Source organism: Coprococcus sp. AF51-11b1 (genome assembly GCF_027682785.1).
Lineage (GTDB): Bacteria > Bacillota > Clostridia > Lachnospirales > Lachnospiraceae > Allocoprococcus > Allocoprococcus comes.
On the sequence record NZ_JAQCZB010000004.1, the window covers coordinates 1 to 57,671 of the forward strand.

General features: G+C 42.8%; 60 protein-coding genes (1 of these 60 running past the window's edge). 6 read left to right on the top strand and 54 right to left on the bottom strand.

Annotation, left to right across the window (positions count from 1 at the left end):
* Window positions 1-727 precede the first annotated feature (727 nt).
* The 16 genes from radA to PGY05_RS05425 all read right to left on the bottom strand — a co-directional run bounded on the left by radA (window position 728) and on the right by PGY05_RS05425 (window position 19,189).
* A complete protein-coding gene (radA, locus tag PGY05_RS05350; protein WP_055156105.1) occupies window positions 728-2,086 on the bottom strand; it encodes a DNA repair protein RadA in 1,359 nt (452 codons plus the stop codon).
* A 157-nt stretch (window positions 2,087-2,243) separates the two neighbouring features.
* Complete coding sequence (locus tag PGY05_RS05355; protein WP_008368562.1) at window positions 2,244-2,654, bottom strand: hypothetical protein; 411 nt, start codon at window positions 2,652-2,654, stop codon at window positions 2,244-2,246.
* A gap of 101 nt (window positions 2,655-2,755) precedes the next feature.
* Window positions 2,756-5,203, bottom strand: coding sequence for an ATP-dependent Clp protease ATP-binding subunit (locus PGY05_RS05360; protein WP_270475464.1), 2,448 nt, complete (start codon window positions 5,201-5,203; stop codon window positions 2,756-2,758).
* A gap of 25 nt (window positions 5,204-5,228) precedes the next feature.
* Complete coding sequence (locus tag PGY05_RS05365) at window positions 5,229-5,603, bottom strand: GntR family transcriptional regulator (RefSeq protein ID WP_008368566.1); 375 nt, start codon at window positions 5,601-5,603, stop codon at window positions 5,229-5,231.
* 196 nt (window positions 5,604-5,799) lie between these two features.
* A complete protein-coding gene (gene hcp, locus PGY05_RS05370) occupies window positions 5,800-7,350 on the bottom strand; it encodes a hydroxylamine reductase (protein WP_442872495.1) in 1,551 nt (516 codons plus the stop codon).
* Window positions 7,351-7,548: 198 nt separating this feature from the next.
* Window positions 7,549-8,895, bottom strand: coding sequence for a phosphoglucosamine mutase (gene glmM, locus PGY05_RS05375; protein WP_055156102.1), 1,347 nt, complete (start codon window positions 8,893-8,895; stop codon window positions 7,549-7,551).
* A 34-nt stretch (window positions 8,896-8,929) separates the two neighbouring features.
* A complete protein-coding gene (trpS, locus tag PGY05_RS05380; RefSeq protein ID WP_117557040.1) occupies window positions 8,930-10,015 on the bottom strand; it encodes a tryptophan--tRNA ligase in 1,086 nt (361 codons plus the stop codon).
* Window positions 10,016-10,057: 42 nt separating this feature from the next.
* A complete protein-coding gene (gene mscL, locus PGY05_RS05385; RefSeq protein ID WP_022220518.1) occupies window positions 10,058-10,522 on the bottom strand; it encodes a large conductance mechanosensitive channel protein MscL in 465 nt (154 codons plus the stop codon).
* A gap of 56 nt (window positions 10,523-10,578) precedes the next feature.
* Entirely contained in the window at window positions 10,579-11,442 is an 864-nt protein-coding gene (locus tag PGY05_RS05390) for a putative manganese transporter (protein ID WP_270475466.1), read from the bottom strand.
* Window positions 11,443-11,952: 510 nt separating this feature from the next.
* Entirely contained in the window at window positions 11,953-13,833 is a 1,881-nt protein-coding gene (locus tag PGY05_RS05395; protein ID WP_055156101.1) for a heavy metal translocating P-type ATPase, read from the bottom strand.
* 33 nt (window positions 13,834-13,866) lie between these two features.
* Window positions 13,867-14,085, bottom strand: a complete 219-nt coding sequence (locus PGY05_RS05400; RefSeq protein WP_055156100.1) for a cation transporter — start codon at window positions 14,083-14,085, stop codon at window positions 13,867-13,869.
* Window positions 14,086-14,339: 254 nt separating this feature from the next.
* Window positions 14,340-14,903 (bottom strand): TetR family transcriptional regulator, encoded by a 564-nt coding sequence (locus tag PGY05_RS05405; RefSeq protein WP_022220520.1) that lies wholly within the window; start codon window positions 14,901-14,903, stop codon window positions 14,340-14,342.
* Window positions 14,904-14,991: 88 nt separating this feature from the next.
* Complete coding sequence (locus tag PGY05_RS05410) at window positions 14,992-16,401, bottom strand: radical SAM protein (protein WP_055297197.1); 1,410 nt, start codon at window positions 16,399-16,401, stop codon at window positions 14,992-14,994.
* A gap of 20 nt (window positions 16,402-16,421) precedes the next feature.
* Window positions 16,422-17,012, bottom strand: coding sequence for a manganese efflux pump MntP (locus PGY05_RS05415; RefSeq protein ID WP_055156099.1), 591 nt, complete (start codon window positions 17,010-17,012; stop codon window positions 16,422-16,424).
* 255 nt (window positions 17,013-17,267) lie between these two features.
* Complete coding sequence (locus tag PGY05_RS05420; protein ID WP_173688748.1) at window positions 17,268-18,446, bottom strand: phosphoribosylaminoimidazolecarboxamide formyltransferase; 1,179 nt, start codon at window positions 18,444-18,446, stop codon at window positions 17,268-17,270.
* A gap of 29 nt (window positions 18,447-18,475) precedes the next feature.
* The gene (locus tag PGY05_RS05425) at window positions 18,476-19,189 is read right to left on the bottom strand and encodes an IMP cyclohydrolase (protein WP_008373293.1); all 714 of its coding nucleotides are present in this window, start codon (window positions 19,187-19,189) and stop codon (window positions 18,476-18,478) included.
* 214 nt (window positions 19,190-19,403) lie between these two features.
* Between PGY05_RS05425 and PGY05_RS05430 the strand changes: the two genes are divergently transcribed.
* The 5 genes from PGY05_RS05430 (at window position 19,404) to PGY05_RS05450 (ending at window position 23,903) form a co-directional block, all read left to right on the top strand.
* Window positions 19,404-20,150 carry an AzlC family ABC transporter permease gene (locus tag PGY05_RS05430; protein WP_270475468.1) on the top strand — a complete coding sequence of 249 codons (747 nt, stop codon included), beginning with the start codon at window positions 19,404-19,406 and terminating at the stop codon, window positions 20,148-20,150.
* Entirely contained in the window at window positions 20,140-20,451 is a 312-nt protein-coding gene (locus PGY05_RS05435) for an AzlD domain-containing protein (protein WP_022220771.1), read from the top strand. The genes PGY05_RS05430 and PGY05_RS05435 overlap by 11 nt, the downstream gene beginning before the upstream one ends.
* 38 nt (window positions 20,452-20,489) lie before the next feature.
* A complete protein-coding gene (locus PGY05_RS05440; protein WP_270475469.1) occupies window positions 20,490-21,752 on the top strand; it encodes a sensor histidine kinase in 1,263 nt (420 codons plus the stop codon).
* Window positions 21,753-22,610 carry a response regulator gene (locus PGY05_RS05445; protein WP_055156096.1) on the top strand — a complete coding sequence of 286 codons (858 nt, stop codon included), beginning with the start codon at window positions 21,753-21,755 and terminating at the stop codon, window positions 22,608-22,610.
* A gap of 228 nt (window positions 22,611-22,838) precedes the next feature.
* Entirely contained in the window at window positions 22,839-23,903 is a 1,065-nt protein-coding gene (locus PGY05_RS05450; RefSeq protein ID WP_055247708.1) for a PTS sugar transporter subunit IIC, read from the top strand.
* Between the two features lie 97 nt (window positions 23,904-24,000).
* Here PGY05_RS05450 and PGY05_RS05455 read toward each other — a convergent pair whose 3' ends face one another.
* On the bottom strand, window positions 24,001-24,462 hold the full coding sequence (locus tag PGY05_RS05455; RefSeq protein WP_055247741.1) for an Lrp/AsnC family transcriptional regulator: 462 nt from the start codon (window positions 24,460-24,462) through the stop codon (window positions 24,001-24,003).
* Between the two features lie 408 nt (window positions 24,463-24,870).
* Between PGY05_RS05455 and PGY05_RS05460 the strand changes: the two genes are divergently transcribed.
* Entirely contained in the window at window positions 24,871-25,074 is a 204-nt protein-coding gene (locus PGY05_RS05460) for a cold-shock protein (protein ID WP_008373270.1), read from the top strand.
* Between the two features lie 88 nt (window positions 25,075-25,162).
* On the opposite strand, the gene PGY05_RS05465 is transcribed toward PGY05_RS05460, so the two are convergent.
* The 37 genes from PGY05_RS05465 to PGY05_RS05645 form a co-directional block, all read right to left on the bottom strand.
* Entirely contained in the window at window positions 25,163-26,164 is a 1,002-nt protein-coding gene (locus tag PGY05_RS05465; protein WP_270475470.1) for a dipeptidase, read from the bottom strand.
* Window positions 26,165-26,167: 3 nt separating this feature from the next.
* Entirely contained in the window at window positions 26,168-26,962 is a 795-nt protein-coding gene (locus tag PGY05_RS05470; protein ID WP_173692565.1) for a class I SAM-dependent methyltransferase, read from the bottom strand.
* 22 nt (window positions 26,963-26,984) lie between these two features.
* Window positions 26,985-28,217, bottom strand: a complete 1,233-nt coding sequence (locus tag PGY05_RS05475; protein ID WP_270475471.1) for an MFS transporter — start codon at window positions 28,215-28,217, stop codon at window positions 26,985-26,987.
* Entirely contained in the window at window positions 28,171-29,037 is an 867-nt protein-coding gene (locus PGY05_RS05480) for a zinc dependent phospholipase C family protein (protein ID WP_270475472.1), read from the bottom strand. Before PGY05_RS05480 ends, PGY05_RS05475 begins: the two co-directional genes overlap by 47 nt.
* A 326-nt stretch (window positions 29,038-29,363) precedes the next feature.
* Window positions 29,364-30,920 (bottom strand): ABC-F family ATP-binding cassette domain-containing protein, encoded by a 1,557-nt coding sequence (locus PGY05_RS05485; protein ID WP_173685946.1) that lies wholly within the window; start codon window positions 30,918-30,920, stop codon window positions 29,364-29,366.
* A gap of 282 nt (window positions 30,921-31,202) precedes the next feature.
* A complete protein-coding gene (locus PGY05_RS05490; protein WP_270475473.1) occupies window positions 31,203-31,919 on the bottom strand; it encodes a glucosaminidase domain-containing protein in 717 nt (238 codons plus the stop codon).
* 13 nt (window positions 31,920-31,932) lie between these two features.
* Window positions 31,933-32,715, bottom strand: a complete 783-nt coding sequence (locus PGY05_RS05495; protein ID WP_195487935.1) for an N-acetylmuramoyl-L-alanine amidase — start codon at window positions 32,713-32,715, stop codon at window positions 31,933-31,935.
* A 4-nt stretch (window positions 32,716-32,719) separates the two neighbouring features.
* Window positions 32,720-33,136: a hypothetical protein gene (locus PGY05_RS05500; protein ID WP_118046752.1), complete on the bottom strand. Its 417-nt coding sequence runs from the start codon at window positions 33,134-33,136 to the stop codon at window positions 32,720-32,722.
* 12 nt (window positions 33,137-33,148) lie between these two features.
* Window positions 33,149-33,511 carry a hypothetical protein gene (locus PGY05_RS05505; RefSeq protein WP_117528044.1) on the bottom strand — a complete coding sequence of 121 codons (363 nt, stop codon included), beginning with the start codon at window positions 33,509-33,511 and terminating at the stop codon, window positions 33,149-33,151.
* Window positions 33,492-33,743: a hypothetical protein gene (locus PGY05_RS05510; protein WP_118046753.1), complete on the bottom strand. Its 252-nt coding sequence runs from the start codon at window positions 33,741-33,743 to the stop codon at window positions 33,492-33,494. Before PGY05_RS05510 ends, PGY05_RS05505 begins: the two co-directional genes overlap by 20 nt.
* 14 nt (window positions 33,744-33,757) lie before the next feature.
* The gene (locus PGY05_RS05515; protein ID WP_118046755.1) at window positions 33,758-33,949 is read right to left on the bottom strand and encodes a hypothetical protein; all 192 of its coding nucleotides are present in this window, start codon (window positions 33,947-33,949) and stop codon (window positions 33,758-33,760) included.
* Window positions 33,942-34,088: a hypothetical protein gene (locus PGY05_RS05520; protein ID WP_158575758.1), complete on the bottom strand. Its 147-nt coding sequence runs from the start codon at window positions 34,086-34,088 to the stop codon at window positions 33,942-33,944. Before PGY05_RS05520 ends, PGY05_RS05515 begins: the two co-directional genes overlap by 8 nt.
* Window positions 34,088-34,471, bottom strand: coding sequence for a hypothetical protein (locus tag PGY05_RS05525; protein WP_144368974.1), 384 nt, complete (start codon window positions 34,469-34,471; stop codon window positions 34,088-34,090). Before PGY05_RS05525 ends, PGY05_RS05520 begins: the two co-directional genes overlap by 1 nt.
* Complete coding sequence (locus PGY05_RS05530) at window positions 34,368-35,639, bottom strand: RNA-directed DNA polymerase (RefSeq protein ID WP_270475474.1); 1,272 nt, start codon at window positions 35,637-35,639, stop codon at window positions 34,368-34,370. Before PGY05_RS05530 ends, PGY05_RS05525 begins: the two co-directional genes overlap by 104 nt.
* 511 nt (window positions 35,640-36,150) lie before the next feature.
* Window positions 36,151-38,490, bottom strand: coding sequence for a BppU family phage baseplate upper protein (locus tag PGY05_RS05535; protein WP_270475475.1), 2,340 nt, complete (start codon window positions 38,488-38,490; stop codon window positions 36,151-36,153).
* Window positions 38,483-38,818: a hypothetical protein gene (locus tag PGY05_RS05540; protein WP_270475476.1), complete on the bottom strand. Its 336-nt coding sequence runs from the start codon at window positions 38,816-38,818 to the stop codon at window positions 38,483-38,485. Before PGY05_RS05540 ends, PGY05_RS05535 begins: the two co-directional genes overlap by 8 nt.
* Entirely contained in the window at window positions 38,815-38,958 is a 144-nt protein-coding gene (locus PGY05_RS05545; protein WP_181967005.1) for a hypothetical protein, read from the bottom strand. Before PGY05_RS05545 ends, PGY05_RS05540 begins: the two co-directional genes overlap by 4 nt.
* A gap of 8 nt (window positions 38,959-38,966) precedes the next feature.
* The gene (locus tag PGY05_RS05550; protein ID WP_270475478.1) at window positions 38,967-42,218 is read right to left on the bottom strand and encodes a phage tail spike protein; all 3,252 of its coding nucleotides are present in this window, start codon (window positions 42,216-42,218) and stop codon (window positions 38,967-38,969) included.
* On the bottom strand, window positions 42,219-42,866 hold the full coding sequence (locus PGY05_RS05555; RefSeq protein ID WP_270475479.1) for a distal tail protein Dit: 648 nt from the start codon (window positions 42,864-42,866) through the stop codon (window positions 42,219-42,221).
* Window positions 42,867-42,928: 62 nt separating this feature from the next.
* A complete protein-coding gene (locus tag PGY05_RS05560) occupies window positions 42,929-46,657 on the bottom strand; it encodes a phage tail tape measure protein (RefSeq protein ID WP_270475480.1) in 3,729 nt (1,242 codons plus the stop codon).
* 18 nt (window positions 46,658-46,675) lie between these two features.
* On the bottom strand, window positions 46,676-47,059 hold the full coding sequence (locus PGY05_RS05565) for a hypothetical protein (RefSeq protein ID WP_270475481.1): 384 nt from the start codon (window positions 47,057-47,059) through the stop codon (window positions 46,676-46,678).
* Between the two features lie 140 nt (window positions 47,060-47,199).
* Entirely contained in the window at window positions 47,200-47,820 is a 621-nt protein-coding gene (gene gpG / locus PGY05_RS05570; RefSeq protein WP_117528024.1) for a phage tail assembly chaperone G, read from the bottom strand.
* A gap of 53 nt (window positions 47,821-47,873) precedes the next feature.
* Window positions 47,874-48,518, bottom strand: a complete 645-nt coding sequence (locus PGY05_RS05575) for a major tail protein (protein WP_117528022.1) — start codon at window positions 48,516-48,518, stop codon at window positions 47,874-47,876.
* A 4-nt stretch (window positions 48,519-48,522) separates the two neighbouring features.
* Entirely contained in the window at window positions 48,523-48,939 is a 417-nt protein-coding gene (locus PGY05_RS05580) for a hypothetical protein (RefSeq protein WP_117528020.1), read from the bottom strand.
* 1 nt (window position 48,940) lies between these two features.
* Window positions 48,941-49,396 carry an HK97-gp10 family putative phage morphogenesis protein gene (locus PGY05_RS05585; protein ID WP_118046763.1) on the bottom strand — a complete coding sequence of 152 codons (456 nt, stop codon included), beginning with the start codon at window positions 49,394-49,396 and terminating at the stop codon, window positions 48,941-48,943.
* Window positions 49,393-49,689: a phage head closure protein gene (locus PGY05_RS05590; protein WP_173860117.1), complete on the bottom strand. Its 297-nt coding sequence runs from the start codon at window positions 49,687-49,689 to the stop codon at window positions 49,393-49,395. The genes PGY05_RS05585 and PGY05_RS05590 overlap by 4 nt, the downstream gene beginning before the upstream one ends.
* 14 nt (window positions 49,690-49,703) lie before the next feature.
* Window positions 49,704-50,009, bottom strand: coding sequence for a head-tail connector protein (locus tag PGY05_RS05595; protein WP_180208250.1), 306 nt, complete (start codon window positions 50,007-50,009; stop codon window positions 49,704-49,706).
* Between the two features lie 9 nt (window positions 50,010-50,018).
* Complete coding sequence (locus PGY05_RS05600; RefSeq protein ID WP_117528016.1) at window positions 50,019-51,122, bottom strand: phage major capsid protein; 1,104 nt, start codon at window positions 51,120-51,122, stop codon at window positions 50,019-50,021.
* Window positions 51,123-51,126: 4 nt separating this feature from the next.
* A complete protein-coding gene (locus tag PGY05_RS05605) occupies window positions 51,127-51,813 on the bottom strand; it encodes an HK97 family phage prohead protease (protein WP_118315642.1) in 687 nt (228 codons plus the stop codon).
* Window positions 51,800-53,017, bottom strand: coding sequence for a phage portal protein (locus PGY05_RS05610; protein WP_270475482.1), 1,218 nt, complete (start codon window positions 53,015-53,017; stop codon window positions 51,800-51,802). Before PGY05_RS05610 ends, PGY05_RS05605 begins: the two co-directional genes overlap by 14 nt.
* Window positions 53,018-53,031: 14 nt before the next feature.
* Complete coding sequence (locus PGY05_RS05615; RefSeq protein ID WP_270475483.1) at window positions 53,032-53,211, bottom strand: hypothetical protein; 180 nt, start codon at window positions 53,209-53,211, stop codon at window positions 53,032-53,034.
* A 12-nt stretch (window positions 53,212-53,223) separates the two neighbouring features.
* Window positions 53,224-54,843, bottom strand: coding sequence for a terminase large subunit (locus PGY05_RS05620; RefSeq protein WP_118315640.1), 1,620 nt, complete (start codon window positions 54,841-54,843; stop codon window positions 53,224-53,226).
* Window positions 54,836-55,249: a phage terminase small subunit P27 family gene (locus PGY05_RS05625; protein WP_118046769.1), complete on the bottom strand. Its 414-nt coding sequence runs from the start codon at window positions 55,247-55,249 to the stop codon at window positions 54,836-54,838. The genes PGY05_RS05620 and PGY05_RS05625 overlap by 8 nt, the downstream gene beginning before the upstream one ends.
* A gap of 94 nt (window positions 55,250-55,343) precedes the next feature.
* Window positions 55,344-55,808: a hypothetical protein gene (locus PGY05_RS05630; protein ID WP_118046771.1), complete on the bottom strand. Its 465-nt coding sequence runs from the start codon at window positions 55,806-55,808 to the stop codon at window positions 55,344-55,346.
* A 166-nt stretch (window positions 55,809-55,974) separates the two neighbouring features.
* Window positions 55,975-56,343: a hypothetical protein gene (locus tag PGY05_RS05635; RefSeq protein WP_118315639.1), complete on the bottom strand. Its 369-nt coding sequence runs from the start codon at window positions 56,341-56,343 to the stop codon at window positions 55,975-55,977.
* Window positions 56,340-56,618: a hypothetical protein gene (locus PGY05_RS05640; RefSeq protein ID WP_270475484.1), complete on the bottom strand. Its 279-nt coding sequence runs from the start codon at window positions 56,616-56,618 to the stop codon at window positions 56,340-56,342. The genes PGY05_RS05635 and PGY05_RS05640 overlap by 4 nt, the downstream gene beginning before the upstream one ends.
* A gap of 196 nt (window positions 56,619-56,814) precedes the next feature.
* Window positions 56,815-57,671, bottom strand: partial view of a ParB/RepB/Spo0J family partition protein gene (locus PGY05_RS05645; RefSeq protein ID WP_270475485.1) — the 3' portion only. Its footprint extends 385 nt past the window's final position; only the last 857 of its 1,242 coding nucleotides appear in the window; its start codon lies beyond the right edge, outside the window; its stop codon occupies window positions 56,815-56,817.

Below are 57,671 nucleotides of genomic sequence, written 5' to 3' on the forward strand. Positions count from 1 at the left end.
AGCTTTTATATTATATCAAAGCGTTTCATGTTTGTCAACAACTTTTTTATTTCTTTTTTCGCTGTTGTGAAGCAATTCCTCACGCGACAACTTATTTAGAATAGCATATTCATCAAGGCTTGTCAACAGCTTTTTGATTTCTTTTTGCAATTTACTTTTTTCAAAGTTTTCGTCTGAATATTCCCATACTCATGCTCGAATTTTTATGCAAAACTTTTTTATTTTTCATCCGCTCTGCCTCTGCATGCCACTCCTTAGTCTCTGTCTCGGCCAGCGAACATATGGTATCTTACCACGCCTTTCCGGAATTGTCAATGTTGTTTTTGCATTTTGTACAATTCAGAATATTCTGACATTTTTGTGCTTCAGTTCAGTCTTCCGTTTAAGTAAGCTATTTCCTTACTCGCCAGAATCGAAATCTTTAAAGACCTTTAACTTTTATAATTTCGTAATTACTATGATACCAGGGTCAAAAGGTCAGAAAGCCGATGCAAGCTTGCTTGCAAGAGGATTTTTGACCTCTTGACCCGCCAAAAACATGAGTAAGTAGCCATTTTTCAAAGAAAAATGAGCGGATTACGAATGTTTTTGAGGATTGCGAGAGTGCAAAGCACGTAGCAATCTGGTATCAAAGGGGTCAAAATACCTTTTGACTCCAACATCATTGCTATGTAAAAGAGGGAACAGAAATTATCACATCTATCCTGTTTCCTCTTTACATGTTCTCCTACTCAATCAGTCCGATTGCCTCGTTAATGCTTTTCACTCCAATGATTTTGATCCCACCAATACTCTTCACGCTATCCAGAGATACTTCCGGCACAATACACGTCTCAAATCCAAGCTTCTTCGCCTCTGCCACCCGCTGTTCCGGCATATTTACCGCCCGGACTTCTCCACTTAATCCAACTTCTCCAAACACAATCGTCCGTTCATCAAATGGTCTGTTCTTATAGCTTGATACGATCGCCATCACGATTCCAAGGTCTATCGCGGGTTCATTGATCTTGATACCTCCAGCAATATTCACATAGGCATCATAATTTCCAAGATGATATCCAATCCTTTTTTCCAAAACCGCCATCAGAAGGTTCACCCTGTTGTAATCTGTTCCTGCTGCTGTTCTTCTTGGCATTCCAAAATTGCTTTCGCATACCAGTGCCTGGATTTCCAGCAAGATCGGACGTGTTCCTTCCATAGAACATGCCACAACAGATCCAGATGCATTTTCCGGGCGCCCATTCAGCATAAATTCTGACGGATTTTCCACCTCCCGAAGACCATCTCTTCGCATTTCAAATACACCAATCTCATTCGTCGAACCAAAACGATTTTTCACTCCGCGAAGAATCCGGTAAGATGCATGCCTGTCTCCTTCAAAATACAGAACCGTATCTACCATATGTTCCAATACTCTTGGACCGGCGACAGTTCCTTCTTTTGTAACATGTCCGACAATAAAAATCGAAATCCCAAGCCCTTTTGCAAGCTGCATCAGCGTATTTGTTGCCTCTCTGACCTGCGACACACTTCCAGGTGCGGAACCGACTTCTTCACTGTACATTGTCTGAATAGAATCAATGATCACGGTATCTGGTTTTTCCTTTTCAATCACATTGCGGATCAGTTCCAGATTAGTCTCACAAAGCAAAAGCAGATGATCATTAAATTCTCCCATCCTCTGTGCACGCAATTTAATCTGGCGAAGCGATTCTTCCCCTGATATGTACAAAACCTTTCGTTCTTTTTTTGCCAGTTTCTGACACACCTGCAGGAGCAGCGTTGACTTACCGATTCCCGGATCACCGCCTACCAGAATCAGGGAACCCGGTACGATTCCGCCTCCCAGTACACGATCCAGTTCTTTAATCTCGGTTGTCACCCGCTCTTCATTCTCTGTCTTTACTTCTGACAATGGTACAATACGAATCTCTTTTGCCGCTTTAACTGCTGCCGTATTCGACGTTGTCACACACTCTTCCACGAAAGAGTTCCATTCCTTGCACATTGGGCACTGCCCCAGCCATTTTGATTCTTCATGCCCACAATTCTGGCAGAAAAAAACCGACTTTTTTGCCTTCGCCATATTCCATCTCCTTATCTATCTTAAAAAATTACCAACTGCTTCTCTTGCCTGTTCCCAGTTTATACACTTTCGGTAAAGAAAGAGCCTGCCGAAGCAGACTCTTTTACTTTTCTTAAATACCTATGTACTTCAAACAACTCTTGCTGTAATCATTGTCCTACTTTCTTACAACCTTGATCTCAACGCTTTCTTTTCCAAGTTCCGCACTTACACTAAGCTTTGCGCTTAAGTTTGTCTTCATATCACCAACATTCATATCATTCATATATACGATATAATCTGTATCCGGTTCAAGTTCCAGTGTGATCTGTGCATCTCCTGTCCCTGATACCTTGAATGAGATCACATCTTCTGATACTTCAAAATGCTCTACTGCAGTTCCCGGAACAGATTCATATACGAACATTCCATTCTTTTCAAGCTTTGTAATCTCTTTGAATGTCTTTACTTTATATATATCTCCCTGAAATTCAAATCCATCCTTTTTTGTCTTTGTATCCAGAGTGTAATCACCGAAACTGAGTGTTCCGTCTAATTCACTTCTGATAAGCTCTTTGACTACTGTCATTGTTCAAATCCTCCTAATGGTCTTTCTCTTTCGACTTGTGGACTGTGAATTTTCCACATCCGAACCGTTTTTCTTATTATATAATAAAACTTCTTCTTTTGCTAGCTGTTTATCTCTCTGACTGTAAATTTTATTTCCTTTTTAGAAATACCGGCTTCCACATGGTCTCCACGTTTGATCTCACCATTCAAAAGTGCTTCTGCAAGTTTGTCTTCAAGCTGGCTCTGCACTGCCCTTCTCAGCGGTCTTGCACCATACTTCTTGTCACTTCCGGTCTCAACAATATGCTTCTTCACAGAATCACGCACAACCAATGTAATTTCAAGCTGCTCTTTTGCTCTCTGCACAACTTCTTTACACATCAGCCCTACGATCTTCTTCATATTGTCCTCATTCAGCGGATGGAATACGATGATCTCATCAATACGGTTCAGGAACTCTGGGCGGAATAACTGCTTTACTTCGTCCATCACATTTGCTTTCATACGCTTGTAATCCGCCTTCTGGTCTTCCTGCTGGGTAAATCCAAGCTTCTTCGGTTCAATGATTGCCTTGGCACCTGCATTGGACGTCATAATGATAACCGTATTGCGAAAATCTACTTTTCTTCCCTGCGAATCCGTAATATGTCCGTCATCCAGTACCTGAAGTAAAATATTAAACACATCCGGATGTGCTTTCTCAATCTCATCAAACAAAATGACAGAATATGGATTTCTGCGTACTTTTTCGCTGAGCTGTCCGCCATCCTCATGTCCCACATACCCCGGAGGCGATCCGATCATCTTGGATACACTGTGCTTCTCCATATATTCGGACATATCTACCCGGATCATATCCTCTTCATTGCCAAAGAGTGCTTCTGCAAGAGCTTTGGAAAGCTCTGTCTTTCCGACACCTGTAGGACCAAGGAATAAGAATGAACCAATCGGACGTGCCGGATCTTTCAATCCCACTCTTCCTCGTTTTACCGCTTTGGAAAGTGCCTGGATTGCCTCTTCCTGACCAATCACACGCTTCTCTAGTGTTTTATCCAGCTTTTTCAGGCGTTCGCTCTCAGATTCATTCAGTCTTGTTACCGGGATTCGTGTCCACATGGAAATTACATCCGCAACATCTTCTTCAGTTACCGGAACTTTTTTCTTTTCATTCTTTTTATTGAAACGCTTTTTCGCCTGCTCTAATTTCTTTTCTGCTTCCTTCTGTTCTCTATGGAGCTCCGATGCTTTTTCAATATCTCCTGCTTTCAGCGCCGCTTCTTTTTCCTGCTCCAGCTTTCCACAGCGGATTTCTGTCCCAACAATATTCTCCGGCACTTTAAATCCACGAAGTTTTACTTTTGAACAGCTTTCATCCAACACATCAATTGCCTTATCCGGAAGGAAACGGTCATTGATATAACGGCATGACATATGTACTGCCGCTTTCAACGCATCCTCTTCGATCTCTACATCATGATGAGCCTCATATTTTTCTTTCAGGCCTTCCAGGATCCGGATACACTCGTCTTCTGTCGGTTCTTCAACCGTAACCGGCTGGAATCTTCTTTCCAGAGCCGCATCCTTCTCAATATACTTGCGGTATTCCGTAAGAGTTGTTGCACCGATCAGCTGCATCTCCCCTCTTGCCAGAGATGGTTTCAGAATATTGGATGCATCAATCGCGCCCTCTGCACCACCGGCACCGATAATGGTATGAAGTTCATCTAAGAAAAGGATAATATTGCCCGCCGTCTTTACCTCACGGATCAGTTTTTTCATGCGCTCTTCAAATTCGCCACGATACTTGGAACCTGCAATCATCCCCGGAAGATCCAGCACCATGATCCGCTTATCTTTCATGCTTTCCGGAACAATTCCTTCCGCGATCTGTCTTGCAAGTCCTTCCACGATTGCTGTCTTACCGACTCCCGGCTCTCCCACAAGGCACGGATTATTCTTGGTCCGTCTGCTCAGGATCTCCATGATACGTGCAATTTCTTTTTCACGTCCAATAACCGGATCCAGCTTTCCTTCTCTTGCTTCCTGTGTCAGATCCGTACTGTACTGGTCTATAATTCCGCCAACAGTTTCCCCATCCTTCTGATTTTCCATATACTCTTTCGGATCGATTCCCGCCGCAAGCAGAAGATCCTGAAAAAGTTTTTGAATATTTACATTCAGGGTCATCAACATACGGGTAGCCACACAATCTCCATCTTTGAGCATTGTAAGCAGAAGATGTTCGGTTCCGACTTTTTCAGATGCAAGCTGCACTGCCTCATTCTGGCTTTCTTCCAGAATATATCGAAGTCTCGGACTGTACTCCAGATGCTTTCTTTCCTTCTTAGCTGCCTCAGGAGCAGATACAAGGATATCCATTGCTTTTTCCATCTGTTCTTCATCGACTTTATTCTTATCAAGCACCTGCCCTGCAACTCCGGTAAAAACCCTCTTAAGCCCGAAAAGAAGATGTTCTGTCCCAACATATGGATGCTTCAGTTCGGCTGCAATCTTCCGTGCCATATTCAGCGCTTCCTGCGCCTGCCTTGTATATTGCTTTTCTGCCATATAATTTTAGTCTCCTTTTTTCAATCTATCTCTGTTCATAATCTGCATAGATCTCGTCTACCAGTTCATGAACTTCTTCTTTCGTAATGTTTTTGCAACTTCCTTTTGCCAGAAGTACCCGAAGCTGCTCTTTCAGATCCTGCAAAGCTTCCAGCTTATCTTCATCAATACAGATCACCGCACCTCTTCGTCTGTCAAGCTGAAGGAAACCTTCCTGCCGCAGGACATTGTATGCCTTATTCACTGTATGCATATTGATTCCGATATTATCTGCCAGCTGTCTCACAGACGGCAAAGTATCTCCTTCATGAATCGTCGAAGTGGCAATTCCCATAATGATCTGATTCCTGAGCTGTATATAAATCGCCTCATCACTGTTAAAATCAATTTCAATCAGCATAAAACGCACTCCTTTTTCTATTGTACCGGCATCGCCATTGTTATATTCATGTTAGCACAGACGACACTTTTTGTAAAGGAAACAGTATGTAAAAAAGCACTACCTCTTCTTACTCACACTTTTTTGTGCTTTCCGTTTCAGAAGTAATGCTTTTCATTTCTTATTTCCGATTTCTTTCTCTCACGTTCAAACCTCTTCAACCTAAAATTTTCTTCAGATCCTCATCTACTGTACTGATCGGGGTAATCTGATACTCTTGTACCAGGTAATTCAGAACATTCGGTGACACAAACGCCGGAAGCGTCGGACCCAGGTAAATATTTTTGATTCCGAGCGCCAGAAGTGTCAGCAGAATCGCAACCGCTTTCTGTTCATACCATGACAGGATCATAGACAGTGGAAGTTCATTTACCTCACACTCAAACGCTTCTGCAAGAGCAATTGCAACTTTAATCGCACTGTACGCATCATTACACTGTCCCATATCCAAAATTCTTGGAATCCCCTCAATTTCTCCGAGCCTCAGATCATTCAATCTGTATTTTCCACATGCCAGCGTCAGGATGATCGTATCCATCGGTGTCTTTTTCGCAAATTCCGTATAGTAGCTCCGACCTGGTGCTGCGCCATCACAGCCTCCGATCAGAAAGAAATGCCTGATTTTCCCCTGCTTTACCAAATCCACAATCTTTCCTGCATTTTCCAGAACTGCGTTGTGTGCAAATCCGGTCATCACGGTTGTTCCTCCATTAATCCCTGTCATCGGATGATCTTCCGGATATCCACCGCATTCCAATGCTTTTGCAATAACCGGCGTAAAATCTTTGTCCGCACCAATATGAACCATCTCCGGATAAGACACCACCGAAGTTGTAAACACCCGGTCTGCATAGCTCTGTCTGACCGGCATCAGACAATTTGTCGTAAATAAAATTGGCGCAGGAATATTATGGAACTCAAATTGCTGACTCTGCCAGGCCGTTCCGAAATTGCCTTTCAAATGCGGATATTCCTTTAATTTTGGATATCCGTGTGCCGGAAGCATTTCACTGTGCGTATAAATATTGATGCCTTTATCTTTGGTCTGCTCCAGAAGCAGCTTCATATCATGCAGATCATGACCACTGACTACAATAAACGGTCCCTTTTCTATCGTAAGCGGAACTTCTGTCGGAATTGGATTTCCATAGCTTTCCGTGTTTGCTTTATCCAGAAGTTCCATGCAGCGCAGGTTGATTTTACCGGTTTCTATGACTACCGGAAGCAGTTCTTCCATCCCTTTTTCTTCTCCCAGAATCCTCATTCCTTTATAAAAGAAATTCATAATCTCCGCATCCACATATCCCAGTGCCCATGCATGATAAGCATATGCCGCAGTTCCTCGTAAGCCAAACAAGATCAATGACTTTAACGAACGGATATCTTCCGGTGCCTCCCAGATCTTCTGTACATTATAAGCTTCTTTTCCTGATTTTCTGTTTTCTGCTTCTTCTCTAATCTCATCTGACAGTTTTTTCACTGTATCACTGTTGAAATTTACATTTGTAATCGTGGTAAACAGACCTTTTAACATCAGTTCATCCGAAGATCTGCTTCTTTCATTTTCAGTAACCGCCCTTGCCAGCCGGATCAGTTCACCAGTCAGTTCATCTTGAAGATTTGCTGTATCCGACTTTTTCCCACATACACCTGCATGCCCTTCGCAGCCCGTGTTATGAGCGGTCTGCTGACATTGAAAACAAAACATTTCCTCCATTTCTTTTTCCTCCATGTTTTTTTAATAGCATGTCAAAATATAGAAAATCTATACCGGCAGAACATTTTTCTTTATTATTCAAATAATATTTTTCAAACATCCAGACTATGGTTCGCAAACTAAAAAGGATAGCCCCACAGACTTTCATCTGCAAGCTATCCTTTTCTGCACGATTCTATTTCAGATTTTTTATTCTACGATGAGTCCTTCTTTTTCAATCACATCGATTACCTGAGTCACATACTTTTCGCAAAGCTCGTCCGTCGCCGCTTCAACCATGACACGGATTACCGGTTCCGTTCCACTTTCACGGACAAGGATTCTTCCGTCATCTCCAAGTGCTTCTGCAACTGCATCGACTGCTTTGACTACTTCCGGATTCTCCCTTGCTGTCTTCTTATCTGCCACACGCACATTTTTCAGAAGCTGTGGATAGATCTTCACTTCTTCTGTCAGCTGTCCGAGGGACTGTTTGGTCTCCATGATAACTTCCATCAGCATCAGAGAAGTCAGAATACCATCTCCTGTCGTCGCATGCTTACTGAAAATAATATGTCCGGACTGTTCACCGCCCAGCATAAATCCATTCTTGACCATGTTCTCATAGACATATTTATCGCCGACCTGTGTCTTTTCGTACTTCATGCCAATCTTGTCGCATGCCTTATAAAGTCCAAGATTCGACATGATAGTAGTAACGATGGTATCGTCTTTTAACTGACCATGTTCTTTCATATATTTGCCACACACATAAAGGATCAGATCCCCATCAACAACATTTCCATTCTCATCAACAGCGATACAGCGATCCGCATCTCCATCGTATGCAAATCCGACATCCAGACCATTTTCTTTTACATATTCCTGGAGCACGTTAATATGTGTAGAACCGCAATTTGTGTTGATATTGGTTCCATCCGGCTCATTATTGATCACATAAGTTTTTGCTCCAAGTGCATCAAATACGCTTTTGGCAATACTTGAAGAACTTCCGTTGGAACAATCCAGTCCGACTTTCACCTCTTTAAAAGAACGGGTTGCCAGACTGATCAAATGTCCGATATAACGGTTTCTTCCTGCTGCATAATCTACGGTTCTTCCGATCGCCTCTTTTTTAGCAAGCGGAATTTCTCCGGATTCCCCATCAATATAAGCTTCCACTTTGGCTTCTACTTCTGCTTCCAGCTTCTGACCTTTACTGTTGATCACTTTGATTCCATTATCATAGTACGGGTTATGGCTTGCAGAAATCATGATTCCGCAGTCAAAATCTTCGGTTCTTACCACGTAAGACACGCTTGGAGTTGTCGTCACATGAAGAAGATATGCATCTGCTCCTGACGCAGTAAGTCCTGCCGCCAGTGCATATTCAAACATATAGCTGCTTCTTCTGGTATCTTTACCGATCACGATTCTTGCCTTGTGTTCCTGTCCGTAATACCAGCCAAGATAACGTCCTACCTTAAACGCATGCTCTACCGTCAGTACTACATTGGCTTCTCCACGGAATCCATCTGTTCCGAAATATTTACCCATAATTATTATCTCTCCTCCGGCTTAAAGCCTTTCTTTATTCTGCAAATCTTGCTGTCTGTTCCTGGATCAGCTGCTGATCTTCAAAATAGTTGATCTTCATCGCATCTTTTACTTCATTTAAAGTCTGTGCTGCCACTTTTTCAGCTTCAATACTTCCTTTATGAAGGATCTCGTAGATCTCCGGAATCTTCTTCTCCAGTTCTTTTCTTCTTGCACGGATTGGTGCAAGCTCTTCCTGCATAACCGCATTCAGGAACTTCTTAACCTTAACGTCACCAAGTCCACCACGTCTGTAATGATCCTTCAATTCATCCAGATTCTTATAATCCGGCAGATATTTTTCAAAATGTTCATCTGTACAGAATGCATCCAGATAAGTGAAAACGGAATTCCCTTCTACCTGTCCCGGATCAGATACCTTCAAATGATTCGGATCTGTATACATTCCCATGATCTTCTGTCTTACTTCTTCCTCAGAATCAGACAGATAAATACAGTTACCAAGGGATTTACTCATCTTTGCTTTTCCATCCGTTCCAGGAAGACGGCAACAGCTTTCGTTCTCCGGAATCAGCGCTTTCGGCATAACCAATGCTTCTCCATATACACTGTTGAATTTGTGTACGATCTCACGGCACTGTTCGATCATCGGAAGCTGATCCTCACCTACCGGTACAGTCGTTGCCTTAAACGCTGTGATATCTGCTGCCTGGCTGATCGGATAAGTAAAGAATCCTACCGGAATACTTGCTTCAAAATTACGCATCTGGATCTCCGATTTAACCGTTGGGTTTCTCTGAAGACGGGATACCGTAACCAGATTCATATAATAAAAAGAAAGTTCTGTCAGTTCCGGTACCTGTGACTGGATGAAAATCGTGGATTTCTCCGGATCCAGTCCGCATGACAGATAATCCAGTGCAACCTCAATAATATTCTGACGTACCTTTTCCGGGTTATCTGCATTATCAGTCAGTGCCTGTGCATCTGCGATCATGATAAAGATCTTGTCATATTCTCCGGAATTCTGCAGTTCTACTCTTCGCTTTAAGGATCCAACATAATGTCCGACATGAAGCCGTCCGGTTGGTCTGTCACCTGTTAAAATAATTTTCTCCATTGTTTTTATGTTCCTCTCTGTCGTATTATTCCTGTCTTTTCTTTATTCTTCTTTGTCCGTATCCTCAGCCGGAAGCTCAGATGTACAGTATGCACATCTGGTTGCCGCGATCGGGATTTCTGACATGCAGTACGGGCAGATCTTCGTAGCCGGTGCTGCCGGTGCTTCTTCCTCCTTCTTAAGCAGCTTTTCTGTTCTTGAAGCAAGATTGTTCATCACTTTTACAAAACAAAAAATAACAAGTGCCATCAGAAGAAAGTTGATCACCGCTGTAATAAAATTGCCATATTTGATCGTGTCATTCTCACCAGATCCGATCCGGATCACCCAGTTGGAAAAATTGACCCCACCAGTCAGAAGACTGATCACCGGCATGATCATATCATTTACAAGAGAATTCACAATCGACTGGAATGCACCACCAATAATAACGCCGACTGCAAGATCCATTACATTTCCCCTTGCAATAAACTCTTTGAATTCTGCAATAAATCCTTTTTTAGCCATCTCAAATCCACTTCTTTCGTTCCTTTTAGGCTTCTGCGGCATATAAGGATATTGTACTACATTCCAAACAAGATTTCCACTATAATTCCGCACACTACACTGATTCCGTAAAGTGTTGCGACGATCATCACATTCTTCTTCCAACTATGGTTCGTCTTAAAAAGCACGATCAGTCCGATTCCGGCACATGACAAAAGTCCGGCAAACATACTGCCGACATTTAAGACTCCCTCAAGATAAAATTTCGTAATTGTAATAGAAGCTGCGCAGTTCGGAATCAGACCGACAAGACCAGCCAGAAAAATTCCGGCAATTGGATAATGCGTCACCACGTTCATGACCTCTTCCATTCCAATCCACTCCACAACTGCATTTAACGCAAAAGAAATTACATATATAAATACCAGAATCTGTACCGAATGGATGAGTGCTGATTTTACAATGCTTCCTTCTTCACAGTGACAGTGGTCATGCTCACAGATATCATGAATGTGCAGCCCTCTCTGGTATCCTTTGCCTAGCACCCGCACTCCGATATCAACCAGAATCCCTGCAACAATACCAACGATGATCTTTCCGATTAAAATTGCCATGATCTTACGGACATCCACCTGCTCTGAGATCAGGATCGGAAGCATCTCATCTGATGTAGACAGAAAAACAGCGATCATCGTTCCAACTGTGATGACTCCACCGGAATACAGATTTGCTGCTGCTGCCGAAAATCCGCACTGCGGAACAACGCCCAGGATCCCACCGATCACAGGTCCTTTTTTCCCTGCTCCAAGAAGCATCCGCACCGTCTTCTGACCGGCTTTATTCTCCAGATATTCCATCGCAAGGTATGTCAGAAAAAGGAAAGGTATCAGTTTTACAGTGTCAATTGTTGTATCTTTTAGTATATCTATAAACAGTTCCATCTTGTATCTCCCTTCTTGGTTTCACTATTCTAATCCGTTTTGTCATTTTACACTGTCGCTGACAAAAATGCAAGTAGAATAAATTAGTGTGGCAAAGCAACAGAAATAAATGGGATAAATTCAAGTTGTGCAAACCATTCCGATGAACCTCTTAGGGCGAAAATCGTGTTCAGCAGAGGCTTCCACGATTTTTGAGTTTCATCTCCATTGCACAAAATAGAATTTATCCCATTTATTTCTGCTGCTTTGCCCTTCTACTTTATTGGTGAGAACCAGACCAGTAGCCCCGGTACGTTTTCTATAGCAATAAGAAAGAATGTGCCTCGGCACATTCTCGCGCCGAGCGCGGTCGCTTGCGACATTCTTCATCTTCGTGCGAGTGCGCATCTCCGGCACGCAGTGCCTTTTATTTCATAGGAAATTCCTTTGGAATTTCCTATGAAACAAAAAAGAATTATCCCCATCACGTTAAGGATAATTCTTTCTTGTTTTACATTATGCTTTTGACATCTATTTTACTTTCAGTGTCCTCATGGAGTTCAGGATTGCGATTACGGATACTCCTACATCGGCAAAGACGGCTTCCCACATATTGGCCATGCCGAGGGCTCCCAGGATGAGGACCAGAACTTTGACACCGAGGGCAAAGACGATATTCTGATGTACGATCTGGAGAGTTTTTCCTGCAATTCTCATAATGGAGGATATCTTAAGGATATTATCATCCATCAGAACAACATCTGCGGCTTCGATTGCTGCATCGGATCCCATGCTTCCCATTGCGATTCCGATATCAGCTCTGGAGAGTACCGGTGCATCATTGATACCATCACCAACAAAACCGAGCTTTTCTTTCTCACCGAGTTCTCCGAGAAGTGCTTCAACCTTATCTACCTTATCCCCCGGAAGGAGATCTGTGTAGACTTCATCGATTCCAAGGCTTTCTGCTACTGCTTCACCGACATCTTTTCTGTCACCGGTAAGCATAACTGTCTTTTTGACACCGCTTTGTTTGAGCTGCGCGATCGCACGTTTGGCTTCCGGTTTGACCGTATCAGAAATTACAATGGTCCCGAGGAATTCTTTTTCAGCCGCCAGATATACGACCGTACCAGGGACTGTGCATGGCTCATATTCCACGCCTTTTTCTTCCATCAGCTTTGCATTTCCGGCATAGACAACTCTTCCGTCGATCTTTGCCTTGATTCCGTGTCCGGCGATTTCTTCAGCCTGTTCCACCCTGTCCATGGACAACTCACCAAGCTCCGCTTCTTCGTACGCTTTCTTGAGTGCTGCTGAGATTGGATGATCGGAATAGCCTTCCGCAAGGGCTGCCACTTCAAGAAGTCCTTCTTTTTCCCATCCGTTCGGAATAACTTCTGATACAACGAATTCACCTTTTGTCAGTGTACCAGTCTTATCAAATACAATCGTTTTCATCTCAGAGAGTGCTTCCAGATAATTGCTTCCCTTTACCAGAACGCCCTGTTTGGATGCTGCTCCGATTCCTCCAAAAAAACCAAGTGGAACAGAGATCACCAGTGCACATGGGCAGGAGATTACAAGGAAAATACATGCTCTCTGAATCCATTCTGCAAATCCACCGCCAAGAATGATTGGTGGAAGGAATGCAAGTACAACTGCCGCACAAACCACGATCGGCGTATAGTATTTTGCAAACTTTGTAATGAAGTTTTCTACATGTGCCTTTTTGCTGCTGGCATTTTCAACCAGTTCCAGAATCTTCGCAACTGTAGAATCATCAAACTCTTTCGTTGTGCGCACCTTAAGAAGTCCGCTTCCATTTACACAACCGCTGATAATCTCGGAACCTTCTGTTACTTCTCGCGGAACCGACTCTCCGGTCAGTGCAGAAGTATCTACAAAGGATGTTCCCGATACAACCACACCATCGAGAGGAACTCTCTCTCCTGCTTTGATGACGATCTCTGTACCAATCTCTACATCATCCGGATCAACCTGTTTGAGCTTTCCGTCTTCTTCAATATTCGCATATTCCGGACAGATATCCATCATTGCACTGATTGACTGGCGGGAACGATTGACTGCATAACTCTGGAATAACTCCCCGATCTGATAGAACAACATAACCGCTACCGCTTCCGAATATTCCTTTACTCCAAGTGCACCAAACGTTGCTATACACATCAGAAAATTCTCATCAAATACCTGACCATGACTGATATTGCGCACAGCCCGGTAAATGATGTCCCATCCCACGATCAGATAAGGTATCATAAATAACAAAAACTGCACCGGAATTTCGGACTGAAATTCCAGTTTTCCCATATGTTCCAGTACAAAAAGAGGAACATAAATAACTGCCGCTGCGATAATACGGTACAGCATTATTTTCTGTTTTTTCATCATAGAAGCCTCTCCCCTTTCATACCTTTTCCGGTTTTACAGCTGAATCTGGCAGTCCGGCTCTACCTTCTTGCATACAGCAACGACTTCCTGCATGATCTCATCAAATCTTGCATCATCTGCATCAATCGTAAGCTTCTGCATCATAAAACTTACCGTTGCATCATTTACACCATCAATTTTTTTGATTGCATCTTCCATTTTTGCTGCACAGTTTGCGCAATCAAGGTCTACCATTTTAAATTTTTTCTTCATCTTTCTTTCCTCCTGAAAAATTTTCTCTCACTGAACATATGAGCAACTGTTCATATGTTCATAATAACTCTGTAATAGAAATCCGTCAAGCAGTTTAGATAACATTTTTTATTTTCTACAATTTCAAAAGAATATACCTCTCCAGAACGTATTCCCTTTTATTTATCAGAACGCTCTATCAGAATTTTCTGACAGAAAAACAAAAAGAAGAACCCGGATTTTCCCAGATTCTTCTCAAATTTATATTTTGTTCTTTACTTTTCAAGCAGCTCCAAAATAGGATGCGACATCAGGAACAGATAATACTCCATCGCTTCATCCGCCGACAGATGAATATCCCGGCTGGTCAGCCAGTATTTGAGTCCGGTTACAACGGTGATCGTATGGAACTCCAGAAAAATCTTTTTGTCTTTGATTCCCTGAAGCTTCTCAAGCTTGATCTTATGTCTGCCCACCATCTCTTCGATCAGCTGACGGATCTTCTTTTCAAGAATTTCCTCAAACCCATTCTGACCGGTCGCTTCAAATGCTTTCTGATAATAAATCCGGTCTTTCTCCATCTTTCGGAACAACAGATAAATGGCTTCTCTTTCCATCCCGTCTTCGGTCATCTCACGGATATGCTGAAAAACCTCCGTCTCCAGAAGCCATTCCATCACTTCATACTTATCCTGAAAGTAATTATAAAAAGTCGGTCTAATAACTCCCGCCTGATCTGTGATCATTTTAATCGTTATCTTATCAAAAGATCCTTTTATCAGTAGTTCCTTAAAGCTTTCCGCAAGCAGGATTTTTGTTAATTCTCTTTTTCTTTCCATGTGTTGTCCTCTTTTTCCTGCCCATTTCTCTTGACGAATATTCTATCACAAACAAAACACTTTTTCAAACCGCTTTTTTTCTGTTTTTTTACTGCTTTTCCACGCGTTTTTTGTAATTTGTGTAACCCTTCTGCTGATGCGGATGCTCTTTCCATAGTTGATCTGCCGTTTTTTCCCACTCACAGGCATAAGCTTTGCACTTACTGCACAAATGTTCCGCACTTTCCGGTGACTGCAGATCGGTCGATTTTGCACCGGTCTCTTTGATCATTTCCTGAAGAATCTCCGGATTTTCAAGCATCGGGCAAGGACGCAAATGATTGCTATTAAAAGGCTGCCGGTCTCTGTATGCCATAAAGAGTGGCTGTTTCAGAGCTTCCAGCAGAGTGACTTCCCGAATATTTGCAGAAGAGTAGTGAATAAATACACATGGTTCTACATCTCCATTCGCATTGATATGGCAGTAGTTTCTTCCACCTGCGATACAGCCTCCGACAAATTCTCCGTCATTCTGGAAATCCATTGCATAAATCGGCTTTCCACCTGTTGCACCGCGGATTTCTCTTACCCGGTGATACATATATTCTCTCTGTTCCTTTGTCGGGAGCAGATCCGGTGCTGCATCATTTCCAACCGGCATATAATGGAAATACCAGGTGAAACGACATCCCTTTCCGATGATCATATCCAGGAATTCATCCGATGTAACCGTTTCAATGTTCTTTCTGGTATAACAGATTGACGTACCGAAGATCAGTCCATATTTCTTTAACCGATCCATAGCTGCCATAACCTTGTCGAATACACCCTCTCCACGGCGCATGTCATTGACCTCTTCAAATCCTTCCAGACTAATTGAAAGGGACAGGTTGCCGACTCTTCTCATCTCTTCGCAAAATTCATCATCCACCAGTGTTCCATTTGTAAATGCATGGAATTCGCAGTCATAATGCTTTTCACAAAGTCTGATAATATCTTTTTTTCTTACTAACGGTTCCCCGCCTGTATACATATAGAAATAAATCCCCAGTTCTTTTCCCTGCGTAATGATGCTGTCCATCTCTTCATATGTAAGATTCAGTTTATGCCCATATTCTGCCGCCCAGCATCCGGTACAATGAAGATTACATGCACTTGTCGGATCCATCAGGATCAGCCACGGAATATTGCACTGATGTACCTCTCTCATACTGCGGATTGTCTTCGTTCCATGGAACGCCGCTTCAAATCCAAGGTTTAATGCTGTCTGTTTAATAACATGCGGGTCAATTTCATCTAATGCACGATTCACATAACTCATCCACTTCGAATCCGGATCCTGTATCATCTTTCTTGCGCCTTCATAGGAGCTCTTCTGGAAATTGTCTCCCATGAAACGCTCGGTCAGATCAACAAGATCAAGCAGACCTTTTTCTCTGTCTTTATCCATTTTTCGCATTGCCAAATCAATTGCTCCGCCAAATGCTGCCCTTGCTGCTTTATGTGTCAATTCGCCCATACTCTTTTCCTCCTGCTATTTTAAAATAAAAAATGCGTAACCACCATATCTGCCCCGGCGATCAGGAATAATATCCCACCGATCCAGTAAGCTTTGCAGTTATATTCACAGCCCAATCTATATCCGACCTCCACACCAAGAAAGCACTGAATGATCGTAACCGGAAGCAATACCATTCCCTGTTCCAGGATCTCCACACTCCAGAATCCGATACCCATTCCGGCAAAATACGCATCTACGCTGGTAAGTACTGCCAGTTTTCTAAGCCGTTTCCAGTTTATTTCATCGTTTCTCCGCTCAAAGATCTGCTTATTATTTCTTGCTTTACAGATCATATAAATGCCAAGTCCAATAAATATCAGCACCGACAAAAGCTCCCATCCACTTGCCGCTGTTGAAATCGTCTCATTCATTTTTCTGTCCGGCTTCAGAATATCTGCAACAACATTTCCCAGGATCAGTGCAAAGAGCTGCATTCCTCCAAAAATCAGACTGGATAAAAGTGTGTCTTTTCCATGCTTCCTCGAAAATCCTGCTCCAACACAGATATGTACAACAAATACATCAAATGAAAGCCCGATTGAAATTAAAAGGATTTCAATAATACCCATAGATTCGCCTCCTCCTGCTGGCTGTTACATATATATTATGTAATCCCTTACTAAATAATAAATCTTCAGATTATCGGTTCTGTTTATTTTTTAACGACATTTTTCCACATTTGTCGCATATCTGTTTATTTTTTCAACAGATTATTCTTCCGGAATCTTTTTTATACAATAGAAAGCTCCATTTTCTGTTAAAAATAAAAAATTCCCGCAAAGGTAGATCTTCTACCTCTGCAGGAACTTTGCTTTTTTATTATCTTAGTGATGGAATAAACGGATTCCGGTAAATGCCATCGCCATGTTGTATTTGTTACAGGTATCAATTACATTGTCATCACGGATTGATCCACCCGGTTCTGCAATATATGTAACACCGCTCTTATGTGCACGTTCAATGTTATCTCCAAACGGGAAAAATGCGTCTGATCCAAGTGCCACACCCGTCAGCTTATCAAGCCATGCTCTCTTTTCTTCTCTGGTAAATACTTCCGGTTTTTCAGTGAAAATATTTTCCCAGGTTCCGTCTGCCAGTACGTCCATATATTCTTCACCAATGTACAGATCAATTGCATTATCCCGGTCTGCACGCTTAATTCCTTCTTTAAATGGAAGAGCAAGTACTTTCGGGCACTGTCTCAGCCACCAGTTATCTGCCTTCTGTCCTGCAAGACGGGTACAGTGGATACGGGACTGCTGTCCGGCTCCGATTCCGATTGCCTGTCCGTCTTTTACATAGCATACAGAGTTTGACTGTGTATATTTTAAAGTAATCATGGAAATTGCAAGATCTCTCTTTGCGTGATCCGGAATTTCTTTGTTCTCAGTCACTACATTTGAGAAGAAATCATCATCAATCTTCAGTTCATTTCTTCCCTGCTCAAAAGTAATACCAAATACATCCTTGTGTTCAGTCGGTGCCGGAACATAATTCGGATCGATCTGGATCACATTGTAATTACCTTTCTTTTTCTGTGCAAGAATCTCCAGTGCTTCCGGTTCATATCCAGGTGCGATCACTCCATCCGACACTTCTCTCTTAATCAGTCTTGCCGTATCAACATCACAGACATCAGAAAGCGCAATAAAATCACCGAATGAAGACATACGGTCTGCGCCTCTTGCACGTGCATAAGCACTTGCAAGCGGAGAAAGTTCTCCAAGGTCATCTACCCAGTAAATTTTTGCAAGAGTTTCATCCAGTGGCAGTCCGACTGCAGCACCTGCCGGTGACACATGCTTAAAGGAAGTTGCTGCCGGAAGTCCGGTTGCTTTTTTTAATTCCGATACCAGCTGCCATCCGTTAAATGCATCCAGAAAGTTGATATATCCCGGACGGCCCATCAGAACTTTGATCGGGAGATCACTTCCGTCTTTCATATAGATACGTGACGGCTTCTGATTTGGGTTACATCCATATTTGAGTTCTAATTCATTCATGATTCCTGCTCCTTCTTCACCTTTGTATACTATTTATTCTTATTGATGATCTTGCTTTCGTATGTTCCTGTCTCAATATCAATATATCTTACAAACAGAGATACTTTATTATCTGCATTCAGACTGTTCCAGAGTGTGTCTGCAAATGTGTCCATATCATCCGGAATTGCAACAAGCTTTGGTTCTCCTTCAAAACTCGGAAGCGGATTTCCATCACACTTGTATGTGTGGATAAAATGTCCTTCTCCGGCTACCGGATTCTCATATGCAAAGGTGTAACGGTTGCATGCATCCGGATTTCCGTTATTGCTCTTCAAAATGGACATTGCATAGTTATATTTTCCGTTCTCAATGTGCATGATACCGGAAATACGTGGTGTGTAGTTTGGTCCATCCGGTTCAAATTCACGGCTTCTAAGGGACTGTTCAAACGTCATCTGTCTGTCCATACCTTCATAAATTGTATCAGTCTGATCTCCGTTTGTAACGATCGTCTTATTGCCGAGTACACGCACCGGTGCGTAGATAATTAAGCTTGGGTCTGTCAGCTTTGACTCGTCAAATGCCTGTGTGCGGATTCCTTCTCCTTCTTCTACAAAGACACGATTACGGCTGTTCTCACTTCTTCCCATGATAAAATAAGCTGTGACCGCTTTGCTTCCGTCGGCAGACTTTCCGATGATAATCCCTCTTCCAGGATAAGAATTGCTCTGCAGTTCTTTTTCAATAGATAACATTTCCATGCTTCAATCTCCTTTTATAACTTGTACTTATGTTTGCACATTTATTTATCACTATTTATTATAACTCATAATACCACTATATTTCCAGTCTTTCTGTAAATTTTTTTTCAAGTTCTTTTAAAACATCATTTTCAAGACCACCGTTCCATGGTAAAATGTTAGTAAAATAACAATTCAAATTTGGGGATTATTTACAAAAGAGAGGTTTTACTTCATGAGTAGAAACAGAAAAATGGATTTTGCAGCCGGGATACAGGATGGCATTCCCATCTGTCTCGGCTATATTGCGGTATCATTTACCTTTGGTATCATGGCAAAAAATGCAGGACTTTCCACTTGGGAAGCCGTTCTGCTTTCCCTTACAAACCTGACCAGCGCCGGGCAATTTGCTGGTCTGTCACTGATTACGGCATCCGCATCCTATTTTGAAATGGCATTCACCCAGCTCATCATCAATCTCAGATATTCGCTGATGTCCTGTGCCCTTTCACAGAAAATTGATAACCACTATCCTTTTTTCCACCGTTTTCTTATCGCATACGGTGTAACGGATGAAGTCTTCGGCGTATCCGTATCCCGCCCCGGAAGGATTACTCCATGGTATTCTTACGGTGTGATGGCACTTGCCGCACCTGGCTGGACACTTGGCACTTTCCTCGGAGTAGTATCAGGAAGTATCCTGCCTGACCGGATCGTCAGCGCACTGAGCGTTGCATTATATGGAATGTTTATCGCAATCATTATTCCTCCGGCACGTGATAACAGGATCATCGGAACCATTGTCGTGATTTCCATGACAGCAAGCTTCCTTTTCACAAAGGCTCCTGTGCTATGCCAGATTTCTTCTGGCTTCCGAATCATTATCCTTACGATTCTGATTGCCGGAATCGCAGCGTATTTCTTCCCTGTAAAGGAAGAAACAAATCCAGAAGATAAGGAGGATTCTTCCGTTGAAGCATAATCTATATATGTATATCTTTGTCATGGCAGCCGTCACCTATCTGATCCGTATGCTGCCACTGACGCTGATCAGGAAAGAGATCAAAAATACTTTTATAAAATCTTTTTTATATTATGTACCTTATGTAACTCTGGCTGTTATGACCTTTCCGGCCATTCTGACAGCCACCGCCAATATCTGGTCTGCCGCCATTGGTTTTGCAATCGCACTGATCCTTGCATGGAACAGAAAAAGTCTGATCTGTGTTTCCCTGTTTTCATGTGCCGGCGTATTTCTGGTTGAATTATTAACCGGACTGTAGACTGTAAGAGAGATGATCTGAATAAAGGAGGCTTTCTTATGTGGACCAAAAGTTTTTCACGTTATACCCACATTTTGCTGGTCAGTGCTGCTGTTATCATTGGCGCCCAGATCAGCATCTCACTTTTTGAAAGCGATTTTCGTGTTTCCATCGGAATTTTTGGCATTTTCATGTCTCTGATCCTTTTTGGGAAATATCCGATTCTTCCGGTCACGGTGATAAGTGCCCTCTGTGTTTTCTTTTCCCGTACACTGATGCACTGGCTTCGCTTTGGCAGTTGGAATCCACAGAACTATTTTCCGGAAATGTTTTTCTATCTGGTCTACGGAATCCTTTTTTTTCTCTACTGCCGTAAAAATGACTATGAACTTTCGATGTATTCTCTGCCCTGGATGTTTCTTTTTGACTATCTGGCAAATATAACAGAACTGCTGACCCGTATGGATATAGACGCTTTTTCTTTTCAGTCCCAGGCAGGTGTCCTTCTGGTTGCGCTTCTGCGTACTGCACTTGCGGGTCTTTTCCTGTTCTGTCTCAGCCATTACAAGTTCAGTCTCCTGAGTGCTGAACATGCACGGAGATACCAGAACCTTCTTCTTTTGATTTCTGAGCTTAACGGCGAAGTTGTTCTGATGCAGAAAGGTACACGTATGATAGAGGACACCATGAGTACCGCATACCGGCTTTACCACGATATGAGTGAACGGAATATAGACGAATCCCTCACCCGCACCGCACTTCAGATTGCACGTGATGTCCACGAGATCAAAAAAGACTACAATCTGATCGTAAGAGGACTTTCCTCTTCAATGGAATTAAATTCTGAAAATGACGGAATGAGCCTGGATGATATCCTCACCATTCTGAAAAGCAGCCTGGATGCATCCCTTCCAAAAGGGAAACGACTTTCTTTTAATATACAGCTGGAAGAAAATCTTTATACACAGAACCATTATCTTCTGCTCTCAATCTTCCGCAATCTTTTCAACAATGCGATTGAAGCAGCAGACGGAAATCCGGTCGAGCTTTCTGTCCGTCAATCCTCCACGGATTCTTCTTATGTTATTGAAGTTGAAGATCATGGACCCGGAATTGATCCGGAGGATATGGAACAAATTTTTGAACCGGGTTTTTCCACAAAGATCAATTACGAAACCGGCGAGGTCAATCGGGGACTTGGACTTAGCCTGGTAAAGGATTTTATCGAACTCCGCCTGGGCGGAACCATCCGGGTAACTTCCGTTCCCGGAAAAACAGTTTTCACACTTACTATACCAAAAGAGAAATGGAGCGGTTTATAAATGAAATTCTATCTCATTGATGATGATAAAAATGTACTGCATATATTAAAACGTATTATACGGGACCGTGGACTTGGAGAGATTGCCGGGACTGCCGAAAACGGTGTGGATGCACTCACGGATCTTCCTCTTATAAATCCAGACATCGTAATTGTTGATCTTCTGATGCCGGAAATAGACGGAATCACTTTCGTGAAACGCGCCCGCTCTTATGCACCGGATCTTACTTTTATTATGCTTTCCCAGGTTGCATCCAAAGATATGATCGCAGATGCCTATTCTGCGGGCATCGAATTTTATATTCATAAGCCGATCAACAGTATCGAAGTAGAATCCATACTCCGGAAGGTCAGTGAATCCCTGACTGCCCGCCGGACATTGCAGCAGGTGCAGACGATTTTCCAGACCCAGCAGAATTTTGTACAGCCACAGGGATTTATAAATGATACGGCTGAAAAACCTTATATTATCCGGTTAAAAGGAATTCTCCAAAAGCTTGGCATCACCGGTGAACGTGGCAGCAAGGATATCATTTCCCTTGTCGATTATCTGATCCAGCATAACCAGAAAGTTGACAATGTCACTTTAAGCGAACTTTGCAGTCGGTTCAGTGACAATCCAAAATCCATGGAACAAAGGATCCGTCGGACAGCCAACATGGGAATGGTCAACCTTGCCAACCTTGGTCTTGAAGATTACGCCAATGACACGTTTACAACCTACTCCAACTCCCTGTATAACTTTGAACAGGTTCGAAGGGAAATGGATTTCATCCGTGGAAAAAGTGTACGGCACGGCAATGTGAAAATTAAAAATTTCCTGAATGCACTGATTCAGGAATGCACCGAGAGAGCCTGATTTTCAGGTTCTCTCCTGCTTCTTATTTCATCTCTTTATATATTTTCTCTATAATTCATTATCACTTATAGTTATCGTCATTATATACAATAAATCTATCCTGTATTTGTAGTTTTTTCCAAAAATAAATTTCATTTTGATACTTTTTGTATTTTTTTGTAACTTCCATTTTATTATGTTATCACGATAACTGATGCGAATAAATATAAATATTAAGGAGGATGTCATATGTTAACAATCGTAAAAGGTATTGGTTTACTGCTTCTCACTTTAGCCTGTTTCTCTGTATTCAGCCTGAAGTTTCCAAAAGGATCAGAAGCAATGTCCGGAATGGCTAATGCAGCCGTTGCTTCGTTCCTGGTAGAAGCTGTTCATCATTACATCACAGGTGATTTATTAGGAATTGCATTTTTCTCAGAACTCGGAACCATATCCGGCAGCTTCGGGGGAATCGCTGCAGCTACTTTAGTTCCGATCAGTATGGGATGTAATCCGGTACTTGCAGTCGTTGCAGGTGTCGCAGTCGGAGGATACGGAATCCTTCCTGGTTTTGTAGCAGGTTATATTGTAGGTTTTGTAGCTCCGTTCCTGGAAAAGAAACTTCCAGAAGGTCTGAATCTGATCGTTGGTGCTCTTGCAATCGCACCGCTTGCAAGAATTATTGCCATCGCAGTTGATCCGGTCGTTAATTCAACACTGCTCAACATCGGACGTATGATTTCTGCAGCTGCTGAACAGTCTCCACTTATCATGGGATTCCTGCTCGGTGGTATTATGAAGATGATCTGCACCTCACCACTTAGTTCTATGGCTCTGACTGCTATGCTCGGACTTGATGGACTTGCAATGGGTATTGCAGCAATTGCATGTGTTGGTGGTTCTTTCACAAACGGTATCATTTTCGACCGTTTAAAACTTGGCGAGCGCAGTAATGTTATCGCGGTAATGCTTGAACCTCTTACACAGGCCGATATTATTACACAGAATCCGATTCCGATTTACGGATCAAACTTCTTTGGTGGCGGACTTGCCGGACTCGCAGCAGCTATGCTCGGTATTATCAATAACGCCCCTGGAACAGCATCTCCGATTCCTGGACTTTTAGCTCCATTCGGATTTAACCCACCACTTAAGGTTGTAGCTGCAATCGTACTTGCTGCGATCGGCGGATCTTTAGCTGGATTTGTTGGTTCTATCGTGTTTAAAGGTTTTGCAAAAACACCTGCAGATATCAAAGCATCTGAAAAAGCTACTGAAACAATTGTTCCGGAAGTTGCTATCGCTGCTGAATAATCAAAATGACTATTTCAAACTGCTTGTTTATATAGCCCTTAAAGAAGAAAAAGACTCGAAAACTTTTGTTTCCGGGTCTTTTTCAATTTACGGGAAATTATATTTCTCTCTCCAGTGTTTCTTCTATATCTGCATTGATTCCTCTGTGTTCAACCGAAGTTGAAAATACGATCAGTGTCTTTGTTCTTCCAAATCGCTGCAATTCTCCAATAAATTTATCCAGCTCTGTTGTGCTGGGAAACAGTACTTCCAACACCATAGAATATTCTCCGGTCACACAGTTGCATTCGATCACATTTGAACACTTTCTCACAAACGGATAAAACACATTTTTTTCCTCCGGCGAAACCTCCAGATTGATCAGTGCCTTGATATGATATCCAAGTGCTTCCGGATTCACCTGTGCCTGATAACCGAGAATATATCCTTCTTTTTCCATCTTTTCAATCCGCGCTGATACAGCCGGTGTAGACAGATACACCTTCTCTGCAATCTCTTTCAATGGACATTTGGCATTTCTCTGTAAAATATTCAAAATTGTACGATCCACTGCATCCAGTTCATGATTTTTCATCTGCACTACCTCTTTCTGACATCCCATTTATACTTTTGACCCCTTTGATACCAGATTGCTACGTGCTTTGCACTCCTGCAAGTCAAAAAAAAGATACTCTCTGCGTTCTTCTCCGCAGTAAAGTACCTCTTTGTACAAATATTTTCACTCTTTAAATATGTTAAAAATAATAGCATTCCTTTTTCTTCCTGTCAATAAAAAGACATTTATTTTTTCCTATTTTTCCTATTTTGATTTGACATTTGTCCTACCACGTGATATTCTGAAATTGTGTTTTAGATAAGATTTAGATTTCACATATTTTTGTAAATCATTAACATCTGTCTGATGACTTACAAAAATATGTGATTTTTATTTTTATCGGCATCATCAATTTTTTAGGAGGTACTACTAATGAACAAGGGTACAGTTAAGTGGTTCAACGCACAGAAAGGCTACGGATTCATCACAAACGAAAGCACCGGAGAAGATGTATTCGTACATTTTTCAGGAATCGCGGGAGAAGGATACAAATCTCTTGAAGAAGGACAGAACGTTACTTTCGATATCACAGAAGGAAACCGCGGACTTCAGGCTGTTAATGTAACAGTTGCGTAATCGCTGCAAAAGATGCTAGAGTAAAAAACCCGGCTTGTGTATTACTCCACAGCCGGGTTTTCTATGTTATAAATATGCTTTGCCGGAATTACCCAAGCAGTTCTCTATATATTCGCATTACATTCTTACAGAAGATTTTCTCGATCTCGCTCTCTGTAAATCCATTCTTTTTAAATACATCTTCCAACTTTTCCATATCTGCCGGGGATGCAATCTCCAGTTCTCCATTCATACCATCAAAGTCTGAACCAAGTCCTAAAGCCTCTATTCCCGCCATATCACGGATATATTTTGCATGTGCCACAATATCCTCCGCTCTGCTCACAACCGTCTCTCCGTCTTTCCAGTCGCGCAGGAAATATGCATAATAATTCAGCCCGATCACACCGCCTCTTTCCCCGATCGCTTTCAGAAGTTCATCATTCAGGTTTCTCGGATGACTGCACAAATGTCTCGCGTTGGAATGGCTCGCTACAAAAGGCTTCTTTGTGAACTTTAACACATCCCGGATTCCTGCATCGTTTAAATGTGCCACATCGATGATCATTCCCAGGTTCTCCATCTCTTCCAGAAATTCAATCCCATGCGCTGTAAGCCCATATCCGGCTTCTGAAAAGACTTTTCCGGCAAATTCTCCGCCAGTCGCTTTTGCCGGATATCCAAGCTGATTCGGATAGTTCCAGGTCAGAGTCATCATCCTTGCCCCCATCCGGTAAAAGTCTCTTAAAAGGGCAGGATCGCCCTCGCAGATTTCTCCTTCTTCCAATGTCAGCAACGCTGACATCCTTCCATTCTTCCGGTTTTCTTCAATCTCGTCATACTTTGTGACCGGCCGGATCCAGTCTTTATTTTTCTCCATTTCCCGATAAAATACATCCGCCATTTTCATTGCATAACGGAATGGACTCCCTGCAAGCATCGGATCCTCCAGATCCAGAAAAATGGCAAAATTTTGAATCAGATAATCCCCCTTTTTCATCCGTTCAAGATCCACATTTAAATTATTTTTCCGAAGTGAAATCTCTTTTCCCTGTTCCCTTCCTCTCTGAATCGCTAAAATTGTATCACAATGCATATCTGCTACTTTCATTTTCTATTCCCCCATCTTTTTCTTTCTTATAATATCTACCGTATGTGATCCCGCACCAACCAGTTCCGGGCGTTCACACGTAGTCAGATGATAGTCAATAAACGTCTGGAAAGTCTTTTCATCCATCGTATTTAACACCTGACGCATATAATCGGATGGTCCATCCGCCGAAATAATCTGGATCCGTTCCATTCCTGCTGCTTCATTGTAGCTGTCAATATCCTCCAGACGCACATAATCATACAAATCTTCCGGTGAAGGACATACCCGGTAATTCGCATCCAGTTTGCCATTTTCCAGGCATTCCTGTATATGGTTCTCCCGGAATCCATACACCAGAACACTGTACTCATTCATTGTATAAGCCACCAGGATCGTGCCCTCATCTTTCAGAACACGCTTCGCCTCCATCAGCGCCTTTACCTTATCTTCCTTTGTATAAAGGTGATACATCGGTCCAAACAGGATGATCAGGTCAAATTCCTTATCCGGAAAACGTGACAGCTTCAGCGCATTTCCCTGATATGCTTTCACAGAGCTGTTCTTCTTTTTCAGAATTCCCAGATTGTATTTCACCAGCTCTACCGCCGTCACATCGTACCCTTCTTCGGCAAGCGCAACACTATAGCGCCCGGTTCCGGCTCCTACATCCAGAATCTTTACCTGTCCATGCTCCCGCTTAGGAAGATATTTGTGAATGTACTTCATTGAGGTGATAAATTCTACCTGTCCGTGGCGGCTCTTAAGCCGCTTCTCTTCGTTAAATTTGTTATAATATTTTTCAAGCTCTGTCATCATAAATCAATTGTATCCTTTATTTTTATTCTAGCGCTGCCGCTCTCCGGAATAAAATAATTCCGATCACGAACAAGACAGCGATCATCCCCACACCAATATTGATATTGCCGGTAAGCTGCGAGATCAGGCTCACGATCGTTGTTCCCATAAAGGACGCGCCTTTTCCGCAAATATCCATTAAGCCGAAAAATTCACCTGACTGGTTCGCCGGTATAATTTTCGTAAAGTAAGATCTTGAAAGCGCCTGCACACCTCCCTGGAACATGCCTACCCAGACAGCAAGAACCCAGAACTGCCACTGGTAATGCAGAAAAATCGCAAAAATTGCCACTCCAAGGTATGCCACGATACATACTGTGATCAGCTTTTCTGCAGAATATTTCTTCGCAAGTCTTCCGAAAATAATCGCAAATGGGAAAGCTACAATCTGCGTAAGCAACAATGCAAGAAGAAGTCCTGTACTGCTAAGTCCAAGTGCTGATCCATATGCAGTTGCCATATCAATAATCGTATAAACCCCGTCAATATAAAAGAAAAACGCCAGAAGAAACAGAAAAACCTTCTTCTCCTTCTTTACATTTTTCAGAGTAATGCCGATTCTTTTGAAGCTTTCTAAAAAAGCATGCTGCTTCTTTTCTACATAATACTTCTGGTGATAAGTTTTCAGAAGTGGTAATGTCATAATTACCCACCATACCGTGATGATCACAAAGGAAACCATCATTGCTATCTCCATTGTAATCCCAATCTTCCCTGCATTTAACACAACCAGAAGACAGATTACAAACGGTACACAGCTTCCGATATATCCCCACGCATAGCCCTGGGAAGAGACTTCATCCATCCGGTCTTCCAATGTCACATCGACAAGCATGGAATCATAAAATACCAGCGTCACGGAATATCCGACCTTTGCAATGACAAAAACTACCAGAAAGGCCAGCCAGTACTTTGCAAATCCCAGTGCGACTGAAGCAATTGCCCCGATTCCAAGTGCAATTGTAAAAACTGGTTTTTTATAGCCTTTTGTATCTGCAACGGTTCCAAATACCGGTCCTGCAAGTGCTGTAAGTAAGGTTGCAATGGATACTGCATATCCCCAGTATGCCAGATACTGTACATCCGAAAGTCCCTGCTTTCCTGCGATATAGTTGAAATAAATCGGTAAAATGGTTGCTGCCAGAAGTGTGAATGCAGAATTTCCGACATCATAAAGTATCCAGTTTTTCTCCTGTTTTGTCAATTTTATTTTCATTTAACGTATCCTCCTTGCCAGGAAACTGAGAACCAAATGTATAGGCATATACAGAATCTAATGTGGCGTTTCCTTCCAGAAACGGTTTGTATTCGCAGATCAGTTTGTCTGCCAGTGGAACTGCTTTTTCATAAAGATGAAGCAGTTTTCTTATCTGTTCCCTGCAGGATTCATTCTCATGATACTTGATAATAAACCCATGAAAATCATAATAAAGCCCTGCCACTTTAAGTGCTGCATAAAGTGCCATCCGCTTTATTTTAGATGGACAGACAAGAATCCTGTCATAAAATACCATTCCATTCAGTGCTTTTTTGACTTCCTTTGCTGTAATTCCGCGATAAAAATCTTTTATAATTATCGCATTTTTCATAGAAGGAACAATATGTCCGGTCAGTCTCCTGCTCACTGGATTTTCTCCGTTCATAATCATCAGCTTACGATCCAGCTCGCCCTCCACTGCAATATGTGCAAGACCAGTCTCTTTTACTGCCTGTTCCACGTAACCATGGCAGGTCTCATCCAGCGCAAAATGGCAGAGCACTCCATATACATAAGCCAGATGCTTCTCATACTGGTCGTGTGTATGTAAAACCTTTGCTGCATGAACGAAGAACTTTGCTCCGCTCTCGCTATGCATACGGCTTCCCAACTGATTGACCTTGTTCTTGCCAAGCGGTCTGTAATAAAAAAGAATATCCGGTCCATGAAGTCCAATATTAAAAAGCTCCGGGTATTTATCAATAACTTTTCTCTCATATCCGCTTAATCTGCCCCTGATCTGCTGTCCAAAAATGTAATGTGCATAAGTTGACGGCATATTATCCCATCCTTTCTTTTCTGAAACACGTTTTATTATAGACGTTGCGCTTTGCAGGCTCTATCTTACTTCTGTAAAGCTTATATAACGGCTTTGTAAAAAAGAATGTGCCTTGGCACATTCTCGCGCCGAGCGCAGTCGCTTGCGACATTCTTCATCTTCGTGCGAGTGCGCATCTCCGGCACGTAGTGCCTTTTATTTCATAGGAAGTTCCTTCGGAATTTCCTATAAAATAAAAAGTAATGACTAAAATGATACGTTCTAAATAAATAGTAACACAAAAAGGCCTTTCAGGATAGTCCCGAAAGGTCTTCTGCACGACACTTTTAAAATACTTTCATCGTCCACTTGCTCATATCCCACACCTCATTTACCACATCCTGATAGAATTCCGGCTCATGGCAAATCAGAAGAATACTTCCTTTGTATTCCTGAAGCGCTTTTTTCAGAGAATCCTTTGCATCCACGTCTAGATGATTGGTCGGCTCATCCAGGATCAGCAGATTCGTGTCCTTGTTGACCAGCTTACAGAGTCTTACCTTTGCCTGTTCACCACCACTCAGTACCCTTACCTGGCTCTCAATATGCTTCGTAGTGAGTCCGCATTTTGCAAGGGCAGAACGCACCTCATACTGGGTAAATGACGGAAATTCCTGCCACAGCTCTTCAATACAGGTTGTCTTGTTTTCTCCTTTAACTTCCTGTTCAAAATAGCCGATCTGAAGATTTTCCCCAAGCTCACACTCGCCGGAAATTGCCGGGATCAGACCAAGTACACTCTTCAAAAATGTAGTCTTTCCGATACCATTTGTTCCGACAATCGCAATCTTATGTCCTCTTTCCATCTGGAAATTCAGCGGCTTGGAAAGTGGTTCATCATAACCGATTACAAGATCCTTTGTTTCGAATAACATTTTCCCCGGAGTCCGTCCGTAACGGAACTTAAATTCCGGTTTCGGCTTTTCCGCTGCCAGCTCAATTACATCCATTTTATCCAGCTTCTTCTGTCTGGACATCGCCATATTTCTTGTAGAAACACGGGCTTTATTTCTTGCCACAAAATCCTTCAGTTCACTGATTTCCTGCTGCTGTCTGCGGTATGCTGCCTCAAGCTGTGCTTTCTTAACTGCATACACCTCCTGGAAATGATCATAGTCTCCCACATAACGATTCAGTTCCTGGTTCTCCATATGATAGATGATATTTACCACTTCATTCAGGAACGGAATATCATGGGAAATCAGAATGAATGCATTCTCATAATCCTGCAGATACCGCTTCAACCACGTAATATGCTCTTCATCCAGATAGTTTGTCGGTTCATCCAGAAGCAGGATGTCCGGCTTCTCAAGCAGAAGCTTTGCCAGAAGAACCTTCGTTCTCTGACCTCCGCTTAGATCTGTAACATCACGGTCAAGTCCCAGATCCAGAAGTCCCAGTGCCCTTGCCACTTCCTCTACCTTTGCATCAATCGTGTAAAAATCATGCAGTGTCAACTCATCCTGGATCGTTCCAAGCTCTTCCATCAGAAGATTCATCTCATCCTCGTCTACTTCACCGAGTTTCTCACAGATCTCGTTCATTCGCTGCTCCTTCTGCAAAAGCGGATCAAACGCACTTTTCAGTGCGTCCTGGATCGTCATACCGCTCTGAAGGACTGCATGCTGGTCCAGATAGCCTGCTCGTACATTCTTCGCCCATTCCACCTTTCCCTCGTCCGGCGTAAGTCTCCCGGTAACGATACTCATAAAGGTAGATTTACCCTCTCCGTTTGCTCCTACAAGACCGATGTGCTCCCCTTTTAAAAGACGGAACGATACATCATCAAAAATGGCACGGTCACCAAAACCGTGTGTCAGATGTTCTACATTTAATATACTCATATTTTATTATTCTCCCTGATTCATTTCTTTACACATTGTCTTTTATTATATGCGGAAACCGGAGGGCTTTCAATATAAACAGACAAAAAACCCCAGAAACACAAGGTTTCTGAGGTTTGTATTTTTGAAAATGAACTCGAAAAAACTTCGTCTTTCCCGCAGCCACATTGCTCCAAATTAACGTTTAGATAACTCCGAACGCCTATTTTTCGGCTTTTTTGATGCATTTGTAAGTTACGTGGCAGTTACCGCTACTTTCTTTCCCGTTTCCTTAATACTACATCATGCACATACAATAAAACAACTAATTCCGGCAGCTTTTAATTTTTTCTCTGTCTTCTCTGCGTTTTTGCGATCTGTATAAGCTCCCGCCTGTACTTTGTAAAGCCCGTTAATCATTCTTACAAATACGTCCTTATGCCCGGTCTTTTTGATTTTCTCCGCCATAAGGTCAGCTCCTTCTTTTCTCCTATATGCTCCCGCCTGGACTCTGTAATACTTCTTGTCCTCTGCTCCCAGGTCGTCGGTATTTGTATTCTTTGTATCGTAGTTGTACAGTTCGTATGTTTCGATAAGCTCAATAAGTTTCTTTGCGTATTCCGGGTCTGATGCATACCCAGCAGCAGCTACCGCTTTACAAGCTTCTTTGTAATCTGTTTCCCCGATTACCTTCGCGTATCTCTTATACTTCTTTAAAAATGCACTGTGGTCTTTTACGGAATCTTCCCAGGTGTCATAAGCTCTAAACTCTGCTTCTACCTGTACTTTCTTTCCGTCTTCGTATTCTGTAGTTTTTCTTGTTAAGGTCTTACCCTTCCAGTCCTTTGTATCCTTAATTCCAAAAAGTGCGTTACCTGTCTTTGTCAGCTCTGATTTTCCCCAGGCGCTTTCTAAAATTGCCTGTGCTGTCGTTAAGCTTGCCGCTACTCCGCTGTTCTTCATATCGGCGGACGCAATAGCGCCCACCACTTCAATAAAGCTCTTCTGTTCTGCGTTCATGTTCCTTATCCCCCTACACTGCCTGTAAGCTCGATACAGCTACCCAGCTTGTAATATCTTTAAGTCGTGCTTCCTGTACTCCGTTATTTACCTGGATTTTATCTACTGTATGTTTCTTCCCGCCGCGCTGAGCTGCCGGAACCGTCTTACCGCGTGCCGATGATAAGCCACCGTATACCGCGCCGTCTTTAATTGTTACGGTACTTCCTACTGTAATACCTTTGCTTCCCTGGTTTCCGCTGTTCCCGCTTTTCTTAAGCCCGAACTGCTCCGCGATTGCTGTAGCCACTGCTGCCGCGATCTGGTCTTTTTTCGCTGTATAAATCTGCATATCGTCTTTGTCGTCGATAAAGCATACTTCCAGTAATGCCGAAGACGTACCGCTTGCTTTTGCTCTCGCGATCACACGCCAGTTTGTCCGCTTTACGCCCCTGTTCTTAAGTCCCAGCGCTGCGATTTTCTCTACAATCTTTGTTTCTACACCTACTGTCTTCTCTGCTGTTGTTACATAGATTTCCGTACCTGTAGTCTTCCCATTCCCGGCAAGGTCATTTACACAAGAATTAAAATGTACTTCCAGTACATAGTCATAATCTCCAAATTTTACCTGGCAGCAACCTTTACCCAGGTCTTTAAAAGCGTTCCTGTTCGTCGGGTATAAGTCAACCTGTGCATAGTTCCCCAGTGTTTCCTTAATCTTCTGTACCATTACTACGGTTTCTGTTGCTTCTACTCCAAATTTTGAGCTTGCGCCCGGGTCGCCGTCCCCGTGTCCGCTGATAAGTAAAATCTTCATACAATTACGCCCCCGTTACAATCTTTCTCATAATATCGTTTTCCGTGTCCTCTTCCGTAACTGTTACTGTATTGTAAACGTAATCATACAAACTTGTATTACTTTCCAGCATTTTTCTAAAATCTTCTAACGCCTGGTCTAATAATTTGTCGTACTGTTCTTCCGTGATAAAAAGCGTAACAATCGGGAATCTTTCTACCAGCCATTCCCATACCATAGATCGCTTAATGCGTCCTGTTTTGCTTTTTAATTCCTTTTCTGCTTCTGTTACCATGTAAAGCAGTGCTACTTTTACTTTTTCAAGCTGCTGCTTCGGTGTCAGCTTCATAAATCTAAGGATTGCATACACGGTAAGCAGCCCCAGGATAAGAAGGATAAAAAAGTATACCCAGTTTTCAAGAATCATTTTTACAGTTTCCATAGTTTCGTACCTCTAAAAATTTTGTATTTCTGTCGGTTCTAACGCTTCGTCTATGATTGTATCTGTTTTATCTTTCATCTTCTGTATGATTCTCTCTTTTGTCTCTTCCGCCTGGTTCTCTTCTCCCAGGTCGATAAGCTTTTTAATCATTCCAAGCTGTATCTTAATTCCATTTTCAAGTTGTACCGCTTTCAGATACCACACTACAGCGGCAGCAAATACGCCGCCAGCCGTCGGAATGATATAGGTAAACACATCTGTAGGCTTTTCGTTCCATGCGAACACTAAAGCCACTAAGCAAGCGCATACAAATAGTACACCAGTCCCCATTACAACCTTTTTCTTAAATTCCCGTTTACTCTTTCCTCTGCTCATACGTCTGCCACTCTTCCAGGTCTTTTATGCGGTTGTTCTCTACTGATATTTTTTCAAGTATTTTACTTGAATCTGCTTCCAATTTGTATACTCTTTCCGCTACGTTGTTGTGTTTATCTAATTTCTTTTCGATATAGTCTAATCTTGTACGCATTACGCCGTAAATCACACCGATAGACACGCCATAGACTACAAGCTGTATTAACAGCCCTATCCAAAATTCGTTACTCAAAAATACTAACCTTCCTATACAGAAGACATTTTTATTAAGTCTTCCTTTCCTTCTTCTATGTCTTTCATCATCGTTAGTATAATATTGTCTTCTTCCTCTATCGCCCGGTATTGTTCCAGCTCTAACAGAAGTCTTTTATTTACCTCTGTCAAATCTGTAATTACACTAGCTTGTACTTCTATCATTTGTAAAAGATAATCACTCATTTACTTTATCCCTTATCTGCTGTTTCTCTTCTTCCGTAAGGTTTTCGTAGCTCTCTAAAATCTCTTCCAGGTCTTCGCCACGCTGCACCTTAATTTTTACACCGCGTACAATAATTTTAAGTTTCGCGCCCGTCAGCATTAAATAGCACCCCCTAAGATATCCGCCATAGTTTCTACAAGCTCGTCCGTTGTTTCTACCAGTCCGTCGGTTGTCTCTTTGAGATCGTCGTACTTCTCTTCTGCTGTCTTCTCTCCCGCTTTTTCTGCTGCAATTCTCCGGGCTTCCTCAATCCATTTAGCCAGGCTTCCGTTAATACGGGCTTCCAGCTTTGCAGTTTCACGGGTGCAAAACTCAATCAGTGTAAAACGGTAGTGTTTCGGTTTTTCTTCCGTCTCTTCTACTGTCTCTACGTCTGTCTTAAGCTGTACGCGCACACGCCCTGCCTGTCTCCCAACGATAGCCGCCCCGGTCAGTACTTCCTCTTCTGTCTCTACGCCTTCTCTGATTCTTACCGCTTCCATTGCTTATTTTCTCCTTTGCGCTTTTTACGGTATCATCAAAATACTTTACTTTCAGTCCCCAGGAATCCGTATTTTTTATCCAGCCGTAATAGCTTATTACGCTTCTTGCATCGTGTCCGTTAAGTATCTGCTTCTTTCGTACCTTCCGTATTCTCCGTGTTATTCTTAAGCATATACTGGAACGTAAGGTAGTACAGTCCCGGTAGAATCTATAGCCTATAAAGTCTATTGGTCTGTTCCCTAACTTCCCTTTATCATTGGTTGCGTGTACCTGTAATTTACTCTTTATGTGTAAGCCTATTCGTGATAGTGCATCACGGATACAGGCTACATACTGTCGTAGCTTCTTTTTATTACTACTAAATAATAACATATCGTCCATGTACCTAAAATAGTATTTTATCTTGAAAATATGTTTTATTACAAAGTCTACTGGTGTCAGCATGATATTAGCGAACCAGTGACCGAACGGCGTACCTATTGGTATTCCTCTTTTCCCGGCTGCTGTCTCTTTTACCCAGTAAACATCTATACACATAAACAGTAATTCAAGTAACCTTTTGTCTTTAAACATTTTGATAAGTCGGAACTTCAAAAAGCAATGTAAAATATTGTCGTAGCATTTCTTAATATCCAGGGCTTCCCAGTACTTTGTATGTTTTACATTCTTATACTTCTTTCCCTTCCTGTTCTTCCTGGCTATTGCTCTTTCAATCTTCCTTTTGCAATATATCCCGCCTTTTCCCTTTATACTTGCGCACGAATACATATACATTCTTCGCATTAGAATAGGCTCGATGATCTGCAATACTGCCCGCTGTACAATCTTATCAACCATACAGGGCTTAGCGATCACTCGTTTTTTATGCCGCACACCGTCGTATATTTCTTTTCTTCTCAGCTTCCGCGGCTTATATCTGCCTTCTATCAGAAGTGCCTGTATCATTTTCGTGTATTTGTCGATATCCCCTAAATACTTTTCTTTCTGTTGCTTTGCATTTGTCTTTTCGTTTTTCTTTGATTTTGTGGCGTTCGGGCTACTGCATACTGCCTTAATCGCCGTTTTAATGTTTTCATATTCGTAGATTTTTTCGTAGATTCCACCAACTCTTTTAGGTAGTATCTCTTGTTTCTTTAACTTTGGTTTCTTATTTACTGGCTTATCCATATACTACCCTTTCTTAAATGCTTATTCGGAATACGCCCGAAGGCGTACCGCCCTGTAAATAGCGGCTTCCGGGTCTTCCCCTAATAGTTCCTTGCCAGTCGCTTATTTTTACCAGTCCTTCGCCGTGTCGGTTACTCTGGTAAGGTCACAGCTTGCGCCGTGTTTAGATAGTGTGCAATAATTCATATTTTCCATTGTAAGCATTAAGAAGCACCCCGCCGATGTTCCAGTTCGCGTTACCGCTACCGTTGTTCGCGTTCACGTAAGGCAAGCCCGCGTTAGCTCCGTTGTTCGCGTTACCGAAGACATACAAGACGTACCAGGCGGCTTACACACTAAATCCCTTTTATGTATTTTCTCTATCCTTTCATGTTTTCTATCTCCTTCCCGCCGTTTCTTTTTGGTAGTATATCATTTCATTTTGCAAATTCAATACTTTCCCCCTTTCCTTCCATTTTCCTGGAAATCTTTAGGTATTAGGGGGCTGCCCGCCCCCGTTACACCCCCGGTCTTACTGGCGTTTTTTAAGAAGCACCCCGCCGATGACCCAGAACGCGTTACCGCTACCGCTGAACGCGTCCACGCAAGGCAAGCCCGCGCTAGCTCCGTCGCTCGCGTAACCGAAGACATACAAGACGAACCAGGCGGCATTGTTGTTACTCCATAAATACGCCCCATTTCCTTTTCCAACAGAAGAACCGCCCAGCTTTTCGCACCACATTTCTAACGGGTGTTCCGGGTCAAATCCTTCCAAAAGCTGCCAGCCGGACGTTGTAGGAAATGCAAAGCTTAACGCTTTATAATTCGGGTCTGTATCTCCTACATTATCTTTCGTCGCTGTGTTGTCGTAGCATACATATAGCGTCCCCTGGTATCGGTTCACATTATCCACAAAAGCATACTGCCCGTTATGCTCATGCCCTAAAAGTAACATAGCGTGCTTACCGTCATTCACTAAGCAGCCGTCCCTCATTCCCAGGCTATCGGTTGTTCCCGATATATTAGCGCAATGACTAATAATATTACCTACTGCAATATTTACCGGGTCGCCGTCAAAATAGATCGCTTTCCCTGTTACGCTTCCGTTGCTGTAGTCTTCCACTCTTGTAATTAGTCTCTGCTTCGCTACCTGTGCTCCGCCCAGGCTTGTACCGATTTCCACAGCATTTCCTACCAGGTATTCGTTAGCCGCTGTCGCAAGCGCAATAACAATACGGTTTGTACTCTGTTCCGCTACTAAAGCTTTGTCCTGGTCTGTGTATCTCAAATAGTAATAGCCCTTGCATACTTTTTCCTGGGTATTAAGGCTTGCGTATTTCACAAGTACCAGCATACTATACGCCCAGTAGCTTGTACTATCTATGCTGTAGTATCCTTCTCCGGCTGCTTTTGATCGCGCACGTACCGTAGCTCTATTTATTCTGCAATCCGGGTGCTTTCCGCTCATGGATACGTGCTTACTTCCCATAAGCGAAGACGGGTAGCGTCCCCACTCCCACGGCTCTATATATACCGCTCCGTCAAATGCTCCGGCGGAAATCTGTACATATTCGTATGTATCGTCTCGCCAGCGTTTGAGATAATATCCCGGATACTCTGTAAGTACCATGTACTTCGTTGGGTCGTACCCCGGTTCTCCGATATACGCTATTGTTTCCCCTGTATCCAGGTCACAGCATTTAGATACAATCCCCGCCCACGGCATTACATAAGAAAAGTCGTCTTTCCCTACTTTTGTCCCTATGGTCGGGTTTGCTTCCATGCCTACGCTTGCGTCTGTACGTTCCCAGGTATCGCTTACGCTTTCCGTGTTCCATACTCTTTTAACCCCGTAGATCGGCGCGCCTACCTGGGTATGAATCCCAGCAGCTCTTAAGAGTGCGTTTGTTTCTTCCTTCGTGTATCCCTTAATATTTTGTGTGGCTTCTACTCCGGCAGCTTCTATTTGCGCGATTGCTTCCGCTTTTGTATCTGCAATCCCTTTTACTACGTCTTCTGCCTTCGTCTTTGCCGCTTCTGCTGCTTTTACTGAGTTTGCCGCTGCTGTTTTACTTTCTGCTGCCGCGCTTGCTGAATTTGCCGCTGCTGTTGCGGACTTTCCGGCGGCTGCCTTAGAATCTGCTGCCGCGCTCGCTGAATTTGCCGCTGCTGTTTTACTTTCTGCTGCCGCGCTTGCTGAATTTGCCGCTGCTATTTTGCTTTCCGACGCTGCGCTTGCTGAATTTGCCGCTGCTGTTGCGGACTTTCCGGCGGCTGCCTTAGAATCTGCTGCCGCGCTCGCTGAATTTGCCGCTGCTGTTTTATTTTCTTCCGCTTTGCTCGCCGCTGTCTCTGCCCTGGAAGTATAACCCGGTATCTGTTTCATAGCTGATTCTGCTGTTTTAACTGCTTCATTAGCTGTATTTAATGCAGTATTCGCTACTTCCTTTGCAAGTCCCACCGTTCTTAATGCATCTGTAAGGCTTTCGTATTCGTTGCTGCTTTTAATATCGTCTTCGTTTACCGCCCCGTCGTCTACATTCAAATAGAATTTAGCTGTACTTAATACGCCGCCGTCAGTTCCGTACAGTACTACGTCTACAATAGCTGTACCCTTGCAAGTTGTCATTTGCCCGCTTATGTCAATTACGATTGTATTGTTATCTTTCGTAGCATTTTTAGTAACCTGTTTTCCATCTGCCTTTCTACAGCGAACTTCTACAGTATTTACCCCAGCAAGGCTATAGTCCTCTCCGTTGTCTTTAATTTCCGCAATTACCCGGCGTTCTGTATCGCCCATCTTTGCGAATACAACTTTATAGGAATCTCTTAAGCCTACATCTAACGTAAGTCGTGTGATCTGTTTATTCATTCTTCAACAGTTCCCCTTTGTATTGTTCAAATTCCATAGCTGCTACTGTAGCATTTCCCGCGCGTACATTTGCTAAGACACTTTCAAGAATCAGCACCGTAATACTTGAATGTAAGCCGTAATTTCTTTCCGCCATAATAACCGCTGTATTTATATCTTTTTTCGCTTTTTCAATAGTAACGCTAAGCGGCTCGGCTACTCTCTTAACTGCTTCTTCTTTTGTCTCTACGTGGTTTTCTTCCTCAACCTCTACTATTTTTCTCATGTTCTTAATTGCTTCTTCTTTTGTTTCTGTGTGTCTTTCTGTCTTTACTTCTTCTTTGCTCATACTACTTCTTTTTCCTCTTCCACTTTCATTTCGCCCGCTTCTGTATTGAAAAGTCTTACCGTGGTTTTTTCTATTACCGGGCTTTCTTCTTCTTTCGGCTTTTCCGCTTCATTAACCTTTAAGTATCTATCTTCTTCCATATTTTCTCCTAACTTCTCGGGGCGCTTGTTATGCCGCCATTTCTTACAGTTATTGACGAACTCCACCACGTAATAGTGCCATCGCTATTCGCCTGTATCTTTGTTATTATCGGAATTTCCCCCGTCCAACTGCTATAGCCGTCGTATGACGTGTTTCTTAGATCGGCGTTATGCAGATTCCAACCATGTGCGTACACATTACAACCAAAATGTAAGCCCTTTTCTGTATAAATGCTATTCGCTCTCGAATAGCATAAAATCGTATCGTAACTTGTCGCGCTGCTACTTTCTTCTTGCGCCCACGCCATATATTTCCCCTGGTATTCCAAATCAAACGTAAGCCCTTTATGCGCACTATTACTCTTCCACTCATTTGTACCTATTCGCCCTACAAAATAATTATCCCTATAGAATGCATTTCCCGACTGGTCAAATACTGCTCGTTTGCCTTTTGTTGTTACTTCTCCATTGTAAATAGCGATCTGTCCGGCTGAAATTTGCACATACTTAGAACTATTATTAAATGCAACTAGCACATTATTGTAATATTGGGTTATATAGCTTCCCATATCCCCTTTTTCTACTTTACTCGTTATTTTATTTGCATTTACTTGTATAGAGCTTCTAAGTTCGTCTTCTATGCCTTCTGCTCTTTTTACCTCTGCTTCGATAGCGTCATTTGCTACTGTAAATTGCGCTTCTGCATGGTCTTCGTATTTACCCAGTACTTCAACGTCTTTAATGTAAATCGTAGTGTTATCCACATAGTTATACACATAAAGGTACTTTGTCCCCGCCGAGCTTATAGTTATCTCCGTTTCATACTGTTTAAATACTTCGTCGTCCAGCTCTCCGGCTTTTGTATAATAGCTGATTCCGCCAAGTGATACCCTAATTCTCGCTTTACTTATACTTCTTAAGTCCGCCCCGGCTTTGAATCTTACCGTATATGTCCCGGCTTTCAGCTTCCAGCTCTGATACATATAAATATTAGACGTTCCCCTGGTAATGCTTGCTACATTTCCTAAGTATTCGTCGTTTGTGGCTATTATATTTTCGCTGTCGCTCAGCTTCCACCCGTCCAGGTTTCCGCTTTCAAAAGTTCCATTCTCAATATAATTATGCTTAAGTGCATCAACCGCCTTTTTCGCATAGGTCTTAACTGACTCTGCCGACTGGTCTATAGATGTCTTCATGTTTACTTGCGTAACATAATTCTTAAGCTTTCCGTCCGTGTCTGCCTTTGCGTCTGCTAATGCCTGGTCTGCTGCCGCTGCTGCTGTTTCATCGGCGTAACTTTTAGCATTCGCTTCTGCTTCGTCTGCCAGGTTGCCCGCCGTTTCGTCCACATACTCAAAACTGGTATATGTCTTTTTCGCTTCCGTCTTGATCTGCTCCGCCGTTTGGCTTATTGCCGTAGTCATTTCGGTAGTTGTCACATATTTTTTAAGCTGTTCGTCTGTATAGCTCTTAGCCCCAGCTCCTACAGTATCCGCGTAATTATTCGCGTTGCTTTCTGCTTTGCTCGTTGAATCATCTACATACTTATAAGTTGTATATGTCTTACTGGCTTCGGTCTTAATTTCTTCTGCTGTCTGGTCTATCTTTGTCCCCATTTCTACAATGGTTACATACTTCTTAAGTTGCTCTTCCGTGTAGCCCTTCGCGTTCGTTTCCGCTTCGCTTGCCAGGCTTCCCGCTGTCTCGTCCACATACTGAAATGTTGTGTAGGTCTTTTTAAAATCGCTCTTAAGTTCATCAATCGTATTTTTATAATTTCTCTCTACCGTATCCACAGCTTCGCTTATGTGGGATTCTACGGATTTTCTATAGTTAATGCTTATAGATTCCGCCTGTATACTGTCTGCCCTTATCAGTGCGCCGTCCAACTGTCCGACACATACATAATCCGCATAAAATCCCCTTCCAGTTCCGAAGGTCTTCCAGTCCCAGTCTTTCCCGTCCGCTGTACGTTCTGACGCAATACAGAATCCCATTGTACCGATAGACATAGCCCCGTAAGTCGGGCTTCCTTCTACCAGGTCTTCAAACAGTACCGCCCTTACTTCTGAAGGTTGTGATATATCGCGCTGGGCTTTTAATTGTGCCTTTACAGCGTCAATTTTGCCGTATACTTCTTCTGCCTTAAGCGTCCCGTCTTCTCTTGTTACTTTCTGTATAATGTCTGCTGCGCTGGTTGTCTTATCAAAATAATTTTCTGTATAATTCCCCAGCTCAACCTCTGTATTTTCCTCTTCGATGCAGTCATACACCAGTCTTATACATCTTGCAGTTACATTTATCTTAAGTTTTCTATCCCTGGTTAATACGTCGTCGCCTATTCCTATTGTCGTCAGTTTCTTATAGTCTTTATAGTCGTCCGTATCCGCAATTTCTACCAGGTCAACCTTATAATTTACCTTCGGCTTATCAAGTCCGTTTTCGTACTCTTTTTCGCACCGCCTTTTAAGCTCTTCCCTTAAAAGTTCCAGGGTGCTAAAACCTTCTTCCCCTTCCTGGCAGTCTTCCAGCAGCTTAACATCTTCAAACTTAATCACTGCTGCCCTGGGATTCGCGTAATTTCCTATAAGTGGGCTATCTACCCACGGTTCTTCCCCTTCCAGGGTGTACCCGTTGTACGATTCCGGGATAATTCGTGTTACCACATCGTCTATACTTATATCTGCTTCTATCCCGGTCATATTCCGCCCGAACTCTGCACACGCTCCATAGTCCCCGCCCAGGCGGTCATTTATGATAACGGTAAAATTATCATACATTCTTTCGCCGCCCCAGCGATTTATAAAGCTATTTTCGTCATCCCCGCCGATTGCTTCCATTATATTTTTACGGATATAGTAAGCCGTGGATCGCGTTTTAATATTGCTCTTCGCTTTGTACTTCGTACCGCTTAAGATTATATCTAACGCTTCTTGCCCGGTCTTGTCCGTCGGTCTTACATCTACCAGCATTTCCCCGGCAGAATCATAGAAAATATGTCTTGCATAAGCCGTTACTTCTGTCTCAGTCTTCGTATAATCATAGATTCTAAAAAGCTGCTTCTTTGAGTACGGCGTAGGTGCTGCTATCACATTATCAGTTACCAGGTATTCCCAGCGCCCCAGGTCGTCTATAGGGTGTTCTAAGGTAAGCTCTGCTACTCCTTCTACAGTAAGTTCTACTTCGCACGTAGTCGGCGTTAAGGTCATATCTCCGTTACTTCCGTAGTCCTCATTACCTTTAACGTATACCTCTATCATTTATCTGCACCGCCAGTTAGGTTTTATCTTAACTGTAAATCCAGGGCTTACACTAAATGTATTTTCCCCTTCTTTTAAATACAGATCTTCATAATACCCGGTAAGCCGTCTGTTTGCCGTTTCCTTCAACGCCGTGTAGCAAAGTTTCAGCCCGGTATCTATTACCAGCTTCCCGCCGATATTCGCCGTAACTTTCGTACCATTTACAGTAAGTGTACATACACCGTCCCCCGCGATCTCATACACTGGTTCGCACTCTTCAAAAGCATTATACAGTGTATCGCTTAAGTTCCTGGTTTCTGCTCCCTCTGTCAGATACATATAGCCTTCACAAGTAAATGTTACCTGGAATTTCCCGATACGCTTCGCTAAGCGCTCGTTTGTCCCTATTTCAATTTTCTTCACTTTGTAATAATAGCCCGGGTCGTCTGAAAACATAAGCATCCCTGTACTTTCCTTAAGGAAGCGCCGCTTTATGCTTCTGAAATCTTCCGCCCAGTCTTCCGGGTCGTCTGACAGGAAGTTATAAGTAATCTCAATGGGAATATCTTTTAATGTTCCTTTTTTCCTGTATAAATTCCCGTCCCTTCCCGGTACTTTTATCTCGTCGTATTCCTGTTCTGCTGTAGGGATATTAGGGCGGCTCACGGGCTTAACGCCCGCGTCTCTGTCCCTAATATTGTTGTATATTGTGTAATATACACCGTTCATTATGCCGCCCCTTTCGCTTTCTGCTTGCTCTTTTGGTCTTTCGTTACATTCTTAACTACTCGTTTTGTCGTCTTTCGTGCTATCTCTTTTCCGTCAAGCTCCGTAATATTCGTAATTTCTACAATTACTGTCTTTTCGGAATCGTCCGTAAATTCTGTAGTATCTACTCTGTTGTTCAGTGCTACTACTTTCGCACTCTGCTTAACCTCTGTTACTGGTGTTATCTTCGCTACTTTCTTTGTAAGTGTTCCCAGGCTCTTATCTATGTCTTCTTCAACATTACCAAGCTCGTTCGTAAATCCTACGCCCGCTCCTTGTGCCATGTACTTACCTACTTCGTCCTGGAATACCCGGGACGGCGAATGTATACCCAGTGCATTTTTTACACCGTCTACAATTCCGCTAAAGAAGCTCTGCACTTGCCGTCTAAACCAGCCAGCGGCATTACATATACCATTCCATACACCAGTTACGATATTGTATCCTACGCTCGCCATTTGCGACGGTAGCGAAGCTACACCGTTAATCACAGCACTTACTAACTGACTTGCCGCGTTTCTACCCTGTTGTAGCAGTCCGCTTCCCCAGTTTGCTACAGATTGTATAGCGCCCTGTATTGCGTTCCAGACTCTGCCCGGCATCTGTGAAAGTGTTGAATATACATTACTTAAAATATTCGATGCTGCCGCGCTCGCCTGGCTTAACATCTGTTGCCCCCAGTTCGCCATATTTGTAATCGCGCTTACTATTGCGTTCCAAATCTTACCTGGAAGCTGGGATAAAAAGTTTACGACCGTCGTTATAGTATTCTGTATATAATTAGTTGCTTGTGTGTATACCTGCTGTCCCCAGTTCTGTACGTTCGTGATCGCGCTTACTATCGCGTCCCAAATCTTGCCCGGAAGCTCTACCAGGAATCCCACTACGGAAGTTATCGTATTCTGTATATACGTTGTTGCTTCCGTGTATATCTGCTGTCCCCAGTTCTGTACGTTCGTGATCGCGCTTACTATCGCGTCCCAAATTTTTCCTGGAAGCTCTACCAGGAATGTTATTACCGTGTTAATAAAATTCGGTATTTCTGTAGTCGCCCATGTTACCAGGTCAATACCGAACTGTACTACATTCCCGATTGCTTGACCGATTACATAGCCGATTTTATACGGCAATTCCTGGAAAAATGCTATTGCATTTGTTACAAATTCAGTAGCAGCCTGTACAACTGCTGCCTTCATATTTTCGCCCCAGGTCGTTACTGTCGTAACTGCTCCCAGTATTGCGTCCCAAATTTTCCCCGGTAATTCCTGGAAAAATGTTACAACGCTCGTTATCGCGTTACTTGCCGCCTGGGTCGCCGCTGTCTTTACATTTTCGCCCCAGGTTGTTATCTTCTCGACCGCTCCCAGGATTGCGTCCCAAATCTTGCCCGGTAATTCCCGGAAAAATGAAGCGATATTATCTACAATATTTCGGAAAGTTTCGCAATGTTCGTACAGCAGTTTAGCCGCACCCGCGAACGGATTCGCCAGGAATAATAGAATATCTTGCCAGTTATCTTTTACAAAATCTACAACCTTGCTTAGTGCGTTTGGTATTGTTTCTGTAAAGAATTTTGCAATTTCTCCTACTACTTTTCCTACCGTATCTTTTACGATGTTCCAGGCATTTACTACCGCCGCTCTTGCATCTTCATTTGTGGCGACAAATCCGACTATAGCCGCTACCAGTGTAGCAACCAACGTTATAATTAACATCATCGGATTAGCAGCCATTGTTATATTAACAAGTTTCTGTATGGCATTTAGCGCCACTTCTGCCGCCGTAAGTCCCTGTATAGCTGTTACTACTCCGTTGATTATCGACGCTACCTTAAATACCGCAAATCCCGCACCTATGGCAGCTAATAAGCTGGCTATCGTGTCGCCGTGGTCTGCAATCCAGCCCAGCCCTTCCAGGATTTTAGGTAATACCGCTACAATAATTTCACTGGCTTTTTCTACCAGGTTTCCGAAACCTGTAGCAACCTTATCAAGCGCGCCGCTCAGCTCCCCGCTCGCTAAATCTGTCTGTAAATCTCCTATTACGTTCGTAATATTCGTTACTGCATTTTTAAGCGGTGTCTCGAACTTTTCATAAGCAGCAATTCCAAGCCCTTCCAGCCCGCTCTTTAATATCGTAATTTTACCCTGTAAGTTATCATTCATCGTTGCCGCCATTTGTTCGGCAGCGCCCGTAGAATTTTCTATGTATCCGCTTAACTCATTGAACCGCTCGCCGCTGTTCGCAAGTAAAGCATTTACGCTCTTAAGGTCAACTTTATTAAAGATTGTGTTTAATACTTCTGTCTGCTCTCCCTGGGTCATATTTCCCAGGATTCCGTTAAGGTCTTGGAAAGTCTCATTCAACGGGCGCATATTCCCGTTTGCGTCGAAGACTTCAAGCCCTAACTCTTGCATTTTTTTCTTTGCGGTATCCGTCGGCGCTGTAAGGCTTAAAATTACGTTTCGTAATGCTGTTCCGCCTTCTGCTCCTTTCGTTCCGCTATCCGCGAATATTCCTAATACGGTATTCGCTTCGGTAACTCCGCCCGCTAAGCTCTTAGCCGTTCCGCCTACGCTAAGCAGCGCTTCGCCCAACTGCTGCACACTGGTATTACTCTTTTGTGAGGTCTTCGCCATTTTGTCTACAAAACTTTCTGTAGTTCCGGCTTTGTCCCCTAGTGCGCTCATGCTGTCCGTTACCATGTCGGAAGCTGTCGCTAAATCCATTCCGCCCGCTGCTGCCAGGTTCAAGACTGTAGGTAATGTCTCTACTGCTTTGTCTGCATCATATCCGGCAAGTGCCATATAGTTAAGGGCTTCTGCTGCCTGGGTAGCGCTAAACTGGGTGGTATTCCCGGCTTCCTTCGCTGCATTTTCCAGCTTTGTATAAGCTTCGCTTCCCCCGGCTATTTCCTGGGTAGTCATACCCATAGTAGCCGCTACCTGGCTCATGCCGCTTTCAAAGTCCATGCCGACGCTTATCGCGCCCTTCGCAAGTTCCTTTATCCCATTGGCAAGCTCTTTTACTCCGTTGATGATCGCGGAAGAAATAAGATTAGCCTTAATAACGTCGCCCAGGCTTATAGTTTTATTCCCGGCTTCGTCCATGTTGCTTCCCGCCGTCTTTATTTCCTGTCCGAAAACAGTCCATTTCTTTTCGGCGTTCGTTAATTCTTCTTCTGTATTTTTTAATGCTGTATTCTGCTCAGTAAGTGCCGCTTTCGATTCATTCAGCTTAACCGTATTCTTCGCTATTGCGTCTTCCTGTTTCTTTACAGCATTTGTAGCCTTTGCGTGTGCTTCTTTTGCTTCTTCTAGCTGTGCATTTAGTTTTCGGCTTTCCTCGCTGTCTTTTCCAGTCGCCTTAACGCTATCTTCATGGGCTTTCGTAAGCTCTGCTACCTTCTGCTTTGCCTTGTCTTCCTTCTCTATCAGTTCTGTAAGCTTCTGCTTCTGAGCTGTTAAATTGGTCTGCTGTAGCTTAATTGCGTCCGTTTGCAGCTTAATCTTACTTGTAAGCTCTGTCTTCTTAGCCTTAAGTAAATCTGTCTGACTTCCTAATGCTTTCGCTTGTGCCGCTTCTACCTTATATTCGCTGGTAACAAGCTTCATTTGCGTAAGCATTGATTTCATTTGACTGGTAAACTCGCTTGTATTCGCCCCTACTCTGAGACTTGCACCAGCCATTTATTACGCTCCTTATGTCTACTTTTCCCGGTCATATTCGACTTGAAATACAACGTAGTCCAATAAGTCGCTTAAATCTGATTCTAAGCACTCCTTATAGCTGTTTCGCATACTCTTTATACATATCTGTAGGATAGCGTCCAGGTTGTCCCCGTATGATCTCCATATTTCTTCCTGCGTCGTCTCTTCGATATATCCATTTTCCTGGTCGTATTCATCGAACGCGCTACCCTGGTCTTCTTCCGGCACTCCGCCCAAAAGTGTACCAAGATACCGTATTTTTTCATTGACAGAAATATCTATGATTTCTACTATCGCTCCAAACGTATCTATAATGTCTGCTACGTCCAGCCGTTCTATTTCTTCATTCTCTACCCTGTCGTTAAATACAACCTGTATCACGGCAGCGTATAGCTCTAATAAGTCGTCTTCATCATCAGTACAGCTAATTCTCTCCATAAGCTTTATAAATCTTCGGTAAGCGTATGTCGTGATTCTGTATAGCCTTTTTTCTCCTTCCTCACATTCCAGGCAGTAGTCTATTACACCTGTGAGCTTAAATTTTTTTTTGCGCCCGCGGCTTCGTCCTTAAGCTTCTTAAGGATATTCGCGTTAATCAGTCCGAAGTTAAAAATAATCTCTGAAACATCTTCTAAAGATTCGTTCGCTTCTTCAAAAGTAAACTGATTATCATACACCAGTACAATAGTGTTAATCATTTCGTCCAGTTCCGCGTCTGTATAGGTCTGCTTCTCCGGGCGTGTCAGTCTTTCGTATACCTCGCGGAAGGCTTTATATTTCTTTCTTCCAATCTTTCCGCAATCGTATTCTTTACCGCCGATTGTAATAATATTTGCTTTCCCGGTCTTTGCTGTCTTCTCTGCCTGTAAATTACTCTTATTCAAAATTTCCGCATTGATAAGTGAGAAATTAAGCAGAATATCCGCGATTTCATCCAGCGCGTCGCTGGCTTCATCAAATGTAAACTGATTTCCGTATACCACTACGATAGATTCAATCATTTTATCTAAGTCTTCGTCTGTAAAAGTCATAGAAGCAGCTTCCTTCTTTAAAAAGCTGTCGAACGTCTCACAAAATGATCTGTATTTTTCTCTTGTAATTTTTCCGCTTTCATACTCTTTATCGTTAATTGTTATTTTCATATTCGCACCTTCTTAGCGGTGTCAGAATATGACACCGCCCCTTTTTTCTCTTTTTACGCTGCTACATCTGCTTTGTATTCCTGTACCGCCCCGAACCATTCCGCAATAGCTTTTTTAGCGTTTGCATGTTCTTCAAGTAATTGTGATTCGTCCACCTTAAGCGCATAGAAGCGTTTTGCTTTTCCGTCTACGGTATCCTCTTTCTTTCTTGCGTAGAAAGTAAATGTAATCTTCTGTGTCTGAGCGGTCTTCTTGTCCTTGATTGTCTCGTAGGACTCTTCCGGGTGTTCTGCTTTTCCGCAATAGTACCATACAAATTCGTACTTCCCGTTGTTCTGCTTTGCCCGGAATCCTAAAGCAACTTCCTTCGCTCTGTCGCTCTCTGATTTTACCAGGTAGCCGGATTTATACAGGGAATCAAACAGTAACGCATAGTCGCCCGGTGTCAGTCTGTTTACTTCCAACTCAATTTCTGCTTTTACAAATGTTTCTGTAGTATCCTCTACTTCGTCGTCACTGTATAAGTACTCTACCTCGAATGTCTCTTTAATAGTTGCCGTGATTGCTTTCGCCAGCCTGGTAGGTGTGTCTGCTGCATAGGTCGTAGCATCGTTTGTAGTAACTTCCGCTACACAGATATCCTTTAAGCCTACTACTCGGCTTCTCTCAATCGTCTGTTTATTTTCCTGGACTTTCATTACCTTAGTCTTCTCCTTCGGTATTTATCAAAAAATAAAATCGCGCTGCTTTATGGTATATTTTCGTATCCTGTTCATAATCATCATTTCCCGCAAAATATGTAAAGCCCGCCTTCTTAAGTAATTTCTTTATTTTCCGTTTCAAAAGAAAACAATCTTCTTCACTCCATATATCTACCTGTATATAGTATTCTTCTGCTTCGTTCTTATCGTCGCTATGGTTCGCGTCGGTATCCGTAATATAGTAAAAAGTAATATGGGTATCGTTTATATCCTGGTTATACCAGCCTTCTTCTACGTGTTTTCCCGTTATACCTATTACGTCTGCTATATACGCCGTTAAATCCAGGTCTTCGTTATTCGGATAATCCGCCATGATCTGCTTAAGCTGCTGCTTTTCTTCTTCACTCAGAAGTGCCATATTATCCCCCTAACTTTTCCTTTAAAACTTTCTCGTATTCTTCTTCTGCTATGCTCTTTAGTGCGCGATATGTCGGGCGCGCTGCTTCCAGCATGAATTTTTTAGGCTTATGCATCGTCGTACCCCATTCATGGAACTTCATGTAGAAAAATGGCGAAGTATCGCTTTTTTCCCAGCCTATGACTTCTCCATAGTTCCCGCTTTGTGTCGTTCCCTTCTCCGGGACATTATCCGCCGCGTGCTGCCCCGTCCTGCTGCCGCGCCGCCCGGATTTCATAGGGTTTTTACTGTATGCTTTCTTCCTTATCTGCCCTTCCGATTCTTCTAAGCCGACTTTCCCGGCTTTCTTTACAATCTTTTTATTTAGGTCTTTCAGTTCCGACGCTGTAGCAAGCCTTTCTATTTCCCGCTGCACTTCGTCCAGTCCCAAAAAATCCATAGTAATATTAAAACTCATACTACTTCTTGCCCTTTAAGTACCACTTTCCGGCGGTCGTATTTGCCGTAATCGGCATTGATAAGCTTAAATATACGTTCGCCCCATACTACCCGGTATTCCTTTGTATTTAAGGCTTCCAGGGCTTTGCAGTATCGCGTTTCAAAGTTCATTACATTTTCTAACTTTGCTTCCAGGGCGGTATACAGTTCTTTCCCGTACAGGCTCTTTACTTCACACCAGCATTTTAAGTAGTCGTCCCACTTTTCTACTGGTCGTCCTTTTTCTACGGTCTTTTGCCGCTTCTGTATCATTACATACATTTTACCTACCCCACATTCGCTAGCTTATCCAGGATAGTTTGTGTTATCTTATCCTGTTTCGTGTTATTGCTTACTGTAGTTCCTCTTACGTCGTACATATCGCTTATTACTTTCTTCTGTAAGAGGGTTGCAAGTCTGCAACCTCTCTTATATTCTTCTTCGCTATTGTATTTATCCTTTTCCCGGTATGCAGTACCCACACAACCGTCTATATAAGCTTCGGATATATCTATAAGCTCCGTGATATAGTCGTTATCATCGTCATAGCCTACCCTTAAATATTCCTTCGCTTCCTGCAATGTGATCGCCATAAGCTACGCCTACGCTGCCGCGAACTCAATTTTAAAGTCTGCTCTGTCGTCCAGTTTCTCACAGTCAAAGCGCTCCTGTACTTTCAGCGCCAGTTCGTCAGATTCAAAGAATACAGACTTATCCGTAGACACTGTATAGCCTTTTCTCTCGAAGAATTTAACCAGGGCATACAAATTTACTACATAGAAAATCATTTTTTCTGTAGTGCTTGCTGTAATATCTTCGTCACTCAGCGTAATAAGCTCTTTACCCTGGAAGTATTCTTTACCGTTTACCTCTTTAACCAGGTCTAAGTTTCTTCCGTTCTTATCTTCCTGTGACTTTAAGTACACGCTGCCGGAAAGGTTTGTAATTACTACCACTCTTCCGCGAAGTGTCGGTAATACTCCGTCGATAATTTTCTTTACATCTCTCCAATCCTTCGCACCTGTAGACTTGTCTACGGCATTGGCTTCTACGATCTGCATAATCTCATCATTTTCAGTATTAACCCCAGCTTCCGCGAAGTCCGGCTTAATAACTTCCTGTACGATATTTACGGCTTCGTCTTCCTGTAAATCGTTTGCAATCGGTACAAGTGAACCGTAATTCTCAATGTCGTACTTGATATCCTCTGTATTTGCCGCTTCTCCTGTAAGCTTCGTGCCAGATTTATACTTTTTCAGCTTTTTACCGCCGATTTTTGCAAACGGCATTTTGCCATGGTTAGAGGTTGCTTTGATTACATGGCAATGGTTTTTAAGGCTTGGGAAACCAGCTCTTAATACCTGGATATCGTTTACGAACTGCTCCGGCAGAATAGCAGCGTTACCGTCGATATTTACGGCAGCTCTTTCTTCGTCTGTCAGTGCTGCCTTTCCATGCAAAGCAAATTTTACGGCAGCTCTCAACTCGCTTACTGCTCCTGTTGATCTGCTTTCTTTCTGTTTCTTCTGTCTTCCCAGGTCTTCCCGCTCTTCGTCGTCCTCTGCTTCTCTTACCGCAAGCAATTTCTGTAATTTTCTCTTTTCTGCTAAAGCTTCCTCTGCCTTGTCCGCGTCTCTGCTTTCCAGGTATCCGTTAATTTCCTCTGTTTTCTGTACAATCTCTTCTCTTAATTCCTGTACTGTCATGTGGTTACTCCTTGTTATTTTCGTCTGCGATTTCCAAAAGTCGCGCTTCTTTTCTCAGCTCTTCCAGCCGTTTCTCTTCTTTGGTATCTGCTTTCATACGTTCAAAGCTTCTACAGTTAATTTGTGAACTGTCATAAGCTGGGAACGTACACGGGCTTACTTCCAACAGCTCCGCTTTTACAACACTTCTTTTGTACATTTCTTCGCCTTCGTGCTGTACTTTGCTCCATTTATCTTCTAAACAGATAAAACCGAAGCTACTACCGTCTACGTCTCCACGCTTCACGCTTTCCCGTACATCGTTTCCCCATGTGTTATTAGGTAAATCAATGTCGTAATTCAGCCCGGTAGTATCCCCCATGTTAAATCTGAGTGTATCCGTCTTCGTGCTTCCAAGTGGTCGGCTTGTGTCGTGATTCCATAACGCTTTTATCTCGCTGCCGTTCTCTTTGCATCTGCTTAAGCTTTCATCGAAGCACCCCGCGGCGATTTCCTCTAAATATTTGTCGCCCCAGCGGTCAGTAATAACTACAGGCGTATTATACTTAACTGCATAACCGCCAATCGTGCGGCTTTCTTCGCCTTCTGCTGCTGCTCTCACTTCAAGCGGTATCCCCTGGTACGCTACATAATTTCTTCTTTCCTGGATTTCCGCCGCATCTTCTGTACTGTGTGTGTTATTCTCCGGCATTTCCCTTTGTGTCCTTTCCTAAGTCCTTAAGCTTAAGCACACCAGCATTTACTATAAGGTCGTCCCCGTCCTCTGTAGTTTCCCTTCCAAGCTCTAACCTGGCTTCGTTCGGTTTTATGATTCCGCCCGCCACGTAAGCGCATAATATTTTTTGCTGGGTTTCCGGCGAAGAACGCAAAATAACATTTGTGTTATGCTTCGCTTTATATCCTTGTGCCCTGTCGTCTTTTGTTAAGCAGCCCCACGTTACTTCCTGTTCGATAGATTCATACAGGATAAGCAGTGTATCCACCAAAAAGCTTAACTGCTGCTGTTCTAGCGAATTATTATTTGTGTCTTTCAAGTCGTTAAGCTGATACATTTTTATACCAAATAGCGCCGCGATCTGACTTATAGACATTCTTCTTATCTGCTCATACTGTGCGTCTGCCAGGGATAAATTTACGGGTTGTACATTAAATCCCGCCGGAACTGTAAAAATACGTTTTCCTTTGCTGTACAGTTTTCCAAACTTTTCCTGTATCTTTTTAAGCTCTTTTTCGTCCCTTATGTCGCTTGTAAGCTGTATTACCATTTTGTTAGTCAATCCATTATCAAATAACGTGTTAAGGTAATTCTGTGCTTTAATCTGTACGTCTATCGTACTTTTTACGATAGTCCTTACCGCTTCCGTGTTAATTCCGTCCATAGTAAAGCCTTTGAATATCAGCAAATCCTCATAAAAGGCGCTTTCATTCATTCCCGTACCTGGTACTTTGAAATCAACTAAAACTTTATGCTTTTTGGTTGATCTGAGTACACCCGCATCGTCTATAGTGATTCCTTCTATCGTGCAAGGGTACAAAGCTTCTATTTTTCCTTTTCTTCCGTACACTTTTACCGCTCCGGCTATTCCTTCGTGTTGCCTGGTGGCTTCTATTGCCTTCCAAAAGTCTACCGCCGTCATATACGGGTTTGGTCTTAAACTCAAAAGCTCATATAACGGGTGTTCTTTTGCCCTTCTTTCGCCTGTTTCCGTGTCCTGGGTAAGATATAGCGGCGTTTTCGCCACTGCTTCCGACAGCTTTTTTATACAGGTAAAGTATGTTGCTTCCTTCATTGCCGCCGCTGGTTGGTCTTCTTCTATCCCGAAAACCTTTAAAAAAAGCTTTTCTTCGTCCGTAAGTCGCGGCGTATCGTCTACTTCTTCGCTTCTTTTTTCCAAAAAATCCAAAAACATTAACTTTTACCGCTCCTTACTATCATAATCGCGACTGCTGCCAACTCAGCAGCTAAAACATACATACCGATATGCGGGTTTATGTCGTATGTCGTCCCAAACACTACCGCCATAGCTGTCAATAATAGCCCGTCTGCGATCACTATTTTTTTCTTCATGTTTTTTAACTTCTTAAGCATATTTTTTCCTTCTTACATCGCGTCCAGGTATTCCACCGGGTTATAGTGTTCAATACCATTTTCTTCGATGCACAATAGCAAGCCCATAAGCATGGCTATTACACCGTCGATTTTAAATTTACTTTTCTTCTTACTGTACTTGACTCCTAACATTTCGTCGTAAACTGCTATACAGTTTTTCGCCATAAATCGGAAGCACTCATTTTCTGCAATAACCAGCCTTTCGTCTACTAATAGGTTCTCAAAATCGTTAATAACCTGTGTCATAGTCTTAGTTCCCTGTCCTATTGGGATAACGTCCCAGCGGTCTTCTAATCGGTTTATGATTGTTGTACTTCCCCACTGGTCGAAGCCTATCTGTTCTATCCTGTATTTTTCGTCCAGTTCTACCGCATGGTCTAAGAAGCGTTCAAAATTTACATATTTTCCGTCTAAAGCTATCAAATCGCCTTTTTTTATCCAGTACTCATAAGGGTTATTGTCCTTATGCTGCCTGTAAGCTACCGTTTCTTTCGGCGTATACAGGTACGGCACTACGATAAATCGCCCGGTTGTCTCTTCATAAAACACCAGGACAAAGCCCGTAATATCATTTTTACTTGATAAATCCAGTCCGCCCCAGCACTTCCAGCCTTCTAAGTCTTTCGTGTCTACCTTTTTCGTACACAAGTCCCATAAGTCCATATTTATAGCGCCTTTTTCATGGTCTAACGCTACGTGCTGGTTTAGGAACATACGCCTAAACATATTTTCCTGTAAAGGCATAAGCCGTATACGCTTCGCATAGTTCGCCAGGTCTTCCAGCTTCCTAAATACTCCTAATGCCGGGTTCGATTTATACCATTGTGTTTCGTCCTCAACATTACAATCTTTATCAGCTTCGTAAATCCTATAGTAAAAGCTCGGGTCGTTCACTTCCCCGGCTTCTATTTTCTTTGCCATAGTATAAAGCTGCATTTCCGGGTTTGCCGGGTCTTCTCCGCTGGAAGCCGTTGTAATTGTCATTATTAACGGCTCGTCCCATGCTCCTTGTCCCGTTCTCAGCTTTCCGTACATTTCGTCGTTTTTCGCCTGGTGTATCTCGTCCAGGACGGCTACATAATCGTTAAAGCTGTCGGCGTTGTCTGCATCTGACGACAGTACCATAAGCTTATTACCGTTATCTTTCCGTATAATGGTCTTCGTGCTGCTCGTAATCTTGCAGTAGCGGCGTAGCGTCTTATTTGCTTTTATGAAATGTTCTACCGTTCCGTACAGCTCGCCCGCCTGTTTGGTTGTATTTGCCGTTAAAATAAAAAGCGCGCCGAAGATATGCCGTTGACAGAAAAAGAGATATACTACTATAATCGCCGCCAGGAATGACTTACCATTTTTTCGCGGTATATTTATATGTGCTTCTCTATGTTTCCGCTTGCCGTCGCTCCTTCTCTTTACGCATAGGATTTCTGTTATTATTTCAAACTGAAATTCTAATAAATCAAAGTTTCGGCTTGCTCCTCTATCATTGGTCAACTTCGACACGAACTTAAATACTTTCTTTGCTTCCTCTACATCGTAGTAGTATTCTTCCGTATCCCACTTCTTTTGTAACTTCTCCAACCAGGCAGCTAAAAGCAGTTCCGTGTTAATCATGTGCTATCATTCCGTCCAGCTCCGCGTCTATGCCGCCGTCGCCTTGTGCGCTCTCTGCCTTCATTCTCTGCCGCGCCGCTGGCGTTAATCCTAATTCTTTCGCCCAGGCTCTCATTTCCGTCTGTGCTTTATTTGCTATGCTTACTTCTGGTCTTTGCTGTTCGTAACCATTATCGCCCACTTCCATACTGTAACCTTTTTCGTCTATGATCTGTTCGCACTTCTGCCACTTTGCATAGTTCGTACAGTAAGCTTCTAGGGCTTTAAGGTCTTTGTCCGTAAATTCTTTTTCTTCTTCCGCGAAGATTTTCGCAATCCTTCGCCACTCTTTTTTAGCCGCCGCACTTAACCACTTCGGGCAAGGTTTCGGCTTGTTTTTTTCTGTCTTTTTTTCTTCATTCGCCATACTGCCACCTTCTCAGACCCCCCCTATACAAAAAATCGGCGTTTTTTTTCAAATCAACTTGAACTCGGGACTTTTAAAAAGAAATAAAAAGTTTTTATATCCCCCCGCTGTCTCCGAACTCGCGCCGGAAGCGCTGTAGCATATCGTAAAGCGTTCGCTGCATCTTCTTTTTTGCCATGTATCCGCGGTCATATTCTTTATGTATGCGCCTGTGGTTTGCTTCGCTCAGCCCTATTACATTGTCTCTATCAAGTCGTCTATGCCATGCTTCCGTAACCTCTTCTATGTGGTGGTACTGCTCCGCTGTTATCACTATTCCCGTTGTGTAGTATTCAAATATATCTACGCCAAGTTGCGCCGCTTCCTGGTTGGCTCTGAACCCTTCCCAGGCTTTGCTATTATAGAACTGCTGCCGCCGGGCTTCCTCTTCGTTCTCCATACGCTTACGCTTGTATTCTCTGTACTTCTCTCTGTCTGTGTTCTTGTGCCTGTCACAATACTTAACCCCAGCTTCTACTACCTTGTGGCAGCCCGGGTAACTGCATAACTTCTTAAGCATCTATCTTTCTTCTTTCATAGTGCCGCCCTGGATTTCATGCGGCACTTGGGAGGTTTAGACAAACAAAAAAGAAGAACCAGGCAAAGGGTGCTTTCCTTTACCTAATTCTTCTTGCGTTTGTATCTATAGATTATCATAAAGTTTCTTTAGTTTCAATTCTTTTTTGTTATGTTTTCTCTATAGTTTGCTGAGTTTTTCCACGCTTTTTCCTGGTCGTTGGCAGTCCATGTATACGCTTCCAGTTATTGTTCTTGTCCTGGTTCTCACGTAACAACTGCTGCCGCCTTCGGCTTCGTATGATCTGCTTTTGTCTGTCTCGTATTTCCCGCTGTCTTAATTCCTTCTTTGCTTTCTTGTTTCCGAAGCTCGCCCGTATTATCAATAACATTTCCTGTAGGCTCATCATTATTACATTGCCTATCTTCGCTATACGCTCTCCTGTAGCTGCTGCATATATGTAACCGTTCCGTACTTCCGTCACGCTGTTAAGTGTGCTTCGTAGTGTCTTCCCGTTCTTTCTACCGTATACTATCATTTCTTCTTTTCTCCTACTACTTCCAGGTTAATAGGTTCTATCATATCGTCCAGCATAGCATAGTAAGGCTTCTTATTCCCTGGTGCTGCTTTCAGATTCACATAACGGAAGTGTATAAAATAGGCGTACATATCGTCCATGTTCGGCAGCTTCCGTATTTCCTTTACTGTACCTATCTTCCCCAGGATATGCTTAATATGTTTCTGCCTTACGCCTACTTCCTTAAGCCTGGCTTCGCTGCATATCACTTTTACTCTTTGTCCTTTAGTAATCATAGTCCTCTTCCTCTCCATCTTCCGGCTCGCAATATTCACACATAAAACAAGTTTTACATTCACATTCCGTTACAAGTGTTGTTGTGCTTTTATACCTTTCGCACCACATTGTTATTTCCTTTCCGTGTCAGATTCTGACACCTTTTATTTTTCTTCTTTGCCTAAGTATTCCTCTATATCCATTTGTCCCGGTAAGTCAGCTTCCTTTTTTTTCTTCGGGTCTTACTTTTATTCCCAAGATACACCAGCCTTCTTCTAAGCCGCTGCAATCTTCCAGCATATAGATAATATCCGCTTTTATCTCTCTTCCTGTATTGCGTCCGTCTTTGAACTCCATAAGCTCTAATACGTCGCCTTCCTTGTATCCCCGGTCATTCTTCCGAAGTTCAAAGCTTTTCTTGCCGCTTGCCACATCATCAAAGCACATAGCCGCAAGCCGTATAATGTGTGTCTTTGGTTCTGCTGCCGCCGCTTCGCTCGGTAGTGTCTCCATTTTCTTATCATCGGACTGCTGCCGTAGCTTCGCTTTTGTATCCCGGTCTATTGCTGTTTGTTCTTCCTCGTACTTTTGTTCTTCTGTCTTCTCCGCTTCTGCCTTATTCGTGTACTTATCGCACTTTTTACAAGTCCCCGTTTTTACGTTGCACTCACTGTAATATAAGCAAGAATAGCATAGGCTCGTAATGCTTTCCGGGTGTGCTGGCTCGTAATCGTCGCTCGGCTTCTTTTCTGCTTCCTTCTTCTCTTTTTCTTCCTTTACCATTTCCCGGACATCTTTGCTTAACAGCTCCCCGTTTTCAATAACTTCATGCTGTTTTGCTTCCGGCAGCCTGGACGTTTCATAAGCCGTAGAAAAGTTTATTTTTCCGTCCTTAAATGCTTCCTTACCTTCTTCGCACAAATTGTTATTGATACTGTTGATCTGATTTATCTTACCCGTAGACTTCCCGGTAACATTTGCTATATAGTCTCTCATTTTCCCCTCTATAGTCAGTTCCCCGGATTCCCTGGCTTTTACCAGGTACTTTGTAAACTCAGCTACGCCGTTCGTTA

What these genes read in the sequence shown, in the direction of transcription:
- radA (WP_055156105.1), bottom strand. Translation starts at nt 2,086, where the DNA reads ATGGCGAAGGCAAAAAAGTCGGTTTTTTTCTGCCAGAATTGTGGGCAT.
- PGY05_RS05355 (WP_008368562.1), bottom strand. Translation starts at nt 2,654, where the DNA reads ATGACAGTAGTCAAAGAGCTTATCAGAAGTGAATTAGACGGAACACTC.
- PGY05_RS05360 (WP_270475464.1), bottom strand. Translation starts at nt 5,203, where the DNA reads ATGGCAGAAAAGCAATATACAAGGCAGGCGCAGGAAGCGCTGAATATG.
- PGY05_RS05365 (WP_008368566.1), bottom strand. Translation starts at nt 5,603, where the DNA reads ATGCTGATTGAAATTGATTTTAACAGTGATGAGGCGATTTATATACAG.
- hcp (WP_442872495.1), bottom strand. Translation starts at nt 7,350, where the DNA reads ATGTTTTGTTTTCAATGTCAGCAGACCGCTCATAACACGGGCTGCGAA.
- glmM (WP_055156102.1), bottom strand. Translation starts at nt 8,895, where the DNA reads ATGGGTAAATATTTCGGAACAGATGGATTCCGTGGAGAAGCCAATGTA.
- trpS (WP_117557040.1), bottom strand. Translation starts at nt 10,015, where the DNA reads ATGGAGAAAATTATTTTAACAGGTGACAGACCAACCGGACGGCTTCAT.
- mscL (WP_022220518.1), bottom strand. Translation starts at nt 10,522, where the DNA reads ATGGCTAAAAAAGGATTTATTGCAGAATTCAAAGAGTTTATTGCAAGG.
- PGY05_RS05390 (WP_270475466.1), bottom strand. Translation starts at nt 11,442, where the DNA reads ATGGAACTGTTTATAGATATACTAAAAGATACAACAATTGACACTGTA.
- PGY05_RS05395 (WP_055156101.1), bottom strand. Translation starts at nt 13,833, where the DNA reads ATGATGAAAAAACAGAAAATAATGCTGTACCGTATTATCGCAGCGGCA.
- PGY05_RS05400 (WP_055156100.1), bottom strand. Translation starts at nt 14,085, where the DNA reads ATGAAGAAAAAATTTAAAATGGTAGACCTTGATTGCGCAAACTGTGCA.
- PGY05_RS05405 (WP_022220520.1), bottom strand. Translation starts at nt 14,903, where the DNA reads ATGGAAAGAAAAAGAGAATTAACAAAAATCCTGCTTGCGGAAAGCTTT.
- PGY05_RS05410 (WP_055297197.1), bottom strand. Translation starts at nt 16,401, where the DNA reads ATGGGCGAATTGACACATAAAGCAGCAAGGGCAGCATTTGGCGGAGCA.
- PGY05_RS05415 (WP_055156099.1), bottom strand. Translation starts at nt 17,012, where the DNA reads ATGGGTATTATTGAAATCCTTTTAATTTCAATCGGGCTTTCATTTGAT.
- PGY05_RS05420 (WP_173688748.1), bottom strand. Translation starts at nt 18,446, where the DNA reads ATGAATGAATTAGAACTCAAATATGGATGTAACCCAAATCAGAAGCCG.
- PGY05_RS05425 (WP_008373293.1), bottom strand. Translation starts at nt 19,189, where the DNA reads ATGGAAATGTTATCTATTGAAAAAGAACTGCAGAGCAATTCTTATCCT.
- PGY05_RS05430 (WP_270475468.1), top strand. Translation starts at nt 19,404, where the DNA reads ATGAGTAGAAACAGAAAAATGGATTTTGCAGCCGGGATACAGGATGGC.
- PGY05_RS05440 (WP_270475469.1), top strand. Translation starts at nt 20,490, where the DNA reads ATGTGGACCAAAAGTTTTTCACGTTATACCCACATTTTGCTGGTCAGT.
- PGY05_RS05445 (WP_055156096.1), top strand. Translation starts at nt 21,753, where the DNA reads ATGAAATTCTATCTCATTGATGATGATAAAAATGTACTGCATATATTA.
- PGY05_RS05450 (WP_055247708.1), top strand. Translation starts at nt 22,839, where the DNA reads ATGTTAACAATCGTAAAAGGTATTGGTTTACTGCTTCTCACTTTAGCC.
- PGY05_RS05460 (WP_008373270.1), top strand. Translation starts at nt 24,871, where the DNA reads ATGAACAAGGGTACAGTTAAGTGGTTCAACGCACAGAAAGGCTACGGA.
- PGY05_RS05465 (WP_270475470.1), bottom strand. Translation starts at nt 26,164, where the DNA reads ATGAAAGTAGCAGATATGCATTGTGATACAATTTTAGCGATTCAGAGA.
- PGY05_RS05470 (WP_173692565.1), bottom strand. Translation starts at nt 26,962, where the DNA reads ATGATGACAGAGCTTGAAAAATATTATAACAAATTTAACGAAGAGAAG.
- PGY05_RS05475 (WP_270475471.1), bottom strand. Translation starts at nt 28,217, where the DNA reads ATGAAAATAAAATTGACAAAACAGGAGAAAAACTGGATACTTTATGAT.
- PGY05_RS05480 (WP_270475472.1), bottom strand. Translation starts at nt 29,037, where the DNA reads ATGCCGTCAACTTATGCACATTACATTTTTGGACAGCAGATCAGGGGC.
- PGY05_RS05485 (WP_173685946.1), bottom strand. Translation starts at nt 30,920, where the DNA reads ATGAGTATATTAAATGTAGAACATCTGACACACGGTTTTGGTGACCGT.
- PGY05_RS05490 (WP_270475473.1), bottom strand. Translation starts at nt 31,919, where the DNA reads ATGAACGCAGAACAGAAGAGCTTTATTGAAGTGGTGGGCGCTATTGCG.
- PGY05_RS05495 (WP_195487935.1), bottom strand. Translation starts at nt 32,715, where the DNA reads ATGAAGATTTTACTTATCAGCGGACACGGGGACGGCGACCCGGGCGCA.
- PGY05_RS05500 (WP_118046752.1), bottom strand. Translation starts at nt 33,136, where the DNA reads ATGGAAACTGTAAAAATGATTCTTGAAAACTGGGTATACTTTTTTATC.
- PGY05_RS05505 (WP_117528044.1), bottom strand. Translation starts at nt 33,511, where the DNA reads ATGAGCAGAGGAAAGAGTAAACGGGAATTTAAGAAAAAGGTTGTAATG.
- PGY05_RS05515 (WP_118046755.1), bottom strand. Translation starts at nt 33,949, where the DNA reads ATGAGTGATTATCTTTTACAAATGATAGAAGTACAAGCTAGTGTAATT.
- PGY05_RS05520 (WP_158575758.1), bottom strand. Translation starts at nt 34,088, where the DNA reads ATGCTGACGGGCGCGAAACTTAAAATTATTGTACGCGGTGTAAAAATT.
- PGY05_RS05525 (WP_144368974.1), bottom strand. Translation starts at nt 34,471, where the DNA reads ATGGAAGCGGTAAGAATCAGAGAAGGCGTAGAGACAGAAGAGGAAGTA.
- PGY05_RS05530 (WP_270475474.1), bottom strand. Translation starts at nt 35,639, where the DNA reads ATGGATAAGCCAGTAAATAAGAAACCAAAGTTAAAGAAACAAGAGATA.
- PGY05_RS05535 (WP_270475475.1), bottom strand. Translation starts at nt 38,490, where the DNA reads ATGAATAAACAGATCACACGACTTACGTTAGATGTAGGCTTAAGAGAT.
- PGY05_RS05540 (WP_270475476.1), bottom strand. Translation starts at nt 38,818, where the DNA reads ATGAGCAAAGAAGAAGTAAAGACAGAAAGACACACAGAAACAAAAGAA.
- PGY05_RS05545 (WP_181967005.1), bottom strand. Translation starts at nt 38,958, where the DNA reads ATGGAAGAAGATAGATACTTAAAGGTTAATGAAGCGGAAAAGCCGAAA.
- PGY05_RS05550 (WP_270475478.1), bottom strand. Translation starts at nt 42,218, where the DNA reads ATGATAGAGGTATACGTTAAAGGTAATGAGGACTACGGAAGTAACGGA.
- PGY05_RS05560 (WP_270475480.1), bottom strand. Translation starts at nt 46,657, where the DNA reads ATGGCTGGTGCAAGTCTCAGAGTAGGGGCGAATACAAGCGAGTTTACC.
- gpG (WP_117528024.1), bottom strand. Translation starts at nt 47,820, where the DNA reads ATGAAAATAACAATTAACGATAAAGAGTATGAAAGCGGAAAAATTACA.
- PGY05_RS05575 (WP_117528022.1), bottom strand. Translation starts at nt 48,518, where the DNA reads ATGAAAGTCCAGGAAAATAAACAGACGATTGAGAGAAGCCGAGTAGTA.
- PGY05_RS05580 (WP_117528020.1), bottom strand. Translation starts at nt 48,939, where the DNA reads ATGGCACTTCTGAGTGAAGAAGAAAAGCAGCAGCTTAAGCAGATCATG.
- PGY05_RS05585 (WP_118046763.1), bottom strand. Translation starts at nt 49,396, where the DNA reads ATGAGTTTTAATATTACTATGGATTTTTTGGGACTGGACGAAGTGCAG.
- PGY05_RS05590 (WP_173860117.1), bottom strand. Translation starts at nt 49,689, where the DNA reads ATGATACAGAAGCGGCAAAAGACCGTAGAAAAAGGACGACCAGTAGAA.
- PGY05_RS05595 (WP_180208250.1), bottom strand. Translation starts at nt 50,009, where the DNA reads ATGGCGATCACATTGCAGGAAGCGAAGGAATATTTAAGGGTAGGCTAT.
- PGY05_RS05600 (WP_117528016.1), bottom strand. Translation starts at nt 51,122, where the DNA reads ATGACAGTACAGGAATTAAGAGAAGAGATTGTACAGAAAACAGAGGAA.
- PGY05_RS05605 (WP_118315642.1), bottom strand. Translation starts at nt 51,813, where the DNA reads ATGCCGGAGAATAACACACACAGTACAGAAGATGCGGCGGAAATCCAG.
- PGY05_RS05615 (WP_270475483.1), bottom strand. Translation starts at nt 53,211, where the DNA reads ATGCTTAAGAAGTTAAAAAACATGAAGAAAAAAATAGTGATCGCAGAC.
- PGY05_RS05620 (WP_118315640.1), bottom strand. Translation starts at nt 54,843, where the DNA reads ATGATTAACACGGAACTGCTTTTAGCTGCCTGGTTGGAGAAGTTACAA.
- PGY05_RS05625 (WP_118046769.1), bottom strand. Translation starts at nt 55,249, where the DNA reads ATGGCGAATGAAGAAAAAAAGACAGAAAAAAACAAGCCGAAACCTTGC.
- PGY05_RS05630 (WP_118046771.1), bottom strand. Translation starts at nt 55,808, where the DNA reads ATGCTTAAGAAGTTATGCAGTTACCCGGGCTGCCACAAGGTAGTAGAA.
- PGY05_RS05635 (WP_118315639.1), bottom strand. Translation starts at nt 56,343, where the DNA reads ATGATAGTATACGGTAGAAAGAACGGGAAGACACTACGAAGCACACTT.
- PGY05_RS05640 (WP_270475484.1), bottom strand. Translation starts at nt 56,618, where the DNA reads ATGATTACTAAAGGACAAAGAGTAAAAGTGATATGCAGCGAAGCCAGG.